Consider the following 57,671-nt stretch of genomic DNA (forward strand, 5'->3'; position numbering starts at 1 on the left):
GGAGCATCATTGGCCTCCCTGACGTGGGGTCAGTGATGATGATGCTCTCAAGATTGAAAACTTCCCGAACGTTCTTTTCGGTCAGAACCGTTTCGGGCGAGCCTTCGACATGAAGGCACCCCCCTGCCATAGCGACAAGATGGTCGGCATATCTTGCCGCAAGGTTGAGATCATGCAGCACCATGACAATGGTGGTGCCCCGTGTCTGATTGAGATCGGTGAGCAGATCAAGAATTTCGATCTGATGGCTGATATCGAGAAATGTGGTTGGTTCGTCGAGCAACAAAATATCAGTATGTTGCGCCAGTGCCATTGCAATCCAGACGCGCTGCTTTTGCCCCCCCGATAGTTCATCAATCGGTTTTTCGGCGAGTTCTGCAGTTTTTGTTGCTGACAATGCGGCGGCTACAGCTTCATTATCTTCTCGTGTCCAGCGAGAGAAAATGCCTTGATAGGGGTGTCTGCCGCGGCTCACCAGATCAGCGACCGTGATGCCTTCTGGCGCTACCGGAGACTGAGGAAGCAATCCCAAAGACTGAGCGAGTGCGCGCGACGGTATCTTGTGAATTGATTTTCCGTCTAGCAGCACATTCCCACGATGAGGGGTAAGAAGGCGTGACATACTGCGCAAGAGCGTTGATTTTCCGCACGCATTGGCACCGACGATGACGGTTATTTTCCCGATCGGGACGTCGAGATCCAATCCTTCAAGTATTAGCGTATCACCATAACCGCACGATAATTGACTGACTTTGAGAGTATGGCTTGTCATAGCGAACCTCCGGCTCGATTGACGCGAACAATGAGATAGATGAGATAAGGCGCACCCAGTGCGCCCGTGACGACGCCAACCGGATATCGACCGGGCAGCATGAACTGACCAATATAATCACCGGCCAGAACAAGAATTGCTCCGATCAGTGCTGAGGGTAAGAGCAATGATCCGTTATTGCGCAATATTCGCGCAGCGATAGGGCCTGACAAAAAGGCAACAAAGGATATTGGTCCGGCAATCGCTGTTGCAAATGAGATCATTCCAACTGCTGCTATAATGATAATTATGCGCGTTTGAGCGACTTTCGTTCCGAGCGCGGCCGCTGTATCGTCACCCAAACGCAATGACTCCAGATCACGCGTTCGGCTCAAAAGCAGGCCGCCGAAAACTATCAGCGCAAAAAACAGCGGTGCGGCCTGATCCAATCTGGCGCCGTTAACGCTGCCTGTCAGCCAGCGCATCGCTTCCTGAAGATTCCACGCCGGTGCACTGGAAAGAATACAGGCAATAAAACTTTCGAGCATTGCTGACACACCGATTCCAACCAGGATCAGACGTGTTCCGGCAACGCCGTTTCGAAACGACAAGGCATAAACGAGCAGGGCAACCCCCAATCCGCTCAAGACAGCGAAAATGGAAACGGCTGGGCCACTCATAGACAATACAACAATCGCGAAGACTGCCGCCGCACTCGCCCCGGAACTAATTCCGATAATATCAGGGCTCGCCAACGGATTACGCAACATGGTCTGAAACGCCACGCCGCCTAAACCGAAACATAGACCTGCCAACACAGACACTATCGCTCGTGGTAGACGTAATTGACCGACCGTAAAATTGGCGCCAGGTACATTCTCCCCCAGCAGGACACGCATTACATCGCCTGGTGGCGTGAACGATTGTCCAAGAGTGAGCGTTAAGGCAAAGAATGCCGCCAAAATGGTTGTAAGGCTGGCAATCAACAGCCATCGACTGCGATGATTACGCTTACGACTACGGATTAGCTCTTCAATCAATGGGGAGTACAAGTTCATAACTCCCGCACGCGTTGGCGTCTGACGATCCAGATGAAAAACGGCGCTCCAATGAAAGCTGTGATGATGCCGACATCGATTTCCGCAGGGCGAGCAATGAGACGACCGACTATGTCGGATGATAGCAACAGGCAAGCTCCGCTTATTGCAGAAAAGGGCAGGAGCCAGCGGTGATCAACGCCAACCAGAAGACGGCAAAGATGAGGAACGATTAGTCCGACGAAGCCGATTGGTCCGCATATGGCAGTCGTCGCTCCGCAAAGGAGGATCGCCCCAATAGCAGCAATTATACGGGCTATCGCAACATTTTCACCCAGCCCGGTCGCCAGCTCGTCCCCCAATGCAAGTGAGTTGAGTTTTCTCGCTGATAGCAAACTGATTACGAAACCTGCGAGAAGGAAGGGTAATACATAGGAAATACGATCAAACGTCGCTCCACCTACACCGCCGATTTGCCATGAGCGTATACCCCCTGCCAGATCAGCGCGTGGCAATATTATAGCGATTACAAGCGATGAAAAAGCAACGGATGTGGCAGCACCTGCAAGAGCCAGTTTAAGAGGTGTGGCACCTCCTCGGCCTAGCGAGCCGATCGTGTAGACAAAGATTGCAGCTGCGGCAGCACCTCCGATTGCAACCCAGATATAGGCATGTGCGGAAGCAATGTTGAACCAGGATATAGCAATCACTATTGCAAGTGACGCGCCCATATTGACGCCAAGTATACCGGGATCAGCAAGTGGATTGCGTGTTATGCCCTGCATAACAGTACCGGCAAGGCCCAGAGCTGCGCCAGCCAACAATGCCAGCAAAGTTCGAGGTATGCGCATGGCAACGGCAGCCTGCCCGATAGTGTCGTCATGGCCGCTAAGAGCAGATAGAATTTCTGCCCAGGACACATCCCGTGTACCGAGTGCGACAGACAGAAAGCATGAGATGATGAGTACAGCTATGAGCAAAAGCAGCCACAAGGACCTGATACTATTAGAAGAACGCAGATAGGCCGATGCATCGGGCTGATGAAGACTGCCGGAAGTCATTTCGTCTTTTCCGCAGCACCCGCGAGGAGAGAAACATAATCCTTAAGCACCCACGAAATTGAAAGCGGTGTCGGATTGGCTGCGGTACCCAACGGGTTTCGCCCCAACATGACTACAGCGCCATTGGTCACTACAGGCAATTTGGCGAGAAGGGGGTTGGCGCGCATCGCGGAGAAGAGCTGCTCTCCTCCATATGTCACGACGATGTCGACATCATCGAACAAATCTATGCGCTCAGCGCTGATGGAACCTGAAAACTGTCCGGGCCTGGACGCACCGACAACGCTTTTTGGTGATACCAGACCGAGGTCCTGAAAGAATTTCACCCTTGTATCATTGGTCGTGTAGAAATTGATCGTGCTAAGATCAGTCGCATCAAGATGTGTGACGAACATAGCCGTTTTACCCTTGAGGTGCGGGTATTCACTGACCGTTCGCGCAATGTCTGCGTCGATTTTGCTGATAAGCGCATCACCTTCCGCAGACATGCCCATTCCAGCGCTGTTGAGATGAATCATCTCGCGCCAGTCGGTTGACCAGGCTGCCTGTGGATAGGCAACAACTGGAGCGATCTGGCTCAATGTCTCGTAATCTGATTGGCTCAGACCGGAATAAGCTGCCAGAATGACATCTGGGTTGGTTGCTGCTACAGCCTCGAAGTCAATGCCATCACCCTCATCAAAGAGTACTGGCTTGTCTGTCCCGAGTTCTTTCAATCGCTCTGCAACCCACGGCAACAGGCCATCACCGTCATCGTCACCGAAATTGGCTGACGCCATTCCGACAGGGACGATGCCCAGCGCCAACGGCACTTCGTGGTTTGCCCAAGCCACAGTGGCAATACGCTGCGGCTTCTTTTCAATGGTTGTTGTGCCAAAAGCGTGTTTTATTACAATAGGATATGTCTGATTGTCATTCGCAAGAGCGGCTCCTGTTCGCCCTGTGAACAGGCAAATTATCAGCAGTATGAACAAAGAGCGGATAAAGCGTGGCATGGGTAGACCCCCCATTGTTTAAAAGTTGCCACTCAGTCTCAGGTTAACCGAAGGCCGTCAAGGCCGGTGGTTAAACCATGTCAATTTTGCGGCGAAATAACCGTGGTTTTTTACAATAATGCCGATTTTTACAATACTGGACAATCAATCTCAAGTTAGTGGCGCATTCAAGCAATTGCGATACAAACGGGCACGCAGTTTTGAACACAGCCGTTCGGACGATCTGTACCGGGATGTATCCAGGATTGACCTCTCAACATCCCAACGATGCTGGTGATGTTGGCCGCATGTAACTGAAAAAGAGAATCCGGGACCAAATAATGGACATCAACACCACTTCTGTTAGCTATCGGCAAACTGAGATACGGGCGCGGAAAGCGGTTCTATTGAGTTGCTCTGCCCTGGTGATGTTCATGCCAACCATTTCTGCTGCACAGCAGGCGGAAGTTTCTGCAGCACCCGTGGTACTGCAAACAATTACTGTCGATGGTAAAGCCGGGGACGATGATGATAGAAACTCTATCGTAGCCACAAAAATCACAAGCGGCAGCAAAATGCCGACTGACATCCTTGATACTCCAGCATCCGTATCTGTGATTACAGCCAAGGAAATTCAGCAACGCGGCGCTCAGAATGTTGAGCAGGTTCTGCAATACACTGCTGGTGTTTCGACTGATTTTTATGGTTCAGACGATAGATTTGATTTCTTCAAAATTCGTGGCTTTGATGCAACAACGTATCGTGATGGCCTGCCTCTCGGCCGTCCGTTTGGCGGCATCCGCGAGGAACCATACGCATTTGAACGCGTCGAGGTATTAAAGGGCGGCAATTCCACAGTATTTGGCGTGTCGGATCCGGGCGGATCAGTCAACTACGTCACCAAGCGTCCAAGGAGTGAGCGTTTCGGAGAGGCCTATGTGACGGGCGGCTCATTCAGCCACAAGGAAATCGGTTTTGATTTTGGCGACAACCTGACATCGGACGATACATTATCTTATCGACTGATGGGCAAGTTCAGAGATGCCGATGCCGAATATGATTACTCGCGCGATGACGAGAAGTTCATCATGGGAGGTCTGACCTGGCGTCCAGATGATGCCACCAATCTGACGATTGTTTTTGATCATCTGTATAAAAATGGCGTTCCCGGTAGTGGTGGGCACCCAGTTGGTACTGATTTTAAAAGAAGCCGCTTTTTCGGTGAACCAGATTATAATTATCGCGGCACTGACCGAAACACGGTTAGCGCGATGTTCGACCATGATTTCGGAAATGGCTTTAGCGTGAGCGTCAATGGACGTTACAGCAAGCAGAAGACCGATTTCGGTTACGCGTATATTTCCTCGACTCCAACGGACGGATCAACACTTGCCGGACGTTCTTTCTTTGGAAACGAAGCATCGGCAGAAAACTTCATCGGTGATGCCAATGTGCAATACGAAACCGAGTTTGCGAATGTTAAAAGCCGCACGATGCTCGGGTTCCAGTATAATAATTATTCCGGGAACAACGCGACCTGGTGGGGCAGCGCGCCAAGCATTGACTGGACCAATCCGGTCTATACCGGAGCGCCCGTTAGTGTTCCGCTTCTGAGCAACACTGGAAGCAAGCAGAAGACCAAGGCAATCTATTTACAGCAGGATTTAACCATTGCGGATCAGTGGATTGCAACCGTTGGCCTGCGCAATGACTGGCTTGATCTGACGCAGACCAACAACTTGAACAACAGTACCACAGGAGCGGGCTTCAACGAATTCACCAGTCGCTTTGGTCTGACTTATAAGGTCACCCACGAATGGGCGGTTTATGCAAGCTACGCTGAGTCAGTCGCACCTCCCGCGATTGGTCTTGATCCGGAACGTGGTGATCAGATTGAAGTCGGTGTTAAATACAGACCAGACGCATTTCCGGCTTTGTTCAGCCTCGCAGCGTATGATCTCACAAAAAACAACATCTCGGTCACTGATCCGATTACGGCACAATCAAGCACAATTGGCGAAGTGCGAATTCGCGGGATTGATCTCGAGGCCAAGGCGGAACTTACAAATAATCTTAGTCTGACCGCAGCATATTCCTATCTTGACCCGGAAATTGTCGAAAATGGTGGGGATGGAACCGAGGGTAATCGACCCCAATTTGTGTCACAGCACATCGCTTCTTTATGGGCAAACTATACATTGCCCGGCAGCGGTAAAATTGGCGATATGACATTCGGATTGGGCGGCCGTTATTCTGGCGCTTATTATTTCACCGCCGCGAACACGTCCGGTGCAGGTGGAAACGTCGTTTTCGATGCTGCTTTCAGTTACGAATTCTTGGACAATTCCACGCTCGAAGTGAATGTCAGCAATTTGTTTGACAAAAAATATGTTGCTTATGGCGGCTTTGGTGCTGACTTCTATAATCCTGGCCGCGAAATTACTGCAACTTTGCGTCGTACCTGGTAAAAGAAAATCACCCCGTCCGCCTATACGGGCAGGGTGATGCTATCTTTTCAAATTGGCGATTGTCTGACTACAGGCTCTATACCCCGTAAAGACTACTGCCTGTTTTGTTGCATTCTGCGCCAAGCCGCCGGCGTTTCGCCGACAATCTGTCTGAACGCCTTGGTCAAGTGAGCTTGATCGGTAAAGCCCAACTGAGCAGCGACACCTGCGACTGTCGCATCACCGAGACACAACAACTCCTGAGCGCGATCAATGCGCTTTGTAAGTTGCCATTGGAGTGGAGTTTGACCCGTTGTTTGCTTGAAGACATTGGAAAACCAACTCTCCGATAGCCCAACAGTCGCAGCCATCTCGGAAACACTGAGCCGCCCGTCATTGGAAACACCAATACGCGCATTGAGTTTGTTGATTTGCGCTTGAGTGAGTCGGCCATTGCCCTGTTTGTCTTCAATCCGAGGTGCCACAAGCAAGCGTGCCAAAATGGTGCCGATCAGGTTTTCAACATAAAGCGAATGCTGGGAAGGATTGGAAATTTCTTCTTCAAGGAGACGCGCGAGGATTTCGAGCGCACCGATATCTTGTAATTCCACAGGACTGCGCACAGTTGTCATCGCCAGCGATATACCAAGTGAGGGCCGCAGATACTTAAGCAGACGATCCTTATGGAAGTGCAAATTCAGATGAGAGAAACTATGCGAGGCGATTGTATTCGTCCAAAGAGGAACGCCTGCGGGAATGTAGATTGCTCGCGTCATAGGACGCTGGTGCAGATACTGCGACCCGCTTTTGTTTGATATACGTATCTTCGACGACACATCCTGAAAAAAGATCATAATACGAGGATCGTGGGATAAAAAATATCCGGAGGCACCAGAAGGGCTCTCAGCTTCCCAATAGACGCTCACCAATCCATCCAAAACACGCCATTTTACCGGAGCGGTGACACGAATGCCGTCGGCGTTCCAAATCATAGAGTGCCAGAAGCTCAACGTTTTGACCGTCCCAACAAAAATCGCCTTTCGGCGTCGCCGAATGAACATATTAAAGATGATTAAATTACTCATCTTCATGTCAGATGGCAAGCCGTGAATAAACTGCTGGCGATGTAGAGAAACTGGCGCATTTGAAACTTCACATGACGTCTTGAGTCTTCATATTTCTTATGCGAGCATTCGGACGGAGGAGAACAATCATGGTGTCGACACTGTCGCACATCAAGGAGATTGAGCGCGTCGCTATGGGCGGGGCGTCCGATCGTGATCGTCCTGTAATCCAATCCTGGCTGCGGTGTCTCAACGATTACCAGCTCAATCCTGCCCAGACGCAAGAAGCCTATATCGTGCCTGACACTCTTTTGCGGGAACATCGCGAACAGTCGGAAGAACTCATCCGCATCGGACGAACGGGGCTCGAAGCGCTTTTCAGACAAGTAGCCGATCAAAGCTACGTATTGTTGCTATCGGATGCGCGTGGTGTCACCGTCGAGTTTATGGGCGATCCGACATTCGACAATCAGCTTCGAAAGGCTGGACTGTATCTTGGGTCTGAATGGTCGGAAGACCGAGCTGGAACTTGCGCGGTGGGAGCCTGCATGGTGTCGGGAAAGCCGGTTATCATTCACCAGGATGACCACTTCGATGCATGTCATATTGGCTTGACCTGCACAGCTGCACCAATCTTCGATACATTTGGTGATTTGTCGGCGGTTCTCGATATCTCGCAATTGCGGTCACCAACCGCGAAGGCGAGTCAGCAACTAGCGCTTCATCTGGTCGCTTCTACGGCACGGCGCATTGAGCTTGCCAATTTGATGACCAGAGCACATGAGGACTGGGTACTGCGGTTGGCGAAACTGCCAGATTTTCTTGATGTTGATCCCGACGCCGCAGTTACAATCAACGGTAACGGCGTGATTACAGGAATGACACATGGTGGCTTTGGCGGCGTTGCGCGAGGAATGGGCCTAAACAACGTCTCAACAAAAGACCTTGTTGGCCAGTCGATTTCAGATGTTTTTGATATCGACGTTGACAAGCTCCCCGACCTGATGCGCGGGCGCCCAAACGGCGAACGTCTGGTTAGGGCGCGTAATGGTCTGGCATTGTTTGCAAGCGCCATCGCTCCTGTCAGCAGTTTCAGGACGTCGTCGGTCGTAGCATCGGTGCGGCTACCAGCAGCTTTACGCCATTTGAGTTTCGGAGATCCCGCAATGGAAGCTCTTCAAGCTCGGGCTGCGAAATTGGCGGGTCGTCATCTGCCGATCCTCATCAAAGGTGAAACCGGCAGCGGCAAAGAATATCTGGCACGCGCCATTCATGATAGCAGCGCTAAGCCCGGACCTTTCATTGCTGTGAATTGCGCGGCAATTCCCGAACAGTTGATTGAATCGGAACTGTTTGGTTATGTGCCCGGTGCTTTTACCGGCGCTATGCAGAAAGGCAAGATCGGCCTTATTGAAGCAGCTAACGGCGGCACTCTGTTTCTGGACGAAATCGGTGATATGCCGGTCACACTTCAAAGCCGTCTGTTACGCGTTCTTTCGGAAAATGAAATACAGCCTGTTGGCGCATTGAAGCCGAAGCCAGTCAAATTCCGGCTTCTCTCGGCATCGCATCACGACCTTGCGGGACTGGTCGCAGAAGGCCGTTTCCGCGAAGATCTGCTCTATCGCCTTAATGCTGCAACACTACAATTGCCGCCGTTGCGCCAAAGGCAGGATTTCGACCCTATTGTTGATCATCTTCTACGGCGCATCGGCGAGGAAGAAGGCGAAACAATCACGATTGATCGCATCACACGTAAGGCCTTGGCGACCTATAGCTGGCCCGGGAATCTCCGTGAACTTGATAATACCTTGCGTGTCGCGGCAGCGATTGCAACAGATGCAATAATCACGACAGACTGTCTGCCAGATCATTTTCAAGTCAATATCGCTGCTTTAAATTTCCGCAGCGATGCGGACATCTTGCGTCGCCAGCTTGATGAATGCGGCAACAATATTTCCGCGCTTGCACGAAAACTCGGGGTCAATCGGTCAACTATCCATCGCCGTTTGAAACTCTCGCACTGAAAATGCAACAGTTGCAACATGTGTTGCACTAAGACTGTTGCAGTTGTTCCCTTCATAAGCTTCACTTTAATTAAAAGCATTAATAATCAAACACATATGCCTTATCTCGCATTTGGCACGCAGCTTGCTCTCTCATTTAATGATGCAAATGGAGGAGTTATGTATGCGTGCTTTGCGCTTTTATGCTGCCAAGGATCTGCGTGTTGAAAACCTGCCGACGCCAGCCAGTCCCGATATCGAGCCAGATCAGGTGCTGATCGAAAATCGTTTCTGTGGGATATGTGGGACCGATCTGCACGAATATGCTTATGGCCCAATTTTTATTCCAATCAAACCGCATCCGTTTACCAAAGCAGTTGCCCCGCAAATTCTGGGGCATGAATTTGGCGGTATGGTCAAAGCTGTGGGACGTGATGTAACGCACGTAAAAGTTGGCGACCGTGTATCAGTACAGCCGCTCATCATGCCCCGCGCGGGCGACTATTTTGCTGATCGTGGCCTGTATCACCTGAGTACCAGTCTGGCCCTGGCGGGCCTTTCCTGGCACTCAGGCGGTATGGCTGAAATGGCGCTGTTGAACGCTTATAATGTTCAGCCAATCCCTGACGATCTTAGTGACGAAGAATCAGCGCTCATTGAGCCAACCGCAGTGGCGGTATATGCCTGTGATCGAGGTGGCGTTACGGCTGGTAACAGCGTCCTTGTCACTGGTGCTGGGCCGATTGGTATTTTGACAGCAATGGCAGCACGCGCCGCAGGTGCGTCACAAATATTCCTCTCCGACCTAAACGACACGCGTTTGCAGCTGGCACGTGAAAAACTTGGTGATGTTCGCACCATTAATCCAAAATCAGAAAATGTAGGTGAGGTAGTTCGCGCGGAAACCGAAGGTAATGTCGGTTGTGACGTTGCTATTGAATGCGTCGGCAATGAGCACGCATTGAAGAATTGTACTGATGCCGTCCGTAAACAAGGCGTTGTGGTGCAGACGGGTTTGCACCCTCACGAGAACCCACTCAACTGGTTTGATGTTACATTCAAGGATATCGATATTCGAGGTTCGTGGGCTTATCCCACCCATTATTGGCCGCGTGTAGCCCGGTTGATTGCAAGCGGTCAGATACCCGCAAACAAGATCGTGACCAAAACAATTGCGTTGGAGGATGCAGTTGTTGAAGGCTTTGACCGATTGCTGGATCCAGCGGGCACCCAGCTGAAAATCCTGATCGATCTGAAAAGATAACATTACTTTAGTGTCGGGCTTGGGAGAGCCTGACGTCAACTTCCATGGGAGGAAATTATAATGCTTGAAAAGACACCAACTGTTCTGGTTCAGACCTTTCTCGACAAGTTCGGCGCAGCACTGGAAGAGGGGCGGGTCGATGACGCCGTTTTGATGTTCGTGGATGATTGCTACTGGCGCGATCTCGTCGCCTTTACCTGGAACATCAAGACTGTAGAAGGGCACGATGAGGTGCGTGATATGCTGCAATCACAGTTGCAGCTGGTTAGGCCAACCAAGTGGCTCGTGGCCGCTGGAGAAGCCGCAACGACGGCCGATGGTGTTACGGAAAGCTGGATAACTTTCGAGACTGATGTTGCACGCGGATATGGTCTTATTCGCTTGAAAGGTGGCAAGATATGGACCCTTCTTACGGTTATGTCGGAGTTGAAAGGACATGAGGAAAAATCCGGCTTTACCCGACCGCTTGGGGCAAAGCACGGCCAAGACCTTGGTGCCAAGACATGGAAAGAAGAGCGCGAAGAGGAAGCTCGAACGCTTGGTTATGAGAAGCAGCCCTATGTGCTGGTTATAGGCGGAGGGCAGGGCGGGATTGCTTTGGGAGCGCGTCTGCGTCAGCTCGGGGTGCCAACGATCATCGTTGAGCGCAACGAAAACGCAGGGGACTCTTGGCGCAAACGCTACAAGTCACTCTGCCTCCATGATCCCGTCTGGTATGATCATTTGCCATATATTGATTTTCCAAAAAACTGGCCGGTTTTTGCGCCGAAGGACAAGATCGGCGATTGGCTGGAATTCTACACCAGAGTGATGGAACTGAACTACTGGACACGCTCCACTGTCAAGTCGGCGCGATGGGACGAAGCGAGAAAGGAATGGTCTGTCGTCATTGATCGCGATGGCGAGACGGTCATTCTGCGTCCAAAACAGCTTGTGTTTGCAACTGGTATGTCAGGCAAGCCGAACATTCCAGGCATGAAAGGCCAAGACCGCTTTAGGGGGGAGCAACAGCATTCCTCCAGGCATCCGGGCCCCGATGGTTATAAGGGTAAAAAGGTTGTTGTCGTCGGCTCTAACAATTCGGCTCATGATATCTGCGCCGCACTTTGCGAAGCTGGCGTAGATGTAACTATGGTCCAAAGATCATCGACCCATATCGTCCGGTCTGAGCCACTGATGAAGCATGGGCTCGGCGCGCTTTATTCCGAAGAGGCTTTGCAAAACGGCGTCACTACTGCCAAAGCTGATCTGATATTTGCTTCACTTCCCTATCGCATCATGCATGAGTTCCAAAAACCCATCTATGACAAGATCCGCGAGATCGATGCTGATTTCTATGCAGCACTCGAAAAAGTCGGTTTTCAATTGGACTTCGGCGCCGACGGGTCGGGATTGTTTCTTAAATATCTGCGGCGGGGATCAGGTTACTACATCGACATTGGTGCCTCGCAGTTGATTATTGACGGTAAAATCAAGCTTGCATCCGGGCAGATCGAAGAGATCACAGAAAACGCGGTCAAGCTCACCAATGGCACTGAGTTACCCGCCGATCTCATCGTTTATGCGACAGGTTATGGCTCAATGAATGGCTGGGTCGAAGATATCATCGATCAAGAAACAGCGGACAAGGTTGGCAAGGTCTGGGGTCTGGGATCCGAGACACCCAAGGATCCGGGCCCATGGGAAGGGGAGCAACGTAACATGTGGAAACCCACGCAGCAGGAAGCACTGTGGTTTCACGGAGGAAACCTGCATCAGTCCCGCCACTATTCTCAATACCTGTCGCTCCAACTTAAAGCACGTATGGAGGGAATAGAAACACCCGTCTATCAATTGCAGAGGGTACACCATACGAGATAGTGAACTGTCTTCGCGCGTGTTCGTTTGAGCGCATCCCGAAAACTCCGAAACAGATTCGGACAAGATACGCTTTGAACCAATATGTTAGAGCGCGCGCGAAGAATTATTCTGTTTGTGATTCTTCTGATTTAATAAGCAGTTTATCAATGCGGCGACCATCCAGATCAACGATCTCGAATATCCAGCCATTCTTACTGAAAGTTTCCCCAACATCGGGAAGGTGCTTCAATTCTTCAAGCACGAAGCCAGCAATTGTGTTGTACTCGACGTCGTCTTCAATGGGAAAGCGCATGAATTCTGAAAATTCATCAATGGGCATCCAGCCGGAGACCAAATAAGAGCCATCTGCCCGACGGACGATGGCTCGTTCCTCAACGTGATCTTCCTGCATAGCGCCTATTATTGCTTCCATGACGTCTCCCGCAGTTATCACTCCTTCAAAATGCCCATACTCATCGTAAACCAGCACCATATGGGTGGGCGTTCCGCGGATAGCCTCGACGACATCCAGAGCGTCGGAAAAATCAGAGACCACAGGTACGTCCTTGAGAATTTGACGCAGATTGACGCTACCTTTTAATGAAAGCTGATTAAAAAAATCTCGAGCTTGCAAGACTCCTATTATGTCATCCGAATTCTCACCGCGAACGGGGAGGCGAGATCGGCTGGACTTTTGCAATTGATCGCGAATAGCTTCAACATCATCCTCGATGTCAATCATTTCCACATCAAGACGCGGCGTCATGAGCCCTCGCGCGGTTCGATCGGCAAGGCGCATAACGCCAGCGATCATCCGAGACTCTTCGGTCTCGATCACACCTGCATTGTGTGCCTCGGCAAGTACGGTTTTGATTTCTTCATCCGTGACACCATCGCTCGATTTTCCCGACTGGCCAAGCAGCCTCAAAACAAGTCGACCTGATGTATCCAAAAGCCACACGAGTGGCGCGGCCAGCTTTGAAAGAAGCGCCATGCTGGGCGCCACGCGGCTCGCAATAACTTCCGGTTCACGCAGAGCTATCTGTTTAGGAACCAGCTCGCCTACAATCAAAGACAGATAAGTAATGAGGACTACAACTGAACCAACACCGAAGGCATCAGCAAGCGATAGGGACACACCTTGAGTGACTAACCATCCTGTCAAGCGTGCGCCAAGTGTGGCACCCGAAAAAGCTCCTGACAAAATTCCGACGAGAGTGATGCCAATTTGCACTGTTGATAGAAAACGGCCGGGGTCCTCTGCCAGCGTTATGGCCATTCGGGCACCTCGACTGCCCTTATCTGCCAGAACGCGCAATCTTGCTGGGCGCGAAGAAACTACTGCTAGTTCCGACATAGCAAGTACGCCGTTCAGAACCGTTAGCAGCACCACAGTGATTATTTCAAAAAACAAACTTGTTCCTCAAGAATGTCATCATGCAGTTGTCGAAACAAGTTAGCAGACAACGCGTATAAAGGCGACAAAGTGGGTGGCAGTTCATATTGCCTGCCGAAGCTGGACATACGAACTACCTATTGCCACTGCAGCTCATTTCACCTGAATTTAGAAAGTGAGAAGTTCTGATCACAATCCGAGACGTTTACGGAGCTCTGCATTTTCGGTCCGAAGCTTTTGAGCTAAGGCCTTACGCAACCGCTGGTTTTCGGCTTCAAGTTCAACCAAAGCTTTAAGTTCATCACTCTGCTGAATGGGCTCGATCTGAACTTTCGCCTCTGAAGCTTTCTTCCAGTTATAGTATGTCTGCTCGCTGATGCCCACTTTTGTCAATGCAGTCTTAACTGTGGTATCGCCGCTTTTCAGATCTTTGGAGATTGAAGCAAGCAATTTGGCTCGCTCGGCAAGGGAGTACTTCTTACGCGTCCCTTTCTCTGCAGTGTCAGTTGACGGGAGAGCTTCCTTGGCGGCCTTGCTTTTACGTGTGCGCGTTTTTGACGTAACCGGCTTTGAGGCGATGGCGCTATCTTGCGACGGAGTTTCGCTCTTAGTATTGCTATCTTCAATCATCATCGATTTTCTCTCTGTTAAGTGGCGGAATATCTTCTTGAAATTTAACTTGTTGTGAGTTCGGTATCGGAATTGTGCAGTCCAGAATAGCTCTGCGCGTTACACGCTCTTGTCCGTCTCGTCAAAGACTTGATCGGCGCGGAGTATCATTTGTTCAAGGCGAGCATTTTCTGAGCGCAAATGCTCAACAAGCAGCAATCTTAACCGCTTATTTTCATTTTCCAACGTGTTGAGCTCCGCGTCTTGCATCAAAAGGAGTGCATACAATTCAGCAACTGGAACCTTGGCGACTTGCTGGGTACGATGTATTTTTTCGGGTGACCTGTTCGCGGCTGGCAAGTGCACTTTATTGCTGTCCACCGACTGCTTTTTGGAACGCACCCCTGCGGTGGTTGCCTTTTTGGGTTGCTTTACCGCTGAGGCTGACCCCGGTGATGACAGCACCTGAGCATTGGCAGAAGGAACTGTTTCAGCATTGGCAAATTCAACACTGTCATGTTCAGTTTTCGCGGTAGCCGCTTTATTGCCCTTTGTTGCAACCTGCTTACGCTGAGCCACTGGGTTACGTTTCGCAATCTCTGACAGAGGTTTGAGGTCCTCCTCAAGTATAGGCTCAGCAGATGTCCGGCCCTCAACTACAGGGTCCGCTTGTAACATGGTGGAAGCTTCATCATTTTGCGGCTGCGAAATCTGAGCTTCATGATCAGTGTGGGTTTGGGGATCCGTAACCGTTTCCTTAAAGCCAGTCTGCTCAGCGTTTTCAGGCACAGACAGGTCACTTTCGACCTCGCGTGCAATTTCTTTGAGGTTGATATCGCCCCATAACGAGTTAGCGTTTTTAGGCGAGCGGCGGTTTTTATATTCAACGATCAAACGTTTGCCTGGGAATTTCATACTTATACTACTGTCCTAATCAGGGTAGCTGACTGACTATGTGTATGGGTAATCTAGCGATGAGCGGTGAGGTCCGCAACCTATCTTGATAATGCATTTGGCTGTATAAGTTGCTCTGCAATAGCCGGTGAATACAGCGCGTTTCTTTTTTGTGTGGTGTAAACCAACTTTAAAGTCATGGCGTATATTAAATTGGTCTGGAAGAACCTTTATAAACTGTTTTCAGGAGATCTCAACAATGGCTAACATGAACCTTACTACAACAGAAGAACAGGCAATTGATACGCCGAAAATCGCGAAGGCAAAAGCCAAATCGCTTCGCAAGAGAGCTGCGCCAAAACTAGAAGCAACGACAGTTGTTAAGGCAAAAACTTCGAAGATCAAGAGGCGCTCACCTGCAGAACGTGCTCGTCTCCTCGCGGTAGTGAACAAGCAGACCCAGAGCGGCAAGATCACACTGAAGGCCGCACTTTTAGAAGCAGGCGTAAGTGAACAAACTTATTACAATTGGAAAAATCTAGCTAAAGTGAAAGCTCCTGTTGTCTCTCAACAGAGTGATGAGCTGAAGAATCTCGTTGAGCTTGAAGCCGAAAACAAACGACTTCGCAAAGAGCTGGCTGAAAAACTGCACTCAGAAAACGCTGAGTTGCGTAAGCGACTTGGGCTTGCTTAGGCCGAGCCACTGTACTCATTGTCTCAGCGCTCGTTGTTACAATTAAATGCTATCCCAAATGGAGCTTTGACTGCGAGCGTGTTCAAAACGCCTACATACTTTGAGTTCCATAAGATAGATTATGCGATCAGCATGTGCAGCCGGGATACATTCTATTTTAAATCGCAACATGCCAATGAATTCATGTGGTTAGCCATGGGGGAAATTGGATGTCAAATTGCTATTCACAGATCACTTTGCCGGAACGTCGTCGGTTATTTGCGCTTAAACAGTTAAAAGTCCCTCTCGGCGACATTGCGCGACTGATGGGTCGTCATCGTTCGACGATCTATCGCGAGATCAAACGCAACAGCTTTCGGGATACTGAGATTCCAGACTATAATGGCTATCATAGCGTTGTTGCCGACAACATCAGCAAAGACCGCAGAACACGGTTGCGCAAGCTCAGACGTCACCCAGAGCTGCGCAAGTTCGTCATAGAACAATTGGAAGCCCATTGGTCGCTGGAACAGATCTGCGGACGACTGGTTAGCTATGGCCTGAGCGCGATACGTCTGTGTGCAGAAACAATCTATCGCTTCATCTATTCAAAGGAAGAATACTCTCTGAAGCTGTATGAACACCTTGCCGAGATGCGAACAAAACACTGCCCACGCGGTACCAGACGATCGCGCAGTTCCCGCATTCCAGAAGCGTTTCGCATTCATCAACGTCCTGATTTTATTGGCAACCGTCTGCAATTTGGGAACTGGAAAGGTGATTTGATTATCTTTGAACGAGACCTTGGAGAAGCCAATGTCATGACGCTTGTTGAACGCAAAAGTCGTTATTGCGTCATCATCAAAAACAACAGTCGGCACTCAAAGCCTATCATGAACAGAATCATTCAGACCTTTGCTGCACTGCCTTATCACGCACGCCGCAGTTTTACCTTTGATCGTGGTTCCGAGTTTATGGGGTATAGGGCTTTGGAGGATGGAATGGGGGCCAGAAGCTGATTTTGTGATCCAAACTCGCCATGGCAAAAAAGTGCTATTGAGAACATCAACAAGCGCATTCGACGTTACTTACCCAGCAACACTGACCTGACGCAGGTCAACCAGGCGCAGTTGACTGCCCTCGCCCATGATCTCAACGCAACCCCGCGCGAGTGTCTTGGATTCAAGACACTCACTGAAGTGTTCGCCTCCCTTTTGCAGGAAGCAGCATAATCAGATAGCCTCATCAACGGCATGATGCACTTGGGATAGCTTCTCCAGGCCTTAAGTCTCGTCAAACCAATTTTATCAATGATAATCTATTTGCTATGTAAATTGCTAAACTCAATCACGGAACTTTATACTCTTTTCGATGTATTTTTAACGCTCTAGGGCGAGTTAAAAATATTTATTGTAAGCCATTTAAAGTTGTGATCAGATTAAGTTCTATTGATATAAGTTTTGGAACGTAAATTTTTTACGTGCCAGAAAGGGAATCGCATGGAATTGCTTAATCCCCTTGTTGACCCAGATAAAACATTTATCTCTACAGGAACATTACCGCCTTCGGAACGCGTTACACGACTTGTAACCGAAGCACATGAGCGTTTCGGTAGCGTTCACCTTGGCAAAAACTCGCAAGTATATCCTGCTTTGGCCAACGTCTCCGAAAGCTTGTTCGGTATTTGTGTCGTTAGTGTCGATGGTCATATCTTCTCAGTCGGTGATGCCGATTATGAGTTCACCATTATGAGCGTTTCCAAACCATTTATCTTCGCGCTTATCTGCGATCTGATCGGTGCAACAGGCGCCCGAGAACGGCTGGGAGTGAATGCGACGGGCTATCCCTTCAACTCACTGGCTGGTATTGAACGCGACCAGGAGGGACGCACAAACCCGATGGTCAACGCCGGAGCTATAGCTACGACCAGTTTGGTGCCGGGTAAAAATGAAGAAGAGAAATGGCGTTTTATTCACGAAGGCCTCTCGCGATTTGCTGGACGTAATCTCTCTGTGAATGAGGATGTCTATGTATCTGCTTCAAAAACAAACTTTCGAAACCGCAGCATAGCATGGATGCTGGAAAGTATGGGAAGCATCTATAGTAACCCAGTGGAAGCGGTTGAACTTTATACAAGGCAATGTTCGTTGAACGTCAGCGCTAGGGATCTCGCTGTCATGGGGGCGACATTGGCACATGGCGGCGTCAACCCGCTGACACGTGAAAAGGTCGTCAAGCCGGATGTCTGTCATTATGCCCTTGCCGTAATGCTGACCGCCGGTCTTTATGAAACGTCTGGAGACTGGCTTTACGAGATAGGACTGCCGGGTAAAAGTGGCATCGGCGGCGGAATTGTGACCGTATCACCAGGTAAGGGCGGGCTTGGCACATTTTCTTCTGAGCTTGATGAGGCGGGAAACAGTGTGAGGGGACAGTTGGCCGCTCAGTTCCTTTCGCAGCGTCTTGGACTCGATCTGCTCATGTCGTCACCTGAATACTAATTATCCATAATTCTGTACCATTTTTAAAACCACATCGATCTGTCACATTGCGAGAGGGAAGTATCAGCGATGGCAGCTTCAAGAAACGGATCACACTCCGAGGAACGCAATTCATGGCTTCCGATGGTCGCTATCGCTTTCGGTCAGGCAATCATGTCCTTCAATGTCGCCTCCCTACCTGTAGCACTTGGTGGTATGGTCGAGAGTTTTGGCGTGGCTCCAACCGTGGTCGCCACAGGTATCGTCGCATATTCGATGATCGTTGCAGGCTTTGTCATGCTCGGCGCCAAGCTCGTACAGCGCTTTGGAGCCTTGCAGGTCTTTCGGCTGGCGGTCGTTGTATTTGGTGTCGCACAAATCCTGATGACGGTTAGTCCCAATGCGACGGCGATGATTTCCGCACAAGCACTTTGCGGTGCGGCGGGTGCTGTTATCGTGCCTGCGCTTGTTGCACTGATTGCTCAAAATTATCAAGGCAATCAACAGGCAACGGCCCTTGGCGCCCTGGGATCAGCCCGAGCTGGGGCCGGAGTTTTGGCCTTTCTAATCGGCGGCGTACTTGGAACCTATATTGGATGGCGACCAGTTTTCGGCATTCTTGTTGTAGTCTCTGCTCTGGTTTTAGTTTTGAGCTTTCGCTTGAAGCCGGATCAGGGTCGTCCTGAAGTGAAAATTGATGGTGTGGGTGTCGTGCTCGCGGCAGCTGCAATCATCTCAATCAGTTTCGGATTTAACAATCTAAATGGCTGGGGATTATTGCTTGCAAGATCTTCTGCACCATTCAATGTTCTGGGTCTTTCTCCTGCACCAATTCTGATAATTTTGGGCATTATTCTCGGTCAAGCATTCTTTATTTGGACGCGTCGACGTGAGGACAAGAACAAAACACCACTACTGCCGCTACAAGTTCTGGATTCACCACAGGAACGCGCAGCTGTTTTCGCAATGTTTGCCGTCGTTGCTTTGGAAGCGGCACTAAATTTCTCGGTTCCGCTCTATATCCAAATTGTTCAGGGACGCTCACCGCTTGCTACTGCCGTTGCTATGCTCCCGTTCAACTTGACCGTCTTTTTCGCAGCAATGTTGATTGTGCGTGTTTATGGAAAGCTGTCGCCTCGACAGATCGGGCGTTACGGCTTTGGGCTATGCGCAATCGCCCTTATTTGGCTGGCGTTCGTTGTCCGAAACGATTGGAGTTCCATACCGGTGCTATTTGGTCTGATCCTGTTTGGCATCGGGCAAGGATCGCTAGTGACCCTTCTTTTCAACGTTTTGGTTACAGCATCACCAAAGGAACTAGCGGGTGATGTGGGATCGCTACGCGGAACGACAAACAATCTAGCAGCAGCCGTGGGCACCGCCGTAGCCGGTGCATTGCTCGTGGGCTTGCTTAGCAGTGCTGTTATGCGGCAACTTGCTCAAAATCCTACTTTGCCAATTGAAATCCAATCGGAGGTCAATTTAGACAGCATTACATTCGTTAGCAATGATCAGTTAGCTGGTGTAATAGCGGCCACCTCCGCAACGCCGGAACAAAAGGCGGAAGCACTTCGGATCAACACCGAGTCGCGATTACTGGCTCTTAAAGTAGGTTTTCTGATTATGGCGGGGCTTGCACTCATTTCAATTCTCCCTGCGGGTCGATTGCCAAACTATCGACCGGGTGAAATTCCAGAGCCGTAATGATCAAAAAAACGAAAAAAGGGCGGCTTTCGCTGCCCTTTTTTTTAAATTGTTTGTTTCATCCTGTCCAAACGAATTTGAGCAACAACCGCACACTCAATTCCCTCGTTGGGAACTGAAACAACCAAACATCCGTTGTTGGCGAACCTTCACAGTTTACCACCCTCGCCCATCGGACTGGTTCACTTCCTAGGCTTAAATTCCTTTTTATAGACTTCATCAGCCATCTGTCTCAAAGCTCGCCCAATAGCCGCATATTCATACTCGTTGAGATTGGCGAGCGAAGCTCGTCCCGCCGGCTGCTGTGTTCCAAATCCCGTCCCGGGCAGCAGAACGATCCCCGTTTCATCGGCAATCCGGAACAACAGCTCCGTCGGTGATATGTTCTTCTTAACCCATGTAGCGAACTCGTCGCCATAAAGCCGACGGGCAATGTCTTCCAGATCAAGCAATGTGTAATAGTCTACATCATTGGCGTCCGACTGCGGGGGGAGGCCGAGCTCCCTATAAAGCGCCGCTTCGCGATGACGGATCAACTTCTTCAGTTCCGCTTTATACGCATCTTGCTCATCCATGAGGCTGAAAAGGGAGAACAGAACCATTTGGACTTGCTGTGGAGTGGAGAGACCCGCAGTGTGGTTAAGTGCAACAGTTCGGCTGTCTGCCACAAGGCGGTCGATAAATTTAAGTTTTGAAACATTGGGTACGAGAGATGAATAGCGTTCATTCAATTCCTTTTTTGCAGACGAAGACAAGTCTTTCAGCTTTGCGTCAAGGACGTTCTCTTTATGCATAGCGATTGCGCCAAGACGCCAGCCTGTTGCACCAAAATACTTCGAAAATGAATATACAAGCATCGTGTTATATGGGCATATCGCGAAGATCGACCTAAAATCGTCCGCAAAAGTACCATATACGTCATCGGTCAGAATGATGAGATCTGGACGCTTTTCCTTCACAATTTTTGCGATCTGCTCCATCCCACGCTGATCCATTTTTACCGATGGGGGATTACTAGGGTTGATCAGAAAAAAGACTTTCACCGACTTATCAAGCAGTTTATCGAGCTCTGTTTCGGGATACTGCCAGCCCTGCTTAGGATCGGCATTGATGTGCACTTCCTTCAGCCGGTAATTATTCAGTTCAGGAATTTCGATATATGGCGTGAATGCGGGCATGCCGATTGCAACGGTATCACCTTCGGCAAGGATTTTGTTCTGCTTTAATGTATCGAAAATATACGTCATGGCGGCGGTTCCGCCTTCCACTGCGAACAAATCTATATTGTCAGAACTCATGTAGCCGCCGATCATTTCGCGTACGAGGTAATGCTTCACAATCGCCTCGCTGATCTTAAGCATTCGTGGGGGCACCGGATAATTGCAACCGAGAATACCTTCCACCATCTCATGAAGATATTCAGATGGAGAAAGCCCCAATTGATCACGTACATAGGACAGTGAACGCCCGAGGAACTGCACACCAGGCTGATCACTGTTATCGGAAATAAACCGCTGGAACCGCCCTTCTATCCCTTCAATCTTGGGAAGTCCTCCAACACCTGTGGAAAGATAGGAATAAGAAAGCTCTGCTTCGGAAACAGCAAAAAGACCTAACCGTAAAAAGGCGCGACGCGGTAATGTGGCCAAGAAATTTGGATTGCCACGGCCCGCATTGAGCATCGCATGATTTGCCTTGCTGGAGGCGAGCTTAATAAGCGCATCCTTAAGTTCAAACGGGCTCAGCTTCGCATACTTGCTATATTCATTTTTTGCCATGATCTCATCCTCAGGAAAAAGCAACGACCAATGGTCCGAGCAAAGTCAGGAACACATTGGCAAGCGCGTAAGTGATTGCGAATGGAGTGGTTGGAATGGAGTTGCCGGCCTTATCGAGAATTTCACCAAAGGCCGGATTTGCGCTACGCGAACCGGATAGAGCACCGGCAAAGACAGCCACATTGTCATATTTGAGAACATAGCGACCAAACAGCATCGTTATGATGAGTGGTAGAATGGTCACAACGACCCCAATCAGGAAAATAGATAAGCCACTGCTGGCGATTGTCTGAACGGCCTGCAACCCTGACTGAAGTCCGACGACGGCTACGAACCCGGCAAGGCCAAGATCCCGCAAAAGAGTCGAAGCTCCGGTCGGCATATTCCCAATGGTCATGTTTCGGCTTCTATACCAGCCAAAAAGCAAGCCCGACAAAAGTGCGCCTCCGCCACTCCCCAAAGTTAGCGGAATCGATCCAAATCGGATAACGGCAAGGCCGATCAGGAGACCGACAGCAATTCCAAGACCGTGGAAGACGAAGTCTGTTTTGTCGCTGGCAACGATTACTGGTCCGATAGACTGAGCAACACGCTGCAAATCCTGATCCGTTCCGTAAAGGGAAACAACGTCACCAGCCTCTATAACGGTGTCGGGATTTAGCGGAAGCGGCTTGTCAGCGCGTTTGACCCCTATCACGTAGATACCATGTCGAAGATCAGCGCTGATATGTTGCTTGATATCAGCTACAGATTTTCCTGCGAATTCGGGTGCTGTTATCGTTACATCACGGATTGCAACGACGACTTCCATGCCATCAGATGATTGCAATTCAACTCCGATATCGCCTCCAATCGCGACAACGCCCTTGCGACGTCCAGCGATCAGAACAATGTCATCAGCCTCGAGCTTCAAATCTTGCGCAACGCCAATTATCTTGTTCCCGCGTTTTACACGCTCAATCGTAATGGCATTGTCGATAGATGTGGTTGTTTCGATTTCCGCCACAGTCTTTCCGGCGGCCTTATCGACCCGATAGATACGGCCGACCAGATCAGGAGCCGCCTCTTGTTCATTCGGGCCAAGCAAACGAATACCCGCCAGAAGTTCCGCTTCGGCCTTTAAAGCGTCGTCGCGAATGCTACGCCCCATGAATTTCGGCAGCAGGTTAACGCAGACGAGGATCGCACCAAACGACCCGAAAATATAAGTGACTGCATAACCGACTGCCACGTTGGCCTGCAGCCGCTGAACTTCATCTGCAGCAAGACCCAGTTTTGAAATAGCCGAGCTGGCGGTACCAATGATTGCTGACTGCGTCAGACCGCCCGCAGCGATACCTGCTGCTAGGCCTTTATCAAGACCGAACATCCTAGCCAGTACAACAACCGTTACCAAGCCGCTGATGGCAAGGACTGCCGCCATAGCTATTTCACGAAGAGATTGACGTCCAAGCGACCGGAAGAACTGCGGACCGCTCTCAAAACCAACGGCGTAAATGAAAAGGGCGAAGAGCACAGCCTTCACCCCATTGTCTATTTGAACGCCTACCTGACTAATCAGAACCGCCACAAGGAGTGAGCCAGCGACGCCACCCAGTTGAAATTTCCCGAATTGAATTTTTCCTAGCGCATAACCGCCAGCCAGAGATAGAAACAACGCTATCTCAGGAGCCTGCTGAAATATCGACTGAAGCCACTGCATGCTGCCCTCCGCGTCACAATCAGACAAGGATGGAGGGTAGTGCTCAGTTTGAAAAAGACAATAGAAATAGGTTGCGGCCAATTGCAAAAAGCCGCATCACCTATCGAAAACCGTGAAGATTTCTAACGAATATAGCCAGCCTGGACGACAGTGATAGCAATCATGTGGAACACATCATCAGCGCTGCAACCACGGGAAAGGTCATTGGCGGGTTTCGCGAGACCCTGCATGACAGGCCCGATAGCAGTCGCGCCACCGATACGCTGGGCGATCTTGTAGCCAATATTTGCCGCATCAAGATTGGGAAATATGAAAACGTTGGCCCCGCCGTGCAACACTGATTGAGGTGCCTTGGCGTCACTGATTGCTTCAACGAAAGCGCTATCGAATTGCAGTTCGCCGTCGATGATGAGTTCGGGCACGGCAACATGGGCGAGCCGAGTTGCCTCCACCACCTTGGAAACCTTTTCATGCACAGCGCTGCCAGCCGTTGAGAAGGAAAGCATGGCCACTTTTGGCGGCTTGCCAGCAAGAGTTTCAAAGGAACGAGCCGAGCTCACAGCGATATCGGCGAGACTAGCCGCATCGGGTTCGACCACAAGGCCACAATCGGCGAAAACGAAGATGCCTTTTTTGGCATGGTGCGGCGCGCACAGCATCATCAGGAAGAAGCTTGATACAAGTCCAGTACCAGGCGCCCTTCCTATGGTTTGCAGTGCAGCACGTACCGTGTCCGCAGTCGTTGCAACCGCTCCACCCACTGTTCCATCTGCTTCTCCCTCTCGTACCATCATGGCCGCAAAGACAAGCGGAGAACGTAGTGCCAAAATGGCTGTCTCTTCATCCACTCCCTTATCTGCGCGAAGGACACAATAGGCCTTAGCCAATCTTGGGGCGAGTGTCGATAAGGCGGGATCCTCTATTTGGAAGTCTTCAGGTGCGCCCCCCGCTGCAACGAGACGTTGTTTGATCGCCGCCCGATTACCGACAAGAATGATCTTGGCGAGCCCCTCTCGCGTGGCGCGGATTGCCCCCTCAATAATGCGCGAGTCCTCTCCCTCGGCAAGCACTATCCGGCGCGGCGATGCTTTGGCAGTTTCGATGATATGATCAAGCGGTTTCATCAGGCGAGCCCCAGATAGTGAATGCTGACAAGGATAAAGGTACAGTAATGCCACGGTAGCGAAGGTTGCGAGGTCATTCAGATCACCCCGCCGCTCCCGCCCGGGGTAGCCCGGGCAGGCGCTTGGTAATCAATCTGGATTAAGCTCGCTTTTGGACGCGCATGTCCGCTCGGTGAATTCCGGCAATCGGCACGGGCTTTTTCATGGCGTCGCGTCGGAATGGTTCGCCAAGTTCCTGGTTGAGAATGACTTCAATGAAAGTCGTCACGCCCTTTTCCTGCTCTGCAATCGCATTGGAGAGCGCCTCGGTAAGTGCTGCTGTCGTATCGACGGCAACGCCTTTCAGACCGCACCCATCCGCGATTTTCGCATAGCTTAGATTGGGATTGAGTTCAGTGCCGACAAAATTGTTGGAATACCATAGTGTCGTATTGCGCTTTTCCGCCCCCCATTGATAGTTGCGGAAGATCACCATGGTAATAGCTGGCCAGCCTTCCCGACCGATCGAACCCATCTCGTTCATCGAAATACCAAAAGCACCGTCACCTGCAAAACCGACTACCGGAACGTCTGGGCAACCGATCTTGGCGCCAACGATCGAGGGAAACCCGTATCCGCAAGGGCCGAACATACCTGGCGCCAGGTACTTTCTGCCAGCCTCAAAAGTTGGATAGGCGTTGCCGATTGCGCAATTGTTGCCGATGTCAGTCGATATGATTGCATCCTTTGGCAGAGCTGCCTGGATAGCACGCCAGGCCTGACGCGGCGACATGCGGTCAGGTTCGCGTTTACGAGCGCCTTCGTTCCATTCCGTGCCGACATCGTCGTCCTCATGATCCATGGAGGAGAGCTGTTGCTGCCACGCGGATCGGATTTGATGGATAGCAGCTTTGCGCTCCTCACGTCCTGCATCACCAGCGGAAGATGCAAGTTGCTCTAGTATCTGGCGAGCGACCTGTTTGGCGTCGCCGCAAATGCCAACGGTCACCTTTTTGGTGAGCCCAATACGATCGGCATTGATATCGACCTGGATGATTGCAGCATTCTTTGGCCAGTAATCTATGCCGTAGCCTGGCAGGGTTGAGAAGGGATTAAGGCGTGTGCCAAGCGCCAGCACCACGTCCGCCTTTGAGATTAGTTCCATCGCTGCTTTTGAGCCATTGTAACCGAGTGGTCCGACTGCAAGACGGTGACTACCGGGAAAAGCATCGTTATGCTGATAGCCACAGCAAACCGGTGCGTCGAGCTGTTCAGCGAGTTTCATTGACTCCCCGATAGCACCACCTATGACAACACCTGCACCGTTGAGGATCACAGGGAATTTCGCTTCCGATAGCAGTTTTGCTGCTTCCTCAATGGCCTGCGGACCACCGATCGGACGTTCGAAACGGACGATAGCAGGTAGATCTACATCGATCACCTGTGTCCAGTAATCGCGCGGAATGTTGATCTGTGCGGGCGCACAGCCCCTCAAGGCCTTTTCGATGACCCGGTTTAGCACTTCAGGGATGCGGGAGGGATCGCGTACCTCTTCCTGATAACAGACCATATCCTTGAACATGGCCATCTGATCAACTTCTTGGAAACCGCCCTGTCCAATCGTCTTGTTGGCTGCCTGAGGTGTCACCATTAGAAGTGGCGTATGGTTCCAGTAAGCCGTCTTGATCGCAGTAATAAAGCCAGTAACACCCGGACCATTTTGACCAATGGCGATTGACATGGTGCCTGTCGCGCGACTGAAGCCATCTGCCATCATGCCGGCGTTGGTTTCGTGAGCGCAGTCCCAGAATTTAATGCCAGCCTTTGGAAAAAGATCTGATACCGGCATCATAGCCGAGCCGATGATGCCAAAAGCATGTTCTAAACCATGCATCTGGAGAACTTTGACGAAGGCTTCCTCAGTGGTCATTTTCATGGAGAGTTCCTTTCTGAAAGGATTGGTTTCAATTGATTAGAGGATTTCGTCGCGCAGCGCGTACCAGCGGTACATTCCCCACTGCCCTATCCGTCGAAACGGCGTCAGCAGACCATGGCTTGGCAGAGGAGAGGTAAAAATCGGAAGCTGCAGATTGCTTCCTTTTCCCGCGACCAGCTGAGCCATTCGACGGCCAGCCTGAGCTGAATACATGACGCCGTTGCCGCCATAACCCATGGCGTAAAACAGCTTTTGCGAAGGGTCCGGCTGGAAGATTCGAGGCATCATATCGTGGCTGACATCCACCCAGCCCCACCAGGAGTAGTCAACCTTGATATCGCGAAGGGTCGGAAACTTGCGATAGAGGCCATTCAACAGCAAATCGAGATGCTTCGGATTGGTTGCGTCGCGCCCTGTGATGGCGCTGCGACTGCCGATCTGCACCCGATTATCCGGTAGCATACGATAATAATGGCGTAGCGTGCGTGTATCAGTAAGGGGAATGCGTGTCTTAAAGTTGAGTACTTCCCGTTCACTGACGCTCAACGGTCGTGTGACAATTGAGTTTGACAATATCGGCATTAAGCGATGACGGGTCAGCGCATTCATATTTGGCGATGTATAACCGGCAGTAGCAATACATACTGCGCGAGCACGAACCGTGCCGCCGGGGGTTGTAAGATAGTGCATCCCCCCTTTGGTCGCGCAATCGAGCACTGGACTGGAAGTATGTACTTTAGCCCCGAGCCGTCGTGCGAGGCGAAGATATCCGAAAGCCAGCTTCGCGGCATGGATGCCCATACCGTCTGGCTCATACAATGCTCCGCGTGCTTCTTCGTCTCGAACAAAATCGCTATGGATTTCGTTACGCGACACCATACGAGCCCGATAGCCGAACGTCTTGTTCAGCAGGTGGACTTCACTTTCAAGCGACGGCAGCATCTTGTCACGATGAGCAATGTAAAGATGACCGCCATCCTGCGGCTCACAATCGATCTCCGGCTCCCGAATCAATGCCCGGAAGAGATCGAAGCCTTCAGCAATCTCCGCATGCATCTTGCGCGCAACATCGACACCCCAGCGGGCAATCCACTGCGAGCGCTTCAAACGTCCGGCAGAAATCTGGGCCTGCCCCCCATTGCGGGTACTACACCCCCAGGCGACGCCATTTGCCTCAAGCACAGTGGCTTTGACTCCGTGCTCTCGCGCCAGATGTATAGCACAAGATAGGCCGGTATAACCCGAGCCGATGATCGCTACATCGACATCCAGATCGTGCATGACAGGACCATCGTCCTCTGGTTCCGGACCTGCGGTGCCGATCCAGTAGGTGGGCGCATAATCTTTACCAATGCCGGGGCTAGGCGAGTGGTTCGGATCGTAGGCCGGGTCGAAGGGCTGTCGCTCGGCCTTCATGGAAGTGGCGTGCTGTTGCATGGCTTTATTCCGGTCTTACTGGCGAGGTTGCAGAACCGGGCGGTTCTTGCGAAAGGCCTGCTTGCGCACGATCTTGCCGCCTCGGATGGTGAAAAGATCACAGCCCTCTGCTTCAATACGACTGCCATCGGCTGCCGTGCCGGAGAAGGTCCACTCTGAAACGCCGCGATCTCCATCAGTAAAGTGGCTGTGACTGCCCCACTCAGCATCCGGCATCGATTTCCAGACCCCGCTGAATGCAGCTGAAATCTCTTGACGCCCCGTGAAACGAGTGCCGTAGATTTCCGGTCCACCAACAGCGTTGAAGATGCAATCTTCAGCGAAAAAGTGCATGACTCCATCAATGTCGTGCCTATTAAATGCATCAAACAAGGCTTTTAGATCATTTGCGGTCAGTGTCATCGTTATGTCCTTTGATATGTCAGAAGGCATGGCTCCGCCGGGGCAGTAAAACCGCCCTGCATGGGCTGCGATGGCCAAGATCGAAAGAAGTGGTAGGGCTTAGATACGCCCCTTCCAAGGGATCAGTATCTTTTCGAGGTAGCGGATTAAAAGGTCGAAGGCGAAAGCGAAGATACCGATGATGAAGATACCCATGATCACGGTATCGCTTTCAAGATTTTCAGCCGCATTCAGAACCATGAAGCCGAGGCCTCTGTTCGCTGCAACCATTTCAGCCGCGACCAGGGTGGTCCAACCAACACCTATACCGATGCGCATGCCGGTGAAGATTTCGGAGAGAGCGGCTTTCATGATCACCTGACTGATGACCTGCCAACGGGTGGCACCCATCGCATAAGCCGCATGTATCTGCTCTATAGAGACTGATCGCACACCAGCTCTTGCCGCGATTGCCATGGGCGCAAAGATCGCCAGATAGATCAGGAATACTTTGGGAAATTCACCAATGCCGAGCCAAATGATGACAAGTGGCAGATATGCGAGCGGTGGTAACGGCCGATAAAACTCTATGATCGGATCAAACAGGCCCCGGACGACCCGATTAACGCCCATGAGAACACCAATGGGCACAGCCGTGACGAGTGCCAACGCAAAGGCACCAAATACGCGACCTATGCTCGCCAGCGTGTGCTGCCAAAGAGTCGAGTTCGAGACCCCTTCCGTTAGTGCCAGAATGAACTTGTCCCATACCGCAAGAGGTGAAGGCAGGAAGAGCGGTTTGATCCAGCCAGTTTCGGTAACGAGGAACCATAGCGCGATAAGGAAACTGGCTGTCGCAAGGCTGATCATGCCACTGGCACCGTCACCAGGGGCACCAAATATTTTACCTGCCTTGACGGGCTTGGTGGATTGGGAGCGGGTTACACGGTCAAGCATGTGCCACCTCCCGATCGGCAGACGCTCGCTCGTCACCATAAATAATGCCCAGAACTTCCTCGCGCATACGGATGAAATCGGGGCTGGATTTGATAGCGCGAGCGTTGCCTTCCTCGAGAAAGCGACGGTTGAAATCAAGATCGTAGGTATGGGTGATGCGGCCCGGACGCGGTGACATGACGATCAGTCGGGAACCCAAAAACAGTGCCTCCTCCACGCTGTGCGTGATAAAGAAGAACATCTTATTGGTCAGCTGCCAAACTTTGAGCAACAGCTCCTGAATAGTTTCACGCGTCAGCGCATCAAGTGCTGCCATTGGCTCGTCCATCAACAGCATGGCAGGGTCGCATGTCAGCGCTCGCGCGATTCCCACGCGTTGCTGCATTCCGCCCGAAAGATGGTAAATCATGTGGTTATGGAAATCCTGTAACCCCACCAGAGCGAGGTTTTTGGTGGCCAGCTCCCGACGCGTAGCCTTATCGACGCCGCGTAGCTTCAAACCAAATTCGGTATTTTCCATAACATTGAGCCAAGGTAGAAGCGCATGCTTTTGAAAGACAACCCCACGTTCGGCACTTGGCCCATTGACGCGATGATTACCAAGCGAAATGTCACCTTCTGAAGGTGCCATGAAGCCCGCCATGAGATTGAGAAGCGTTGTCTTTCCGCAACCCGACGCTCCAAGCGCCACGACAAAGTCGCCGCTGTTAATCGTAAGATTCACTCCCTTGAGGGCGATTATCGCCTGATCCGAGTAAAGCCCCGGGTAGGTTAGACTGATATTTCTGACACTAAGCGTTTCCATACGACATGCCTCCCTGCACCTTGGTCAAGGGCAGTATAGAGTTTCACGCAACCCCAAACGCAAACATTCATTCATGCTCACTTGAATTGCTCTATGCGGATGAAGAGAGCACCGGCCGGTTAAGACGGCCGATACGAGATTAGCGGAGGCGCTATTTAGCGGCAGCTTTAGCAAAATCAGCATTAACAAAGGGCGAATAATCGTCGAGTGCTTTGCTTATCTGCTTCTGTTCTGCCAAGAACTTAGCGCTTTCATTGAGTGCGCGCACGGCTCCACCACCAAGCCAGGTGTCCGACGCCTGCTCATCCACATTCGGGAAGGAAAGCAGTCCGAGTGCCTCAACTGTACTCGCTCCATCGCCACCGATAAGCTTTACAATGCCCTTTACTGGCGCGGAATCCTCCGTCCAAGCTGCCTTGTCGGCATTATAATCGGCATAAGACTGGGCCAGCACTTTAGTAAATGCCTCCATGAATTTGGTGTTTTGTTCTGCCCATTTCTTATCGACCACAAGACCGTCGAATGTGGGCACACTGGCCGCACCAATGACTTCGGAGTCGGAGATTGTCTTTCCAGTTTTCTGGATCACCGAGAGCGCTGGCGGCCATACATAAGCCGCATCAATATCGCCCCGCTGCCAGGCGGCAACGATCTGCGGCGGTTTCAAGTTCAGGATCTCGACTTCTTTCGGGTCGACCTTCCACACCTGATTCAAACCCACAAGCAAGTGGAAATGTGAAGTGGAAACAAATGGTACCGCCACTTTTTTACCCTTGAGATCTGTCGGCGACTCAATGCCCGATCCGTCGCGGGCAACGAGTGCTTCAGATTTTCCGATATTGTCGAGAACCCAGAAGAGCTGCAACTCGACGCCGCGCGTTGCTGCCGATGCTGTGCCGGTGGAGCCGATCACTCCGATCGGAACATCGCCAGAAGCAAGTGCTGTCGTAATGTCGCCAGCGGAACTGAACTGACGCCAATCTATGGCGTAGCCCGCTTCTTTAGCTGCGGCGTCAAAGCGGCCGTCGGCGATCGCGGCGATGAATGGGCCCACGATCTGTTGATAACCGACGACCAGTCGAGTTTCAGCATATGCCGCATTCGATGCCAAAACGCCCGCGACAATACTCGCCGTGGCCGCCAGGCTCTTAATAGTCCTGAAAAGCATGCTAACCTCCATTTGATGTTCCCCGCCGGCTTTGCCGGTCTTGTGCTTATAGAGATAAGCAGTGTATTCCCACTTGCGTTATATCCAGATTGGAAGTTGAATAGGTCCAGATCAAGCATTTGAGCCAAAAGCGCGAAGCAGTTTTGCTCCGGCTAATGGCTAAACAAATAGATAGAGCGGTTGCAACGGTTCAGCCATAACTGGAACCGCTCTGAGGATGGACCTCGTGCAAACTCATGTCTCCGAGACAATCTTCTTCATCGACCGCGAAAGCGGTTTGGGGCTTCAAGCTCAGCTGCGAGAAACAGTTGTCTCGGCGGTTCTCGCAGGACGCATCGTGCCCGGCGCGCAACTGCCTTCTACACGTCGACTTGCCATCTATCTGAACATTTCGCGCATTACCGTTACACTTGCTTATCAAGAACTGGTCTCTCAAGGTTATATGGAAGCGGTTGATCGAAGCTCGTATCGCATCGCACGCAATCCGCCGGGCCGAGCACTTGTAACCGATCAATTGCCCTCTCAAGCTTCAGAAGTCGACTGGTCCCGCAAGGTTGCGCTCGATTTCAGCGTAGTGCGCCAGGTTGAAAAGCCGCTCGACTGGAGACGCTATCCCTATCCGTTTCTCTATGGCCAGATGGACCCGACTCTCTTCGATCTCAACGCATGGCGCGATTGCAACCGGCGCGCACTGGCGCGCGAAGACTTTATCTCGATGGCAAGTGATTTTGCGGCTGCTGACGATGTGCAACTTGTCAATTATATTTGCTCGCGCACCCTCCCTCGACGCGGTATCCACGCCAATCCTGACGAGATCCTTGTAACCGTCGGTGCACAAAATGCCTTATGGATAGTAACGCGGCTGATACTTGGCAACGGCACAACCGCCGTTTGCGAGAACCCTTGTCACCCCGATATTAGCGCTTCACTTCTATTAAGTGGTGCAGATGTTACCACCATCAATGTCGATTCCGAAGGCTTGCCCCCGGACAATCTGCCGCCAGCAACAGACGCCGTCTTCGTCACCCCCAGTCACCACTCTCCGACAGGCGCAACGATGCCAATCGACCGCCGTATGAAGCTCCTTCAAGCGGCTGCGGAAAAGGATTTCGTTATTGTTGAAGACGATTATGAATTCGAGATCAGCTTTCTTGCGCCACCCTCCCCGGCCCTCAAATCTTTCGATACGTCAGGCCGTGTGCTCTACATAGGCAGTTTCTCGAAATCACTCTTTCCCGGCTTGCGCCTCGGCTATCTCGTTGCACCTGCACCCTTTATTCGTCAAGCGCGTGCTCTGCGCTCGCTGATGTTACGACATCCGCCGGGGCATCTCCAACGCACCGCCGCGTACTTCCTTGCCCTTGGGCATTACGACGCCGTATTGCATCGCATGCGTACCGAGTATCACAAACGGCATGTGTTGATGGCCGAGAATCTCAAGAAGCAAGGTCTTGTTGTTGCAGGATCCTCATCTTTTGGCGGCACTTCGTTCTGGATGGAAGGACCGAACGGGCTGGACGCGGATCGGCTGGTGCGAGAGTTGCGGCAACACGGGGTACTCATAGAATCCGGCTCCCCTTTCTTTCCACGCAATGAAGCCCCATGTCGCTTCTTCCGTATGGGATATTCTTCCATACCAAGCAGCAATATATCTGTGGGGGTTGCCCGTGTTAAAGCTGCGATTGACACTCACTTTCGAGGTAATAGTTGACAAGAAAGAACTTGGCTCACCTCAATTCTTTGAGGAAGTTCGTATATGACATGAAGGGCGCTTTCCGATCCGGCTGAATGCGGATGGCCAGGAAGAAGAGCACCAAGCAAAGCGCAACCATCAGCCACCAGACAAGCGAAAGGTTTGCCAGATTTTTGCGCAGATACTCTGTGATAAGTGGAAGTGTTGCTGCAACGATAGAGCTACCGCCTTGAATGAAGCCTGCGATGGCGCCCGCTTCATTCGCCGTTTTTCCCTTATCCATAGCCGGGATCAAACCTAATGGGAAAAGAGCTCCAATACCTAAACCTGCGGGGATGGCTTCAGGCCAATGGCAAAGCTCATTGCGTCATAGGTGGCGTAACTAACGAGTGATTGGCACCAACCCTGATATTGCAAATCATTTGCCGAGCTCTGACCACATAATTATATTGAAACAGCAGACAAAAACTCGGCATTTTATACCTTGGTATATCGCTTATACCGAAATGCACCTTGCAAAAGGCACGCATTTTCATGGCTCATTATAACATCATCTGGTAATGACGCTTTTGTCGTAGCCATAGTGTTTGGCTTTTTAACACAGGAAACCACAATGCCCAGCGACAGTAGTCGAAAGCGGTCGCCGCTGGGGCTGTCTGGCAAGAGCTGATCTCTCGCTCTTACCCGGACGCTTGCAGCGGCGCGTCATGAGGTAAGAGATGAATATTGCAGCTATTGCCAATTTTGGTGTGTGCCTTGGCACGCGCATGCGTTTCGCCCTTCGGAGAACCATTTCTCCCAGCCAAACCATGCATAGAAATCCGTCAGAATCAGATGCTGTCAACAACAGAGCCGTTTCCAAGGCATCTCAGTTAACTGCGATTTGGCACATCAACCCGCAGAACGGACGAGTGGAATGTCATTGGACCAAAGATCCTGAAGAAATCGCAGCGCACCAGTCATTGCCTGTTCTGGAACGCTTCGGATTGATCCTTGCTGCAAGCCAGCAGAACCGGACTTCAAACAGGGTGCACTGATGGGCAATCTTGTTCAGACAGTTGCGCTGTCCGCCACCGTTATTTTGCTGATAACGGGCACTTTTGCCCGTTTCTGGCTCTGCACGGAGCGGGCAGCGTGCCTGCATCAGAGCGATGACAACGACGATATTCTTTCACAAGAGGACTGCAACAATGGATGACGACCCCAGTAGGTCCGCTCAGTTTGCATGTTTGATGCAGCCTGAGCGGACACCGAACGATTTCTACACACAAGCTAACCGGACGTCGCTTCGACGGTACGGCATGGTGCTGCACATCCTTTAGCGGGGTGGGCATGTCTGTGCTCGTGCCGGGTATTGCGGCATGAGGATAAAGACATGAATGCCATAGTGAAACAGCCCGTATCAGCGAGCGCACGCAAGGACGACAAGAAACTGTCGATGCGTGCGGTACGCGAGGCGCAAAACAGCGTTGACACGACACTCGCCAATTTCAGAACCAGTCTGAATGGCCTGACCGAGGCCGAAGCGATTGAGCGTCTTGCCAAGGACGGACCTAATCATGTGGCGCATGAAAAGCGTCCGCAGGCGCTTATTCAGTTTCTGCTCGCCTTCAAGAACCCGTTCATTGCTGTTCTTGTCATGCTTGCCGCTATCTCTTCCGTTACTGACATTATCTTGCCGCTGCGCGGTGGAGAAGAACCAGAATATACCGGAGTCACAATCATCCTGACGATGGTTATCCTGAGCGCATTGCTGCGCTTCTGGCAGGAGTTCCGCTCAGGCAAAGCTGCGGATGCACTCAAGGCAATGGTACGCACCACTGCAACGGTGCTTCGTCGGCAAGAATGCGGAGCAGGCCAGAACAGTGACGCCAACATGGTCGAAATCCCGATGGCGCAGCTTGTCGCAGGTGACATCGTTAAGCTTTCCGCTGGCGATATGATCCCTGCAGACGTGCGCCTGCTTGAATCACGCGATCTCTTTGTCAGTCAGGCGGCTCTCACGGGTGAAGCGCTGCCGGTCGAGAAATACGACACGCTGGGCGCCATCGCGGAGAAATCTGCCAATGCTACAGCCACTTCAGGCGATCAGATGGATATGCTCGATATGCCGACTGTTTGCTTCATGGGCACGAATGTCGTCAGTGGTACTGCGACAGCCGTAGTGGTCGCTACGGGCGCTCGCACTTACTTCGGTTCGCTTGCTAAAGCCATCGTCGGATCACGTGCTGAAACGGCCTTTGATCGCGGTGTTAACAGTGTAAGCTGGTTGCTGATCCGCTTCATGCTGGTGATGGTGCCGATTGTGCTGTTGATCAATGGCTTCACCAAGGGCGATTGGCCGGATGCATTTATGTTCGCTCTCGCAGTGGCTGTCGGCCTTACGCCTGAAATGCTGCCGATGATCGTTTCGTCGAACCTCGCCAAGGGTGCCATGGCAATGGCCAGCCGCAAGGTCGTGGTGAAGCGTCTCAACGCGATCCAGAATTTCGGCGCGATGGATGTACTCTGCACCGATAAGACCGGAACGCTGACGCAGGACAAGATTATTCTTGAGCATCATGTCGATATATACGGTGATCGTGATCCGAGTGTTTTGCGCCTTGCATGGCTGAACAGTCATCATCAGAGTGGCGTGAAAAACCTTATGGATCAGGCCGTTATCCGCTTTGCTGATGATATTCCTTCCCTCACCGCTCCTGCTCGCGTCTATAACAAAGTAGACGAGCTTCCTTTTGACTTTGTGCGCCGTCGTTTGTCTGTCGTCGTCGAAGGTTTGAGTGGTGAACATCTGTTGGTCTGCAAGGGCGCAGTGGAAGAGATGCTGGCTATCTCGACTTCGATCCGCGATGGCGATGAAGTCATGCCGCTCGATGATGCGCGTCGTAACGCACTCATTGAACTCGCACGCGATTACAATCGCGATGGCTTCCGTGTGCTTGTTGTTGCAACGCGTGAGATTGCGTCGACACAGACCATGGCACGCTATGGTATCTCGGATGAAAAAGAGTTGGTTGTGCAAGGCTTCCTGACCTTCCTCGATCCGCCAAAGGAGACAGCACGTCCAGCCATTTCAGCGCTTGCTGAACATGGCGTGGCAGTCAAAGTGCTCACTGGTGACAATGAGGTGGTGACGACGAAGATTTGCCGCGAAGTTGGACTTGAACCCGGCACGCCTATCCTTGGTCGCGAAATCGAGAAGATGAACGACGAGACATTACGCGTGGCTGTCGAGCAAACAACTGTATTTGCGAAGCTCACCCCGCTGCAGAAATCGCGTGTTCTTAAAGCGCTGCAGGCAAACGGTCATACAGTTGGCTTCCTTGGCGATGGCATCAATGATGCGCCTGCATTACGTGATGCTGATGTCGGTATTTCGGTCGATAGCGGCACCGATATTGCGAAGGAATCCGCAGATATTATTTTGCTGGAAAAGAGCCTGATGGTGCTCGAAGAAGGGGTTATCAAAGGGCGCGAGACCTTTGGCAATATCATCAAGTATCTGAACATGACTGCCAGCTCGAATTTTGGCAACGTGTTTTCAGTTTTGGTGGCGAGTGCCTTTATTCCATTCCTGCCGATGCTTGCGATCCATCTGCTGATCCAGAACCTGATGTACGATATTTCGCAGCTTTCCCTGCCATGGGATCGCATGGACAAAGAATTCCTTGCCAAACCCCGCAAGTGGGATGCCCAAAACATTGGTCGGTTCATGATCTGGATTGGACCAACGTCATCGATCTTCGACATCACGACCTTTGCATTGATGTGGTATGTCTTTGCCGCCAATACACCTGAAATGCAGTCACTGTTTCAGTCGGGCTGGTTCATTGAAGGCCTGCTGTCGCAAACACTCGTTGTGCATATGCTGCGTACCCAGAGAATTCCTTTCATCCAAAGCACTGCCGCTCTACCAGTAATGCTGATGACGGGTCTGGTTATGGCGCTTGGAATTTATATTCCGTTCTCACCTCTTGGAGCCATGGTTGGCTTGCAGCCGCTTCCTTGGGAATATTTCCCGTGGCTTGTAGGCACATTGCTTGCCTACTGTGTCGTCGCTCAAACAATGAAGACGTTCTACATCCGCCGCTTTGGTCAATGGTTCTGAAGTGAGGGGTTCTGATCTGGTTTTGATGTGACGCTGTCGGTGCCTCGCAGCGCCACATCGAAGAGGTGACCGGTATTCTTACCGGTTACCTCTTCGCCAAGCTTCAAAATACGGCTGTTTGAGGAGAACAAACATGACCGCCGAACTTATATCTGCTTTCGCACCACCAACACCTAACCGGACGCCCAGAGGTGAACGTAACGAGTCTGAAGCCCCAAGGCCTATGCGTCAGATTAAGCCATTGCGCCCACATCAAAAAGGCTTGTGGGTATGGGTCAGAAATCAGGGGCACCGGCTCTTATGCTGGGTGCTAGCTCTGATTGCAACGAGGCTCGCCAGTGTGACCTACGCGTTGTCACGCCTTGGCCTTCTCAATCAGTGGCAAACTTGTTGGCTGTTACGATATGCAACGCGCGTACACGGAAAATCTGTGCGTATGTTTATCGGTGGATCGTGGTAAAAACGACGACTTGCAGCAATCACGTGTCAGTCAACAGTCGTCCTTACGTAGTGAATGGGAGATATTGAATGCGAAAGAAAATCTATCGCCATATGTCTCCGCAGACGTTCGCGACATCTGCGGGACTGTCGATTGTCAGTGCCGCGATATTCGTTTTTGATACTGTCACCGATTATGCCATTGCGGCCGCTGTTTTCTATACGGCGGTCGTGCTGGTATCCACGAGAATGTTCGCACATCGCACGGTTATTGGCGTGGCGGCAGGTTGCATCATTCTCACCATTGTTAGTTTTTTCATGACACGTTCAGGCTCTTACGATGTTGGCTCTGTCAATACATTGATCAGTATCCTAGCCATTGCATGTACTGCTTATCTCGGCCTGAAATTGGTGGATGCAGAGGCAGAGGCGCATGATACGCGTGAGCGTTTGTTGCGTCTTGCACGCCTGACCACTCTAGGGCAGTTGACTGGTTCTATTGCTCACGAAGTCAGCCAGCCTTTGGTGGCTATAGAAACGAGCGCAGGTGCTGGTCAGCGCTGGCTCGCCCAAGAACCGCCCAATGTTGATCGTGCAATGGTGGCGCTTCAGCGCATATCCGCAGATTCTCACCGCGCCAGCGAGATACTCGACCGTGTTCGCAGTCTCTCCAAAGGAGAAAAGCCTAAGGTCGCGAGCTTTGACTTTAATATAGCTATCCGTGAAATGGTTGATCTGGCTACAGCTGAGCTTTATCGAAACGACATTCATTTCGAAATTAACCTCGCTATGGACCTACCTCCAGCATTGGCGGACAGAGTGCAGATACAGCAGGTTTTCGGCAATTTGATCCTCAATGGTATTGAGGCAATGGCTCATACTGAGGATAGTGAACGTTTTCTAATGATTGCGTCTTCGGTTGGTGAGAACAGCAGTCTGCGATTTACAATTGCCGATACGGGACCGGGTTTGGCGACCGGCGCACGTGAACAGCTTTTCGATGCCTTTTGGACGACAAAGGAAGGTGGTTTCGGATTGGGACTAACGATCAGCCGAACGATTGTCGAAGCGAATGGCGGCCGTATCTGGGCGGATACGCATGGTGTGCATGGCGTAGGCTCCAACGGCATAAGTTTTGTAGTGGAAGTGCCTGTGGCTGGAAAGGACGAGCATGACCGAAACTCATGAAGAAAATGCAGTTGTCTATATCATCGACGACGATCTCTCCGTCCGGCAGGGACTGGATGATTTATTCGCGTCTATTGATATGACGGCGGTGAGTTTTTCATCGGTCCGCAGTTTTCTTGATTTTGAGCGAAAGCCTGGTCCGACATGTCTTATCCTCGATGTGCGAATGCCGGGCCAGACCGGTACTGATTTCTTTGCTCAAATGGCGGGTCTTGGCATTACGATGCCGGTGATTTTCATTACCGGACATGGCGATATTGCCATGGGGGTGAAGGCTATCAAGGATGGCGCGGTCGATTTCCTGCCCAAGCCATTTCGTGATCACGACCTGCTGGATGCTGTCCATCGAGCAATTGAGGGCGAGAAAAAGCGGTTACAGAATGAAGAGGCCCGAATGGAAATGCACATTCGATGGCTCAGTCTTACGTCCGGCGAACGTGATGTGTTTGCGCTGGTCGTTCGGGGCTTATTGAACAAGCAGATTGCCGCTGAACTGGACGTGAAAGAAATCACGATCAAAGTACGCCGCGCCCATGTGATGCAGAAAATGCATGCTGGTTCGCTGGCTGATCTAGTGCGTATTTCTACTGTAATTGAGAACCAATAATTAAGTGGCAATGGATTAATTACGGCCATCGAGTTCGAGCTTCTTAGTCGCGCGACAGCGCTACGACCGGGTCAAGTCTCGATGCATTGCGTGCAGGGATGAAGCCAAATCCTACCCCGATCAGACTTGAGCATAACAGCGCTACAATTATCGAAGTCGGCGAGTAAATAAGCTCAAACATGCTATTGAACTGCGCGAACAGAACACCGAATCCAACCGCTATTAGAATGCCGCTTAAGCCGCCTATCAAGCAAACAAGAACGGATTCGATCAGAAACTGTTGAAGTATGTCGCTCTGACGCGCACCTATAGCCATGCGAACCCCAATCTCATTGATCCGTTCAGAAACGGACACGAGCATGATATTCATCACACCAATCCCACCCACGAAAAGTGATATGCCAGCAATGCTCGCAACAAGAAGTGCGAGGGTTGCGGTTGTTGCTTTGATTGTTTTTTGAAGGCTACTGGTATTGAAGATCGAGAAGTCCTTCTCGCCGTGCCTAAGAGTCAAAAAATCAGTGATCAATTTCTCCGCTTCCGATGGATCCATCGTATCTGCAACGCGTACAATGACTGTTTGCAGGGAACGCGAGCCCGTCATTCGGGTTTGCACGGTTGTGTAGGGTAAATAAATCTCAAGATTTTGGGCCGCACCCATACCCCGTTCTTCTGTCTTGACGACACCGACGATACGCACCGGAACGTCTTTAAGAAGGACGATTTTTCCAACCACAGGCCCGGTCTCGTAAGGAAAGAGTGTTTTCTTGGCATCTTCATCGATCAAAGCATCTTGAGCTAAGTCACTCACGCCCTTTCGATCAAAGAATCGCCCTTCAACGAGTTTGCTATTTCGCGTCACAAAATACTGTTCGCCCACACCATTAACCGAAACACTAACTTCTTTACTACCTACGCGAACCGTCGATGTGGTCGATACCGAAGGAGTTGCAGCAATGACATAAGGCAGTTTGGCGAGCTCTTGCGCATCGCTGATATTGAGTGTTGTTATTTGTGCGGCTTTCAGATCGCCAAAGCCCCGCCCCGGACTGACATAAAGCGTATTGGTACCAAGGTCACTTATCTGCTCGAGAATTTTCTTCTGCGACCCTTGCCCAAGCGCTACCACGCAGACGACCGATGCTGTACCAATTATGATACCCAGCATGGTCAGAAAGGTGCGCATCCGATGCGCGTTCATTGAACGAAGCGCCATCGAGAACGCTTCTGCAAAGCGGTCCGCTAAGCCGTTAAAAAAGCGCGGCTTCTCACGCGTTGTGTTGTCTGTATCGATTAGAACTTCATCGCTATCCTGAGAAGATTCGATGATGTCATCCGCAATGATCTCGCCGTCACGGATCTCAATGATACGTTTGGCACGTTCCGCGACGTTACGGTCATGGGTAACAATGATGATTGTGTGACCTTCGCGGTTAAGTTCCTGCAGAATACCAAGAACTTCCTCGCCACTATGGCTATCAAGCGCGCCGGTCGGCTCATCGGCGAGGATAACATCCGCACCATTGATTAGCGCGCGCGCAATTGAAACTCTTTGTTGCTGACCGCCCGATAGTTGATTGGGCCTGTGGTGTGTACGATCACCCATTCCCAGTCGCTCTAATATTTCGCTCGCGTGTTCACGGCGTTCTTCACGATTGCATCCCGCATATACGGCCGGGATTTCAACATTGCCGACTGCATCAAGTTCACCGAGCAGATGGTAGCGCTGAAAGATGAAACCAAAATGTTCGCGTCTCAACTGAGCCAATTCATCAGGGTCGAGTTCAGACGTCTCGCGCCCTGATATCAGATATGTGCCTTCTGATGGCCTGTCCAGGCAACCGAGAATGTTCATTAACGTCGATTTTCCGGAACCGGAAGCGCCGACGATTGCAACCATCTCGCCACGTTGAATGGTGAGATCGATATGATTGAGGACCGTCGTAAAGTCATCTCCAGAAGGATAACGACGAGAGACGCCCTTAAGCGAAATCAGTGACACTTCGCTCATATCAGAATCCGACACTGACTGAGCCGGCACCAATGCTCGGATCGGTGGCCTGATTATCAGTTACGATCCTGTCCCCTTCATTCAATCCTGACTGGATTGACGTGTTGATTTTGTCGGTGATCCCCGTCTCAACGGTCCGTCCGGTGATCGCCCCATGGCTGGTAACAATGCGCACGATCGCTTTGTTGGGCTCACCGGAACTACGCAGCGCAGAAACTGGAGCTAAAAGAACATCTTTTTCCTCAGCCAAAAGGATGTGAATCTCCGCTGTCATATAGGTTTTGAGAAACCCATCCGGGTTGGGAACACTAAAAATACCTTTATAATAAACAGCCGAGGCGGTAGTCGCCGATGCTGACGCTGATGCGCTGGTGGCAGCGAAGCTTTTGTCGTTTACAATAGTGTCTGGAGCCGGATCAATTGTCTCAAGTTTCGCTTCATAGCGTTTGCTGTTCTGACCTGAAATCGTAAAGTAAAGCGGCAACCCTTCACGAACCAGTGTTATATCCGCCTCCGAAATATCAGCTTCTACCGTCATGGTGTCGAGCTGCCCGAGAATAGCAATGGTAGGGGCAGATTGCGCAGCGTTAACAGTTTGGCCCTCCTGGACCACCGTGGCAAGCACTGTTCCATCCGTCGGTGCGGTTATACGTGTATAGGCCAGATTGGTCTCTGCTATCTTCACTTCGATCTGTGCTGCAGCGATGGTTGCCTCGCTAGATGCCAGTACAGCCTGCTTCTCTTTCACTGTACTGACAGCTTTGTCGTATTCTGAACGGGCGACCGCATTCTTGCCGATCATGAGTTCATTGCGCACCAGATCCAATTTGGCTAATTCCAGCTGAGCATTGTTTTGATCACGCGTAGCTTCGTTCTGGCGTAAGGTAGCCTGCGCTTTTTGCAATTCATTCTGCTGCGTGGTTGAATCAATGAGAGCGACAACGTCATCCTTCTTGACGCGCTGTCCCGGTTTGATTTTAAGCGACAGAATTCGACCGGTTGCCTGCGCACCAATCGCAACAAGGTTTTTGGGCTTCAGCACACCCGTGGCGAGAACTGAACTTTCCAGATTGCCGCGGTGAATAACGGAGATTGCCGGTAATGGGGCTTCTTTCGTTGATTGACGAACTGCCAGATAGCCAACAATCAGCAATGCTATAAGAATAGCCAGCCAACGGCGCCATTTAATACGACGTTTGGACTTAGGTTTCATGGAAGCCTCGTGCTGATTGCCGGCGAAGCCGGTGCGAATGCTTTAACAATATGCGGACCTGTATAGCCGTCTACGACTTCCGGTTTTCCGACGTCTATTTGGCCACTCCAACCGCCGCCCAAAGATTTTTGCAAGGCGATGTAATTGACCACGAGTTCTGTTCGAACTTGATTGAGGCTCGTTTCAGAACTCAAGAGGTCTCTTTGAGCGTTCAATACCTCAATGAAGCTCTTATTACCGACTTTGAACTGCTCAAGCGTTAGCTCATTTATCTTGCGACTGTTGCCAACAATCTTTTGTAACTGCGCCACCCGCATGCGATTTTGGTTAAGTGCTACACTTGCATTTTCTACTTCGCTTAATGCTGTCAGGATCGCTTTTCGATAGGCAATAAATGACTGATCACGAGCAGCTTTGGCAGCATCAACATCCGCGTTGAGCTTTCCACCATTGAAGATCGGTATGCTCAGAGTAGGTCCGAAACTCCAACCGAGGGTCGAGAGTCTGGCGAGATCGCCTAGGTTAGTTCCATCCGTACTAATGTTTCCGGTTAGAGAGACACTGGGATAGAGTGCGGCCTGCTTTTGACCTATGCTTGCCGTAGAACTTGCATAATCGCGTTCGGCTGCGCGCAGATCGGGGCGATTGAACAAGACATCAGCGGGCAGTCCGGTCGACACTTTTCGAGGCACATTGGGAACAGGGCCAGATTTATTGAGACTGGCCGCAAGAACGATAGCGGAGCGTCCTGTAAGCACCGTAAGCTTGTTCAGATAGGTTGCATACTCTATTCGCAGACCCGGTATCTCAGACTGGGTCGTAGCCGCCTGTGTCTGGGCACTTAACAGATCAACCTGAGAAATTTGGCCAGCTTCGAGTTGACTACGCGTTAGGATAACAGTTCGCTCCTGTGAAGCGGAATTGCGCTGTGCAATGGCAATTTTGGCTTGTACCCCGCGCAGCTGCACGTAATATGTAGCTATATCTCCAATTAGGGCGACGAAAGCAGCCCGCAACTGCTCATTTTCAGATTCCACTTTGTAATAAGCAGCCTCAACCCCACGACGATTACCACCAAAAAGGTCAAGCTCCCATTTTGTACTAAACTGGAAATTGGATTGGTTCGACGCTGTCGATCGGCTGTTGTCAGAGCGTGTATAACTACCTGTTCCATCAAGAGATGGATAAAGCCCGCCTCCCGCAGATGTGAAATTGGCTCTCGCTTCACGAATTTTGGCCTTGACGGTCGCAACGTCCGGACTTCCCGCTACACCATCTGCGATGAGCTGATTGAGCCCCGGGTCGTTCAGATTCGTCCACCAATCAGCCAAAACGGGTGCCTTCGTATTGGCCTTGCTGTTCCAACTTTCCGGCGTGATCACTATTGGCTTTTGATAGTCAGGACCAACGGCGACACAAGCTGCTATCAAAGGCAGAAAACTAGCCAGGACGGTTAGGCGCGCGAGATGTTTCGTCAAAAGATAATCCTGAAATATCGGTGCTAAACAATCTTTATTTGAAAGCGGTTTACAACACTGTTGCCGCGAATCGTGACTTCCATGTGGTAGGGCAACATTATCCCCGACCAATTAAAACCCAAGACAGCTTGTCTATTTTTGAGCTTACTGAGAACCCGCCCATCACTGTGTCCATATGTCAACATTCACCACGGTTGAAGCTCATAAGCAAGTGGCTACATAGACGAGCTACATTGCCCATGTGTTACCTAACTGATCACCCTGACTGCGTGCTCGTTTGAAGGCGGCAGGATTCAGAATCCGCCAACCATCTCTTGGAACCCTTAGTTCAAATTCTACTCTTCGCAGACTGTTTGCCACCACCTTGATCAAGCTTTTTATAGACATCTTTCAGTTGGGAAACTGGTGCGGAGCATTTCTTCGTCCGCGCAATGTCCTCAAGCACCTTGTTACGATTACGCAAGGCGTCGATTTCAACTTTTTGAGGCGATTTCGGATCCATAAAAAAGAGCGCCGGAAAGAACAGAATAGCTCCCGTTGCTCCCAGAATGATATTCTTGCCCTGAGCTTGCGAGCGTTCTTTCAAAGTCACCAATATGTGGCGTTCGTTAGCTGCAAACTCCCGCGAAATTCCTGCACAATCAAACGCACCGTCGGTTGGGTGCGTTGCGGCTATCGGCTTTGCTTCGCGCCCACCGCAACCTGAGAGGATCAATGACGAGACAAGGATTGTAAGGATTGAGGCATGATTTAATTTATTGGGAACAAAACTATAGTTCATTAATGTGCATCTCATAGTTGGTGTTATAATAACAGTATATTTTAGGCTTTTAAATTTAAACGCTCATTGAATCAATCGGAAATCACTGTCAAGTTTTTCAAACACATTTGTTTAAATTTTATCATTATTTACTTTTAAACTATCCATAATTGCCCACTTATTAGCAAACGCGTGTACATATATGCTCTTAATTTGTCAGCAACTGACGAGAGAAAAGGTCAAGGCGAAATAATAAACTTAGTGCATACTAGGCGATAATTAACCAGATATGGTTGAGCGAGCATCAAAGTCGTGTCGGGCAACAGCGTTTAAACGACGTTAAATTTTCTCGCCGGGCAAGTCGCCGGCTTGCTTGATCCAGTCAACGAACAGCGCTTCGTCGAAGTCTCCGGGTTCAAATATATGAAAGTATCGCACACTGGCGTGCTTTGACGGTTCTGGCGGTATGGGTTGCAGGTCCGTACCTTTGAAAAAAGTGACTTTGATGTATTTCGTCATGCAGTGGAATGCAGTAAAAGATGTGCCGTCACCCACTCCATAGAATGGTGTGTTCCACCGCACCTTTTTCGAAACATCCGGCACCAAACGCTCGATGATAGCGTCCAGCTTCTGACCGACGTTTCGCTTCCAACCGGGCATCGCTGCGATGTAAGCCTGAACGGGTTCATTGCCGTCGGCCTTTGGTATTTGCGGATTTCCGCCACTGAGAAGAGCCGGCTTGTCATAAGCTGTTTCGCGAGAACTAGCTTTTCTTGCCAATGATCAGGTCCTTCTTATCGTTTAGTTTGATTTTACTCTCTCGCACACAATTCGCAACCGCCCTCTTCCAAGAAAGGAGCAGCTGCGATGGAATATGAAAATTGCAAGCTCGGATTAGAGCGATGAACCAATCTGTAAGACCGTGAAGTCGCGTTGCAGATAGCGGTTCATCACGTTTGACAAAATTGAGTTTGCAGTAGTCTTCGCTTTCGGAGCGACGATGCTAACGACGCCTGCGCACAGTTCACCTGCCTGGACGGTATGCCCAGAAACGTCGCCTTCTACGGTTTCAGCCAAAGTTTCCTTCCAGGACGCAACCACACCTTTGACGGCCTGTTCGGCTGTTGAACAATCAGCATAAGAAAGTGAAATCACCAAAGCTGGAGCTTTGTCGATTTGCACATCCGCAATAAATCCCGCAAAATAGGGAGGAATACCGCGGCTATTCGCTTCTACATTGTCTTTGAAATTCTGCATTGCAGTTTCAATATCATCTGCTGAAGAGGGCAATATTTTTACCGGATCAACCCCTTCCAGACCAAAAATGGGTGATATAATTGCAGCCTGCACAATTTGTCCGCTGTCTGCAGGAACCGCATCCTTCAATCCATCAAGAGCCGCCACGATGATCTCACTCTCCGCAACCGATGGAGTGGGTTGAGCCAATGCTTTCATGTCACTAGGGGACGAAGCTTGAACCAGGGCAGTATCGAGAGGCAAAACGAAGCTCGTTGCACCTGTAGCGCCCCGCCAAGGATTTCCAGCATTCGCTTTGGTGAAATCAAACTTGTTGGCTTCGCCGTTCGCAATCACGCCTGAAACGTCGCCCTCGACATCAGTAAAATCGGTATCTTTGAGCGCCTTGATCAAAGATCGACTGGCTTGCTCATTCGGAAGTCCCCAATACGTAACGTTACTTGGCGCCTGACCAAAAGCTGCGAAATAGGAGAGATTGTCGAACGAGATCTTTGCATTGCCCGACCAGGCATCCAATCCATAACCGATTGATTCAAGCGGGCGGATAGGTTGTGCTAAAACCAGTCTCCGCATTCCTTCTGCTGAAGGTCCAGCTTTTTCCAGTCCTCGCCAGGCTTGCGTGTCCAAGAAGAATATCTGCATCGCTTCGGCATTGGACAGTGTCTTTTGCGGTATTTGCTTTAAGGCCTGCTCCAAAACATGTGTGCTGTCCTGTGCAAACGCCGACGTACAAAATCCTGCCATAAGGCACAGTGCAATAGTCTTCAAACGCATCAATTTTCTCCTGTTCTCAGGCTCTCTCTGTTGACATCTGCGGCACCCAAGCTTCACTGAAACTCAAACGAGTGGATTGAATTCTGAGATGCTGAAATAGCTCCCAAGATCCGCTTTGACCATTCGCAATAGCTTGCTGTCAACCTTGAAGGTCCGACGATCATGGACAACTGCCAGAGAAATCTCTTCGTGGGTTGCTTACAAAATGATGACGAGAGTAAGTGTTCTCTTGCTCTGAAAGAGAGGTTTGGAGGGATTTCAGAGATGGAACTCGAGACGAGCGCAACTATATCGGTGCCTTCGAACCCATGGATTTTATTTGATCGCATTCAGTGCGATTTTTAATCCCTTAAGCGGTACAATTATCTCAACCGCGCCCTGCTCAGCGTTTGAGAAGGCAACCTTTACATTCGACTCTTTATCGATATTTTCACGCGTAATCGGCCCGACTGGTAACAAAGCTAAGCAAACGCTGTCATCGCAGCCTTTGTAGCTGAGCAAAACCGGTTTTGAGCGCTCCGGAAACGACACCGTTATGGGCACCTTTTGATCAACCGTCGACGGAACTCGCAACAGCATAAAAGGTTCTCCATACTTCGTTGCAGCTAGCGACCAGCTGAAAATCTGGCTACCTGATCTGTCGGTTACGATCTGACTGACATTGCAGGTCTTTTCTTTCAACTTCAGGTTCTCATCACAAATGAGTGTCCAGTTCTCAAAGGGTTGGATCGTCCGTTTCATTTGCCCCCACTCCACTCCCTTAGGAACCTGAACATCCGAGGGCTTTAGAAAGTAACGGCTACCCGTACCCTGCCCGGCAGCGGGGAAGCTGCCGAACAGAGAAAATGCAAAAAGAATGAAGATAAGTTTATTGAAGCGTGGATTGTTCATTGGTTCAACGTGAAGCTGAGTCCAGCCCCGACACCCATCTTGCCGCCGGATGTGGTTCCTGAAACATTTGCACGGATTGTGCTGTCATCATTCGTATAACCGGCACCAAATGCCAAGGCGCTTTGCCCACGCCAGAAACCGCCGCCCACCGCGACACTAAGTTTTCCGGGATTTTCATCATAGCGCAGGGATGCAGCCGCAAGGCCAATCGCAGCTGATCGATGCGCATCGTCACGCACACCGTCAATCGTTGTACTCAGTTCAGAGAACCGTTGGTCTGTATAGTTTTTGGCCCCTTCAAATGCGTTATTAATACGATTGTCGATATAGCTGTAGGATTGTACACTCGTACCTGCCAATACAGCGTTGAGCTGTGAAAGGTTGACAGCATCCGTATCCTTGGTTCCTGCCGCAACGTTCGAAATCACCACCGGTTTGTTAGGATCGCCACCCTGTAAAGTGACAGAGTTCAACTTCGTTCCATTGTCATTCTGGTCGTATTTAACCGCTACATTGTCGAGCGCATCAACAGCTTTGTTTGTAGCGTAAAGCTGAGAGCCATTGATGCCATCGGTTGACGTTGCGGAAATCCGTCCTGCAGCAACATTGGTGATTGTGCGTTCATTGTTTGCAGAACCAACAGAGATCGTTCCAGTCGGAGAAGAACCTCCAAATGAATAGGTCTGTCCCGCAATTGTGGTGCTTGCTGTTCCGACTGCCTGTTCTGTAATAGACCCCGCACCGAGGGCGACGCTGTTCGTAGTGTGGGCCGTCGCTCCTTTTCCGAAGGCAACCGAACCCTCGCCTGATGCGCTCGTGCTCATATCACCCATGATGACAGCATCTTTTCCAAGATTGGAGTTAATCCAAGCGTCCAGTACCGCCATGTCAATTGTAGTGCCTGTACCGTCTGAGGGAACTCCTCCGATTACAGCCTGCCCACCACCGTTCTTGGTCACAGTACAGGTCCACGGACCTGATCCACCAAACCCTGGCCTGGTACAGAATGCGCTAGGCGTATTTGTTGCCTCCGCTAGTGCGGTTGAAACGCCTACTATGCTTGCTGAAGAAAGAACGAGCGCGTAAACACCTGTTAAACACTTTCCGCGCAGTTGCATTGCGTTTAAATTTTGCGAAGCCGATGCATTCTTTAATACCATATTTTTCCCCAAGTTAAATGGCCCAATAGACAAATACTCAGAAGAAACGCCACGCTGAATACAATTGGAAATCTCCGCGTAGAAACGCGATAATCTCCATTTACTACAGAATAAAATACGTCATATTCGGGTTGTTTTGATTTTTCCCCAAATCACTTAACAGTTAAGACTAATTTAGAGATCCCATTGGTGAAAGAAGTTGTCAATTGAGAATGCATCACTTTTTCAAATATTTCTATTTTAGGTAGAATGTAAGATGCGTAATGGGTTTTTGGTATAGGCAGAAAAAACGCGCTTTTCCAGCATTTCACGAACCAGAATCTAGACGAACGCGCGTTGAATATAGAACCATTATTGGGGTCGTTTGCGGGACAGGGCGGAATCCTACGCTAAGGCTTTGGCCAACGATATTCTCCGGTGAGATTGATCTGTTCCCAACCTAGCGGGGAGACATGGGCCAGTAGATCGGGTGATAGTGGCTTTCCGTCTTGGCTCTGGTTGGCGACGACTTCGCCGAGCTTTATGGTGTTCCAGAAGATGATAATGGCGGCGAGCAGGTTCATGCTGGCGATCCGGTAGTGCAGTCCTTCCGCCGAACGGTCGCGGAAGCTGATAGCCCGCTTCAGTGCGTGATGCGCCTCGCCCTTATTGAGGCCGATCTGAGCCCGGCGTTGCAGATCGGCATCCAGAATCCAGTCGATCATGAACAGGGTCCGCTCAACGCGGCTTACTTCCCGCAAGGCTGTAGCCAGTTCGACGCGCGCACGGCCAAAATCGCGAGCCTCCTGTCCTCAGGGAGATCGCGCATGCCGTCAGCATAGTACCGCTCGCCCTGCCTACGCAGACGTGTCACCCGATGGGCAGGAACACCAGCCAGCAAATCTCCGGGGAGAACGACGCGCTGCAGGTATTCTATCCGGTCGAGCAGCCGGTTGGCAGACGATGAGTTCGAGCCTAGCTCGAATTGCCGCAACCAGACGAACCTAGTTACCCGGTCGTCAACGGTATCTTCGAGCAACGCTAACAGCGGCTCCCTGGTCTGGTGAGACAAGCGGCTGGCAATTCTTGTCTCAATCTGTCGTTCAGCATCGACCAAAGCCATAGCGCAAAGCCGCTCGATCGTCGATGTCGCGGGGAGAACTGCGCGCGTGCGACGGCACTCGGCCACGAAACGAATGGCAACATCCTTGTTCGAAACTGCTATCTCGGCTTCGCGAAACAACCATTCCTTCAGATCACGCGCACCACGTCCGGAGAAGGTGCGGAATCCATAGAGTGCCCGCAGTTCGGAAAGATGCTCATGCCGCGTCTCCTCACGGGTGGCATAATCGACAAGATCGTCGGCAAAGAGGCCGAGCTGCGCTCCGATAAAATCAATGACCTCTGCCGGTATCAGTTCACCTGGAGCCAACACCCGCCCAGGATAGCCGAGGACGCACAATTGCAGGGCGAAACCGAATCTGTTGTGAGCGCGCCGGCGTTGCCTCATGGGGCCGAGATCCTCATCGCTGAGAGTATAGTACTTCAGCAGATCCGCTTGCGAGGTCGGCAAGCGCAACAGCACATCCCTTTGCCGATCGGTTAGAGTGACGCGACGCGGCATTTATGTTCCTTTTCAAATTTGAGTATGTTTAAGATGCTTTGTTTATGAAGCTGGTTGAGATACATTTCCAGCGACCAAAACATTCGCATCCGATATATCGCCTCAAACCAACGTTTGATACATGCTGATGGGATATGCTCGCGTCTCAAAAACCGATGGCTCGCAGTCTCTCGACCTGCGGCAGGACGACTTGCGCGCCGCTGGCGTCGACCAGAACAATATCTATGAGGATCGCGCTTCCGGCAGCCGCGACGACCGGCCTAGACTGGCCGCCTGCCTCAAATCTCTGCGCGACGGCGATGTGTTGGTGGTCTGGAAGACCGACCGCCTGGGGCGGTCGCTTGTTCACCTGGTCAACACCGTGAAGGACCTGTCAGACCGCAAGGTCGGTCTGCGCGTGCTGACCGGAAAGGGCGATCACATCGACACTACGACCGCATCTGGCCGCATGGGGTTCGGTATCTTCGCCACCCTGGCCGAGTTCGAGCGTGACCTAATTCGCGAACGAACCATGGCCGGCCTCGCCGCCGCAAGAGCGCGCGGTCACAAAGGTGGTCGCAAATTCGCTCTGACCAAAGCACAGGTGCGCCTTGCCCAGGCCGCGATGGCGCAGCGCGACACTTCCGTCTCCGATCTGTGCAAGGAACGTGGGATCGAGCGCGTCACGCTTTACCGATATGTTGGCCCCAAAAGCGAGCTCAGGGATTACGGAAAACGCGTGCTCGGTATGGCGTAAAAGGCCGATATGTCCGACGCCAGTGCAGCAGGTCACGATGGAAGAACAAACAGACATACATAATCAGGATGATGGCTGGGTGGCTTGCTCACCTGAAACGGTGGATATGAACGCCGAAGCCCTCGCAGGGCTTGCTCGACTCACCGGATTTTTTAACCTCTTCCTGCTTCTCTTGGTTTCGCTATCCGTTGCGACGGAATCCGCCGCGATGGGCGCCTCCAACGAACCCAATGCCGATGCTTTCCGGCCAGTCCAATCTACCGCTGAGGTCAAGACGCAGCTTGCCGGTTGGATCATCCCAGGCAGACCTATTTCGGACGCGGTCCGGAACCTTGCGCCAAAGGGCTTTACTTGCCAAACGACAATATCGCTATCGCCGGACGCGCAGCTGTCCGTGGTTTGCTCCTATCTAATTCCGCCGCCAGCACCCCCGGAGAAGCGGCTTGTGACCCCAATAACACCGGTCACATGGATCGTCACGCTGAACTCTAAGGACGGAACCACGACCGGCGATTTTGAAGTAGTGCGCTCTACTAGGGTCCGTGGACATTTGCTTTAACGCGATTATGGCTGCGACGAGGTACCAGTTTGCGGTGTAGCTACAAGCGGTCTTCTCATAACGCGTTACGATTGCCCGAAACTCCTTGATCCTGGCAAAGAAGTTTTCGATCAGGTGCCGCCACCTGTAGGCCTGACGATCAAAGGTACGTTGGGTCTTTCGGTTTACTTTTGGTGGGATGACCGCCGCTGCGCCACGCTTTTCGAGTTCTGCAAGTAACCAGTCGGCATCGAAAGCTTTGTCCGCGAGCAACGCTGCGAACGAAACGTTTTTTATAAGCGGTGCGACGCCTTTCAGGTCATGCCCCTGTCCGGGCAAATGGTTAAAATCACACAGGTTTCCGAGCCGATCGACCAAGGTGACAATCTTGGTCGTCAATCCGCCGCGCGAACGCTCGATGGCCTGAGGCAGTGTCCCCCTTTTGCGCCACTGGCCTTCTGGTGAGCCTGGACTATCGTGCCGTCTATAAGCGCGTATTCGAAATCCGGGATGCCCCCGTATGCCTTTGAAAAGCCGCTCGAACACCCCCGCCTTGGCCCAACGGCGAAAACGCCGGAACACGCTGTTCCAGTTTCCGAACGCCGTTGGGAGATCGCGCCATGGCAATCCCGTGCGCACTCTCCATAGAACGGCTTCAAGGAACAATCGATTATCTTTGCCAGTTGCTCCTCGATCTCCCTGCCTGCCGACAAGCAAGGGCTCAATGCGCAACCACGCCGCGTCCGATACCACAAACCGTGTGTCGTCCATTCAAATCTCCCGTTCGGGAGCTTGAATCAGAAACGAAATGACGGGTAAACCATTAGTGTCGACTGAAACTCGCGGCGTCGATTGGCACAAGTGAGGGGTTTTCAATGCCTATACCAGTGGAATACAGGCTTGCGGCAAAGGAATTCGACAATTTTCTGGCAGATGTCGCTATGAAAACGAATTTGGGTTCCAGACATCAGGCATATACCAACACGCAAGGAGTACTCTTTTGTTTCAGGCGTAGGCTGAGTGTTCATGATGCGATTTCATTTGTGCAAGTCTTACCTGCAATGCTCCAGGCTTTATTCGTTAGCGATTGGAACACCAATGAGCCGCAGGAAAAATCATGGGATAGGGACTTGATGACAGACGAGGTGAAGCAGCTTCGCAGGAATCAAAATTTCTCCCCTGATACTGCAATTAATGATGTTGCCTTCGTTCTGCGCAAGTATGTAGATCAAGTCGCATTCGAACGTTGTTTGAAAAAACTGCCGTCTCAGGCTCGTGCTTTTTGACTTTAAAACGAACCTTATTGTCCACGGACCTAGTGAAACAGGAGAATAAGATCATGGGAGTTCAGAGTAGCGTAACCGTAACCTTCGCGGAACCGGTTCTGTACCATCCTGCAAGCAAAGATCGGGAGTTTCATGTTGACCTTTCACTACTTGGAATCCGACCCAACGGCTACGTCCTGATTGACCGCTTCAATCTTCCCCTTGTCTCGCGCCCATATGATCTGGCCGACTGGTCGCGCGAGATCACTGAGGCCGAATATCTCGATCTTATCGGTCCACCGGATATCGAGGCCCTACGCGGCAAGCATCCCGGTTTGCGACGGATGATGGAATAGCGAAAGGAACCTGGACACGAGACAGACTACGGCCAGATTGAGAGGATTTTCCTTCTTGTTTCGGAATTCAAACGGGGCAATCGTCCCTTGCGCTACCAGCTCTCAGTTTCAGACATGGGGTGACGTGTCCGCGGCGGCGACGACTTTCCGTTTCAAGAACCAGTCAAGATCGAAGGTTCTCATCAGCGATGGAACAATGCCGAAATTTGAATTCCAAATGAAAACAATCATTTTCTGCGTGGTGTTGTGCTTATCAACAGTGGTCCATGCCAGCGGCCAGTTGCCACTGCCTCCGGTCGACGAGGAATACGGGTCCCACCGTGCGTGCGTCGTTGCTCTCGAAGCCTATCACAAGGAAAATCTGGCACAGATCAGGACAAACAGAACCGCGTCTAACGGTGATGTGTCGGAGGTGCGCTGATCACCGGGTTCGCCATACCACCCATGATACAGCGACTTACGACGCCACGATCTGGTATCACAACGGTCACCGCCGTGACGATCTCAAGGAAATGGAATACAACAACAGCTATGCACACCGGTTGCGCATCTGTGAGGGCAAAATTATGCGCACCACCGGCGAGGATGGCTATACGCAGAGCACATTCGGGCCGCTACCCGTCGCGGCAAACAATGCGCCGCAACGGCTCGATTGTCGGGTGCGCTATGAAGATTGCTGCCGCGAACTCGCCATTGTTGAAGCGACGATTGCGAGCGACCCTGAGCTTGCAGCTCTGCGGCGGTCAATCGACACGCGTATTGGCGACTTGAAAAGCCAGAAAGGGGTCGACGCCGCCGCCTCAGCGGCACTGGACGAGGATGAGGCGAGATATCGCCGGTGTCTTCGGCGCGACCTTTATATTCTGTCGGATAGCGCCGCCCTGACAGAGGAGGATCGTTCGGAACTTCGGGGTCGCCTGTCGTGGCGTTTGGCGGTGCTTGAGCGTATGTCGCTCGCATCCGATCGGTTGACCGGGCTCTGGAGTAATGCTTCCGGCGAGCTGGAGATAAAGCACCTTGCTGACGGGCGATACTCCGTGTCCGCCAATCCGGTTGATATCGACCTTCTCAAATGGACATGCGAGTTCTCCGGCGAAGGCCGCTTCGTCAGTGACGTTCTAACGATCGATCTTGGGGCGGGCGAACAGCTTGAGCTGAACTTACGGGACGGTATCCTCCATTCCTCACACAGTTTGTGCACGACAGGTTCCAGCGAATTCTGCGGCGCCGGGGGCCATGGCGATGGGGTTTGGTTCAGTACGCGCCCTCAAGATACAACAGAGAGCAGGAACAATTGATACCGCATCCAGAAACATCGATGCGGCCATCTTGGGGCTGCAAGGTAGAAAGATAATTCCACCACAATGGATGACATGTTAATCAAGGACCAGATGACGAATTCTCACCCAAAGGAAAGATCGAAATTGAATCGTACCTTTTGCTCACTTTTTGTTTTCAGAATATCCGGATTGTTTCTGGCACTGATCTTTTTTGCTACGGGCTCTGGTGATCCAGGCTACGCTGCAGAGCAGACAACTCCTGTTACGAAAGTTGGCGGTTCCAAGCCTCCTTTGCGCAAACTCAACGCGAACCCGAAGCGCGCTTATGAAATCCGCATGAAACTCGCAAATGTTTCCGATATACCGTCTGCGGATCGAGATAGCGCGCTGTTTGCATCGGTAGAGGGTACTATGCAGTTCGATGTCAGCAATGCGGCTAGATGTGGTAAGACCCGTTGGCTCGCCGGCAACGTACCCGTTATATCGAGCCACGAACCATTCCGCCTTTCGCCGGTTTCGGCGACCGAATATGTCGGTACAGTGTATACCGATATGATTCTGGATGAAGATTACCATGGGCGTGGCGTGTGCCACTGGCAAATGACCGAGGCTCGCGTCGCGCTCTCAGCACGCAATCAAGCAAATGCCACCCGCTTTGTCGCTGGCTTGTCTGCGCAAAAGATGCGCGCCGGTGATACGCAGCGGCGCTATTTCTGGAAAGGGTATTATCCGCAGTTTGAGCAGGGGGAATTCGCCGATTACGGCATATCCCAATTGTCGACCGTTGAGAAAAACAAGCGCGATCAGTACTTCACGATTACCTTGTCGGCCAAGGCGGTGGGCCCGTAATTGGATTTTTGTACGACTGGTACCAAGGCAAAAATGGCGACTGTCGATGCGACAGCCGCCATTTTTCTTTTAACCTCTAAAGTTCTGATTTGTGGCCGATTTGCAGGCCTTGGCTAAATTCCGCTCGCTTCATGCACGACGGTGCCATTAAAATCGCAGCTGGCTCCATGGTAGTAAGAGCAACCGGAAACTTCTTCCAGCTTCAACGTGTATTGATCCATGAACTTAAAATTCACCTTGCAAAAACGACTGTTCTGCAGGGTTTCTTTTTTGCTTTCAATGAACCCTTCGTTGGGGATCGACATGGTCGCGCTGGCACCGGTAATGGTGACATCGCCTTTCAGACTTCCACCGCAACCGGGCAATTTATCGGTCATTTCAACCGTCGTCGAAATAGCGGCAGAATAATCATTGCCCGACTTATGCGTCAGGTCCACGGTGAGAGATGCTCCACCTTCGCTTTCGTAACGACCTGAGCGATTGTTTTCGTCACCCTGAGCCAACGCTGGCATGGCAAGGACCGCAAGCGATACAGCCAATATCGATGTTCTGATCATGTAATCTCCAAAACCAATTAGAATCGGGGCAGATGAGGTGATTTCCCGAGTTGTCCGCCCAAATTACGCTGTATCACCAAACGTTCAAGTGTGAACTTCGTGTTTACTGCCCTGCACACTTTGGTTCACGGATATCCAGCCGTTCCACAACTCTTCCATCGCTCGCAGGCACAAGAAGCACCTGGAGAATACAGCCGCTACCTTCTTTTCCAGAGTGGCGACCGCATCTGCGGGACCTGGTCGTATTTTGCCTCCGGCCAGGCGTTTGAAGGCAGGGTGGTAGCGTAGCCAGCTCGGAGACCAAAGCGCGGCGCACGCAAGTTTGCGGCCGACCGGGCTCGGAGATCGACACCGACTGCGCGGCAGGCTGGCAACAAATTGATAAGCCCCTGGAGCTTTGTGGCGGCAAGCTCAGCGACATGGTGGGAGCAGACGGAGCCTGTTTCGCAAACTATGAAGCTGTTCCCGCGTCACAGGCCGAGCTTGCAGAGCTGGAAGTACAGCCCTGGTCGAAGACCTGTCTCGCAACGCCCCCCTGACGTTAACAGGCCCGGTTGGCCCGAAGCTGGGAAAATGGCCAACTCACAGACCAAAGATAGAATCTGATCGATTACGGCCTGGCTGCCTGCCGTACGTTAGGGGCTATATCGGGCGCACCCTCACTGTCCTGAACGTCGCCACCATGCACGATGCCTTCCAGCATATTGCCGCTCATATCGGTCACGATATGGCGCTTGCGCCCCTTGATCTTTTTGCCTGCATCATAGCTGCGTGGACCGCCAGCTTCCGTCGTCTTGACCGACTGGCTGTCAATAATGGCTGCCGTCGGCTCGACCTTGCGGCCTTCCGCCAGCCGTGTCACCGCAACCAGCATTTCATTGATAAGATCGAGCAAGCCGCTATCGCGCATCCGGTAGAAATGGTACTGCACCGTCGTAAACGGCGGAAATTCCTTCCACAATTGCGCCCAATGGCAACCCGTCGTGGCAATGTATTGGATTGCATTCCACAGTTTGCGTGGATTATGTTCGCGCGGACGGCCGACCTTGCCCGTCGGCTGTAAAAGCGGGGCAATAATACCCCATTCATCGTCCGAACAGTCACTTGCATAGCACAAACCTCCTCTGGCATAGTCCCGTCGGGCGGTTTCAGTCCAGGCCATCTGATCCTCCGTAGTCTTTGCAAACACAGAGAATCATAAACTCCTGAAATCGCTCAACTTAATTTTCGGTTCGGCTCTTAGCTGGTATTATTGCAGAAATGCCCGCGGAGCCCCACATATCCCACACAACGCCCCGCAAATGGGGCCAAATTATTGTTAGGCCGCTATGACAAGACATAGAATCTTTGCCGCTATTGTTGCGCTGCTATCCGCCGGCTGGATCGCTCCGCTGCTTCTCGGCGTAAACGCATATCTGTCGTTCTGGCAGGCCGAGGGCTGGC

General features: G+C 51.3%; 47 protein-coding genes and 3 pseudogenes (1 of these 50 only partly in view). 19 read left to right on the forward strand and 31 right to left on the reverse strand.

Annotated features, from left to right (window positions below):
- The 4 genes in view from OIV19_RS08205 to OIV19_RS08220 are tightly spaced (each overlapping or abutting the next) and all read right to left on the reverse strand, a layout consistent with a single transcriptional unit that may run on beyond the window.
- A protein-coding gene (locus tag OIV19_RS08205) for an ABC transporter ATP-binding protein (RefSeq protein WP_264231199.1) crosses the window boundary here: on the reverse strand, positions 1-772 show its 5' portion. It extends 26 nt beyond the left edge of the window; 772 of the gene's 798 nt are visible here — the first part of the coding sequence; its start codon is at positions 770-772; the stop codon falls past the left edge of the window.
- Entirely contained in the window at positions 769-1,809 is a 1,041-nt protein-coding gene (locus tag OIV19_RS08210; protein WP_264231200.1) for an iron ABC transporter permease, read from the reverse strand. Before OIV19_RS08210 ends, OIV19_RS08205 begins: the two co-directional genes overlap by 4 nt.
- On the reverse strand, positions 1,806-2,849 hold the full coding sequence (locus OIV19_RS08215) for a FecCD family ABC transporter permease (protein WP_264231201.1): 1,044 nt from the start codon (positions 2,847-2,849) through the stop codon (positions 1,806-1,808). The genes OIV19_RS08210 and OIV19_RS08215 overlap by 4 nt, the downstream gene beginning before the upstream one ends.
- Positions 2,846-3,844, reverse strand: a complete 999-nt coding sequence (locus OIV19_RS08220; RefSeq protein WP_264231202.1) for an iron-siderophore ABC transporter substrate-binding protein — start codon at positions 3,842-3,844, stop codon at positions 2,846-2,848. The genes OIV19_RS08215 and OIV19_RS08220 overlap by 4 nt, the downstream gene beginning before the upstream one ends.
- A 320-nt stretch (positions 3,845-4,164) precedes the next feature.
- Between OIV19_RS08220 and OIV19_RS08225 the strand changes: the two genes are divergently transcribed.
- The gene (locus OIV19_RS08225) at positions 4,165-6,291 is read left to right on the forward strand and encodes a TonB-dependent siderophore receptor (RefSeq protein ID WP_264231203.1); all 2,127 of its coding nucleotides are present in this window, start codon (positions 4,165-4,167) and stop codon (positions 6,289-6,291) included.
- Between the two features lie 92 nt (positions 6,292-6,383).
- Here the strand turns inward: OIV19_RS08225 and OIV19_RS08230 are convergent, their stop codons facing one another.
- On the reverse strand, positions 6,384-7,280 hold the full coding sequence (locus OIV19_RS08230) for a helix-turn-helix domain-containing protein (RefSeq protein ID WP_264231372.1): 897 nt from the start codon (positions 7,278-7,280) through the stop codon (positions 6,384-6,386).
- A gap of 203 nt (positions 7,281-7,483) precedes the next feature.
- On the opposite strand from OIV19_RS08230, the gene OIV19_RS08235 reads away from it, so the two are divergent.
- The 3 genes from OIV19_RS08235 (at position 7,484) to OIV19_RS08245 (ending at position 12,464) form a co-directional block, all read left to right on the forward strand.
- A complete protein-coding gene (locus tag OIV19_RS08235; RefSeq protein WP_264231204.1) occupies positions 7,484-9,361 on the forward strand; it encodes a sigma-54-dependent Fis family transcriptional regulator in 1,878 nt (625 codons plus the stop codon).
- 163 nt (positions 9,362-9,524) lie between these two features.
- Positions 9,525-10,604, forward strand: a complete 1,080-nt coding sequence (locus OIV19_RS08240; protein WP_264231205.1) for a 2,3-butanediol dehydrogenase — start codon at positions 9,525-9,527, stop codon at positions 10,602-10,604.
- A 60-nt stretch (positions 10,605-10,664) separates the two neighbouring features.
- Positions 10,665-12,464, forward strand: a complete 1,800-nt coding sequence (locus OIV19_RS08245) for an NAD(P)/FAD-dependent oxidoreductase (protein WP_264231206.1) — start codon at positions 10,665-10,667, stop codon at positions 12,462-12,464.
- Positions 12,465-12,567: 103 nt separating this feature from the next.
- Here OIV19_RS08245 and OIV19_RS08250 read toward each other — a convergent pair whose 3' ends face one another.
- The 3 genes from OIV19_RS08250 to OIV19_RS08260 all read right to left on the reverse strand — a co-directional run bounded on the left by OIV19_RS08250 (position 12,568) and on the right by OIV19_RS08260 (position 15,363).
- Positions 12,568-13,857, reverse strand: a complete 1,290-nt coding sequence (locus OIV19_RS08250) for a hemolysin family protein (RefSeq protein WP_264231207.1) — start codon at positions 13,855-13,857, stop codon at positions 12,568-12,570.
- 171 nt (positions 13,858-14,028) lie between these two features.
- A complete protein-coding gene (locus tag OIV19_RS08255) occupies positions 14,029-14,472 on the reverse strand; it encodes a transposase (protein ID WP_264231208.1) in 444 nt (147 codons plus the stop codon).
- A gap of 96 nt (positions 14,473-14,568) precedes the next feature.
- On the reverse strand, positions 14,569-15,363 hold the full coding sequence (locus tag OIV19_RS08260) for a hypothetical protein (RefSeq protein ID WP_264231210.1): 795 nt from the start codon (positions 15,361-15,363) through the stop codon (positions 14,569-14,571).
- Positions 15,364-15,601: 238 nt separating this feature from the next.
- Between OIV19_RS08260 and OIV19_RS08265 the strand changes: the two genes are divergently transcribed.
- The 4 genes and pseudogenes from OIV19_RS08265 to OIV19_RS08280 all read left to right on the forward strand — a co-directional run bounded on the left by OIV19_RS08265 (position 15,602) and on the right by OIV19_RS08280 (position 20,199).
- On the forward strand, positions 15,602-16,036 hold the full coding sequence (locus OIV19_RS08265) for a transposase (RefSeq protein WP_264231211.1): 435 nt from the start codon (positions 15,602-15,604) through the stop codon (positions 16,034-16,036).
- 209 nt (positions 16,037-16,245) lie between these two features.
- Positions 16,246-17,247, forward strand: a pseudogene (locus OIV19_RS08270) (IS30 family transposase).
- A gap of 267 nt (positions 17,248-17,514) precedes the next feature.
- Positions 17,515-18,516, forward strand: coding sequence for a glutaminase A (glsA, locus tag OIV19_RS08275; protein ID WP_264231213.1), 1,002 nt, complete (start codon positions 17,515-17,517; stop codon positions 18,514-18,516).
- Positions 18,517-18,669: 153 nt separating this feature from the next.
- The gene (locus OIV19_RS08280) at positions 18,670-20,199 is read left to right on the forward strand and encodes an MFS transporter (RefSeq protein ID WP_264231373.1); all 1,530 of its coding nucleotides are present in this window, start codon (positions 18,670-18,672) and stop codon (positions 20,197-20,199) included.
- A gap of 182 nt (positions 20,200-20,381) precedes the next feature.
- Here the strand turns inward: OIV19_RS08280 and OIV19_RS08285 are convergent, their stop codons facing one another.
- From OIV19_RS08285 to tauA, 9 genes are all read right to left on the reverse strand, one after another.
- Positions 20,382-21,977: a bifunctional aspartate transaminase/aspartate 4-decarboxylase gene (locus OIV19_RS08285; protein ID WP_264231214.1), complete on the reverse strand. Its 1,596-nt coding sequence runs from the start codon at positions 21,975-21,977 to the stop codon at positions 20,382-20,384.
- Positions 21,978-21,987: 10 nt separating this feature from the next.
- Positions 21,988-23,679 (reverse strand): aspartate-alanine antiporter, encoded by a 1,692-nt coding sequence (gene aspT / locus OIV19_RS08290; RefSeq protein ID WP_264231215.1) that lies wholly within the window; start codon positions 23,677-23,679, stop codon positions 21,988-21,990.
- A gap of 122 nt (positions 23,680-23,801) precedes the next feature.
- Positions 23,802-24,803, reverse strand: a complete 1,002-nt coding sequence (pta, locus tag OIV19_RS08295) for a phosphate acetyltransferase (RefSeq protein WP_264231216.1) — start codon at positions 24,801-24,803, stop codon at positions 23,802-23,804.
- 139 nt (positions 24,804-24,942) lie between these two features.
- The gene (gene xsc / locus OIV19_RS08300) at positions 24,943-26,718 is read right to left on the reverse strand and encodes a sulfoacetaldehyde acetyltransferase (RefSeq protein ID WP_264231217.1); all 1,776 of its coding nucleotides are present in this window, start codon (positions 26,716-26,718) and stop codon (positions 24,943-24,945) included.
- Positions 26,719-26,754: 36 nt separating this feature from the next.
- Positions 26,755-28,155, reverse strand: a complete 1,401-nt coding sequence (locus OIV19_RS08305; RefSeq protein ID WP_264231218.1) for an NAD(P)/FAD-dependent oxidoreductase — start codon at positions 28,153-28,155, stop codon at positions 26,755-26,757.
- 15 nt (positions 28,156-28,170) lie between these two features.
- Complete coding sequence (locus OIV19_RS08310; RefSeq protein ID WP_264231374.1) at positions 28,171-28,551, reverse strand: nuclear transport factor 2 family protein; 381 nt, start codon at positions 28,549-28,551, stop codon at positions 28,171-28,173.
- Positions 28,552-28,656: 105 nt separating this feature from the next.
- The gene (locus OIV19_RS08315; RefSeq protein WP_264231219.1) at positions 28,657-29,493 is read right to left on the reverse strand and encodes an ABC transporter permease subunit; all 837 of its coding nucleotides are present in this window, start codon (positions 29,491-29,493) and stop codon (positions 28,657-28,659) included.
- Positions 29,486-30,298: a taurine ABC transporter ATP-binding protein gene (locus OIV19_RS08320; RefSeq protein ID WP_264231220.1), complete on the reverse strand. Its 813-nt coding sequence runs from the start codon at positions 30,296-30,298 to the stop codon at positions 29,486-29,488. The genes OIV19_RS08315 and OIV19_RS08320 overlap by 8 nt, the downstream gene beginning before the upstream one ends.
- Before the next feature lie 151 nt (positions 30,299-30,449).
- The gene (tauA, locus tag OIV19_RS08325) at positions 30,450-31,466 is read right to left on the reverse strand and encodes a taurine ABC transporter substrate-binding protein (RefSeq protein ID WP_264231221.1); all 1,017 of its coding nucleotides are present in this window, start codon (positions 31,464-31,466) and stop codon (positions 30,450-30,452) included.
- A gap of 217 nt (positions 31,467-31,683) precedes the next feature.
- Between tauA and pdxR the strand changes: the two genes are divergently transcribed.
- Positions 31,684-33,177, forward strand: coding sequence for a MocR-like pyridoxine biosynthesis transcription factor PdxR (gene pdxR / locus OIV19_RS08330; protein ID WP_264231222.1), 1,494 nt, complete (start codon positions 31,684-31,686; stop codon positions 33,175-33,177).
- A gap of 16 nt (positions 33,178-33,193) precedes the next feature.
- On the opposite strand, the gene OIV19_RS08335 is transcribed toward pdxR, so the two are convergent.
- Entirely contained in the window at positions 33,194-33,442 is a 249-nt protein-coding gene (locus OIV19_RS08335) for an MFS transporter (RefSeq protein ID WP_264231223.1), read from the reverse strand.
- 436 nt (positions 33,443-33,878) lie between these two features.
- On the opposite strand from OIV19_RS08335, the gene OIV19_RS08340 reads away from it, so the two are divergent.
- From OIV19_RS08340 to OIV19_RS08360, 5 genes are all read left to right on the forward strand, one after another.
- Positions 33,879-34,196 carry a hypothetical protein gene (locus OIV19_RS08340; RefSeq protein ID WP_264231224.1) on the forward strand — a complete coding sequence of 106 codons (318 nt, stop codon included), beginning with the start codon at positions 33,879-33,881 and terminating at the stop codon, positions 34,194-34,196.
- Positions 34,196-34,357: a hypothetical protein gene (locus tag OIV19_RS08345; protein ID WP_264231225.1), complete on the forward strand. Its 162-nt coding sequence runs from the start codon at positions 34,196-34,198 to the stop codon at positions 34,355-34,357. The genes OIV19_RS08340 and OIV19_RS08345 overlap by 1 nt, the downstream gene beginning before the upstream one ends.
- Positions 34,358-34,534: 177 nt before the next feature.
- Positions 34,535-37,267, forward strand: a complete 2,733-nt coding sequence (gene mgtA / locus OIV19_RS08350) for a magnesium-translocating P-type ATPase (protein ID WP_264231226.1) — start codon at positions 34,535-34,537, stop codon at positions 37,265-37,267.
- Between the two features lie 528 nt (positions 37,268-37,795).
- The gene (locus OIV19_RS08355; RefSeq protein ID WP_264231227.1) at positions 37,796-38,893 is read left to right on the forward strand and encodes a sensor histidine kinase; all 1,098 of its coding nucleotides are present in this window, start codon (positions 37,796-37,798) and stop codon (positions 38,891-38,893) included.
- Positions 38,877-39,500, forward strand: coding sequence for a response regulator (locus OIV19_RS08360; RefSeq protein WP_264231228.1), 624 nt, complete (start codon positions 38,877-38,879; stop codon positions 39,498-39,500). The genes OIV19_RS08355 and OIV19_RS08360 overlap by 17 nt, the downstream gene beginning before the upstream one ends.
- A 43-nt stretch (positions 39,501-39,543) precedes the next feature.
- Here the strand turns inward: OIV19_RS08360 and OIV19_RS08365 are convergent, their stop codons facing one another.
- From OIV19_RS08365 to OIV19_RS08410, 10 genes and pseudogenes are all read right to left on the reverse strand, one after another.
- A complete protein-coding gene (locus OIV19_RS08365; RefSeq protein WP_264231229.1) occupies positions 39,544-41,511 on the reverse strand; it encodes a MacB family efflux pump subunit in 1,968 nt (655 codons plus the stop codon).
- 1 nt (position 41,512) lies between these two features.
- Positions 41,513-42,724, reverse strand: a complete 1,212-nt coding sequence (locus OIV19_RS08370; protein WP_264231230.1) for an efflux RND transporter periplasmic adaptor subunit — start codon at positions 42,722-42,724, stop codon at positions 41,513-41,515.
- On the reverse strand, positions 42,721-44,202 hold the full coding sequence (locus OIV19_RS08375) for an efflux transporter outer membrane subunit (RefSeq protein ID WP_264231231.1): 1,482 nt from the start codon (positions 44,200-44,202) through the stop codon (positions 42,721-42,723). Before OIV19_RS08375 ends, OIV19_RS08370 begins: the two co-directional genes overlap by 4 nt.
- A 328-nt stretch (positions 44,203-44,530) precedes the next feature.
- Positions 44,531-44,983, reverse strand: a complete 453-nt coding sequence (locus OIV19_RS08380; RefSeq protein ID WP_264231232.1) for a hypothetical protein — start codon at positions 44,981-44,983, stop codon at positions 44,531-44,533.
- 318 nt (positions 44,984-45,301) lie between these two features.
- Entirely contained in the window at positions 45,302-45,742 is a 441-nt protein-coding gene (locus tag OIV19_RS08385) for a DUF1801 domain-containing protein (protein ID WP_264231233.1), read from the reverse strand.
- 114 nt (positions 45,743-45,856) lie between these two features.
- The gene (locus OIV19_RS08390; RefSeq protein ID WP_264231234.1) at positions 45,857-46,993 is read right to left on the reverse strand and encodes a hypothetical protein; all 1,137 of its coding nucleotides are present in this window, start codon (positions 46,991-46,993) and stop codon (positions 45,857-45,859) included.
- Positions 46,994-47,308: 315 nt separating this feature from the next.
- Positions 47,309-47,884 carry an invasion associated locus B family protein gene (locus OIV19_RS08395; RefSeq protein WP_264231235.1) on the reverse strand — a complete coding sequence of 192 codons (576 nt, stop codon included), beginning with the start codon at positions 47,882-47,884 and terminating at the stop codon, positions 47,309-47,311.
- Positions 47,881-48,843, reverse strand: coding sequence for a YadA-like family protein (locus OIV19_RS08400; RefSeq protein WP_264231236.1), 963 nt, complete (start codon positions 48,841-48,843; stop codon positions 47,881-47,883). The genes OIV19_RS08395 and OIV19_RS08400 overlap by 4 nt, the downstream gene beginning before the upstream one ends.
- Before the next feature lie 590 nt (positions 48,844-49,433).
- Positions 49,434-49,799, reverse strand: a pseudogene (locus tag OIV19_RS08405) (Tn3 family transposase); the annotation flags it as partial.
- Positions 49,793-50,647 (reverse strand): annotated as a pseudogene (locus tag OIV19_RS08410) (DUF4158 domain-containing protein); the annotation flags it as partial. The pseudogenes OIV19_RS08405 and OIV19_RS08410, both read right to left, overlap by 7 nt.
- 121 nt (positions 50,648-50,768) lie before the next feature.
- Here OIV19_RS08410 and OIV19_RS08415 point away from each other — a divergent pair.
- Positions 50,769-51,383, forward strand: coding sequence for a recombinase family protein (locus OIV19_RS08415; RefSeq protein WP_264231237.1), 615 nt, complete (start codon positions 50,769-50,771; stop codon positions 51,381-51,383).
- A gap of 409 nt (positions 51,384-51,792) precedes the next feature.
- On the opposite strand, the gene OIV19_RS08420 is transcribed toward OIV19_RS08415, so the two are convergent.
- The gene (locus OIV19_RS08420; protein ID WP_264231238.1) at positions 51,793-52,692 is read right to left on the reverse strand and encodes an IS5 family transposase; all 900 of its coding nucleotides are present in this window, start codon (positions 52,690-52,692) and stop codon (positions 51,793-51,795) included.
- Positions 52,693-52,796: 104 nt separating this feature from the next.
- On the opposite strand from OIV19_RS08420, the gene OIV19_RS08425 reads away from it, so the two are divergent.
- From OIV19_RS08425 to OIV19_RS08440, 4 genes are all read left to right on the forward strand, one after another.
- The gene (locus OIV19_RS08425; protein ID WP_264231239.1) at positions 52,797-53,207 is read left to right on the forward strand and encodes a DUF2267 domain-containing protein; all 411 of its coding nucleotides are present in this window, start codon (positions 52,797-52,799) and stop codon (positions 53,205-53,207) included.
- A gap of 53 nt (positions 53,208-53,260) precedes the next feature.
- Positions 53,261-53,542 (forward strand): hypothetical protein, encoded by a 282-nt coding sequence (locus tag OIV19_RS08430; RefSeq protein WP_264231240.1) that lies wholly within the window; start codon positions 53,261-53,263, stop codon positions 53,540-53,542.
- A gap of 401 nt (positions 53,543-53,943) precedes the next feature.
- Entirely contained in the window at positions 53,944-54,840 is an 897-nt protein-coding gene (locus OIV19_RS08435; RefSeq protein ID WP_264231241.1) for a hypothetical protein, read from the forward strand.
- 126 nt (positions 54,841-54,966) lie between these two features.
- Positions 54,967-55,671, forward strand: coding sequence for a hypothetical protein (locus OIV19_RS08440; RefSeq protein WP_264231242.1), 705 nt, complete (start codon positions 54,967-54,969; stop codon positions 55,669-55,671).
- A 113-nt stretch (positions 55,672-55,784) separates the two neighbouring features.
- On the opposite strand, the gene OIV19_RS08445 is transcribed toward OIV19_RS08440, so the two are convergent.
- Positions 55,785-56,228, reverse strand: coding sequence for a hypothetical protein (locus OIV19_RS08445; RefSeq protein WP_264231243.1), 444 nt, complete (start codon positions 56,226-56,228; stop codon positions 55,785-55,787).
- A gap of 610 nt (positions 56,229-56,838) precedes the next feature.
- A complete protein-coding gene (locus OIV19_RS08450) occupies positions 56,839-57,390 on the reverse strand; it encodes an IS5 family transposase (protein ID WP_264231244.1) in 552 nt (183 codons plus the stop codon).
- Between the last annotated feature and the right edge of the window lie 281 nt (positions 57,391-57,671).

Source organism: Brucella sp. HL-2, assembly GCF_025846885.2.
GTDB lineage: Bacteria > Pseudomonadota > Alphaproteobacteria > Rhizobiales > Rhizobiaceae > Brucella > Brucella quorumnocens.

Coding starts and splice junctions, on each gene's coding strand:
- OIV19_RS08210 (WP_264231200.1), bottom strand. CDS start 1,809: ATGAACTTGTACTCCCCATTGATTGAAGAGCTAATCCGTAGTCGTAAG.
- OIV19_RS08215 (WP_264231201.1), bottom strand. CDS start 2,849: ATGACTTCCGGCAGTCTTCATCAGCCCGATGCATCGGCCTATCTGCGT.
- OIV19_RS08220 (WP_264231202.1), bottom strand. CDS start 3,844: ATGCCACGCTTTATCCGCTCTTTGTTCATACTGCTGATAATTTGCCTG.
- OIV19_RS08225 (WP_264231203.1), top strand. CDS start 4,165: ATGGACATCAACACCACTTCTGTTAGCTATCGGCAAACTGAGATACGG.
- OIV19_RS08235 (WP_264231204.1), top strand. CDS start 7,484: ATGGTGTCGACACTGTCGCACATCAAGGAGATTGAGCGCGTCGCTATG.
- OIV19_RS08240 (WP_264231205.1), top strand. CDS start 9,525: ATGCGTGCTTTGCGCTTTTATGCTGCCAAGGATCTGCGTGTTGAAAAC.
- OIV19_RS08245 (WP_264231206.1), top strand. CDS start 10,665: ATGCTTGAAAAGACACCAACTGTTCTGGTTCAGACCTTTCTCGACAAG.
- OIV19_RS08255 (WP_264231208.1), bottom strand. CDS start 14,472: ATGATGATTGAAGATAGCAATACTAAGAGCGAAACTCCGTCGCAAGAT.
- OIV19_RS08260 (WP_264231210.1), bottom strand. CDS start 15,363: ATGAAATTCCCAGGCAAACGTTTGATCGTTGAATATAAAAACCGCCGC.
- OIV19_RS08265 (WP_264231211.1), top strand. CDS start 15,602: ATGGCTAACATGAACCTTACTACAACAGAAGAACAGGCAATTGATACG.
- glsA (WP_264231213.1), top strand. CDS start 17,515: ATGGAATTGCTTAATCCCCTTGTTGACCCAGATAAAACATTTATCTCT.
- OIV19_RS08280 (WP_264231373.1), top strand. CDS start 18,670: ATGTCCTTCAATGTCGCCTCCCTACCTGTAGCACTTGGTGGTATGGTC.
- OIV19_RS08285 (WP_264231214.1), bottom strand. CDS start 21,977: ATGGCAAAAAATGAATATAGCAAGTATGCGAAGCTGAGCCCGTTTGAA.
- aspT (WP_264231215.1), bottom strand. CDS start 23,679: ATGCAGTGGCTTCAGTCGATATTTCAGCAGGCTCCTGAGATAGCGTTG.
- pta (WP_264231216.1), bottom strand. CDS start 24,803: ATGAAACCGCTTGATCATATCATCGAAACTGCCAAAGCATCGCCGCGC.
- xsc (WP_264231217.1), bottom strand. CDS start 26,718: ATGAAAATGACCACTGAGGAAGCCTTCGTCAAAGTTCTCCAGATGCAT.
- OIV19_RS08305 (WP_264231218.1), bottom strand. CDS start 28,155: ATGCAACAGCACGCCACTTCCATGAAGGCCGAGCGACAGCCCTTCGAC.
- OIV19_RS08315 (WP_264231219.1), bottom strand. CDS start 29,493: ATGCTTGACCGTGTAACCCGCTCCCAATCCACCAAGCCCGTCAAGGCA.
- OIV19_RS08320 (WP_264231220.1), bottom strand. CDS start 30,298: ATGGAAACGCTTAGTGTCAGAAATATCAGTCTAACCTACCCGGGGCTT.
- tauA (WP_264231221.1), bottom strand. CDS start 31,466: ATGCTTTTCAGGACTATTAAGAGCCTGGCGGCCACGGCGAGTATTGTC.
- pdxR (WP_264231222.1), top strand. CDS start 31,684: ATGGACCTCGTGCAAACTCATGTCTCCGAGACAATCTTCTTCATCGAC.
- OIV19_RS08335 (WP_264231223.1), bottom strand. CDS start 33,442: ATGGATAAGGGAAAAACGGCGAATGAAGCGGGCGCCATCGCAGGCTTC.
- OIV19_RS08340 (WP_264231224.1), top strand. CDS start 33,879: ATGAATATTGCAGCTATTGCCAATTTTGGTGTGTGCCTTGGCACGCGC.
- OIV19_RS08345 (WP_264231225.1), top strand. CDS start 34,196: ATGGGCAATCTTGTTCAGACAGTTGCGCTGTCCGCCACCGTTATTTTG.
- mgtA (WP_264231226.1), top strand. CDS start 34,535: ATGAATGCCATAGTGAAACAGCCCGTATCAGCGAGCGCACGCAAGGAC.
- OIV19_RS08355 (WP_264231227.1), top strand. CDS start 37,796: ATGCGAAAGAAAATCTATCGCCATATGTCTCCGCAGACGTTCGCGACA.
- OIV19_RS08360 (WP_264231228.1), top strand. CDS start 38,877: ATGACCGAAACTCATGAAGAAAATGCAGTTGTCTATATCATCGACGAC.
- OIV19_RS08365 (WP_264231229.1), bottom strand. CDS start 41,511: ATGAGCGAAGTGTCACTGATTTCGCTTAAGGGCGTCTCTCGTCGTTAT.
- OIV19_RS08370 (WP_264231230.1), bottom strand. CDS start 42,724: ATGAAACCTAAGTCCAAACGTCGTATTAAATGGCGCCGTTGGCTGGCT.
- OIV19_RS08380 (WP_264231232.1), bottom strand. CDS start 44,983: ATGAACTATAGTTTTGTTCCCAATAAATTAAATCATGCCTCAATCCTT.
- OIV19_RS08390 (WP_264231234.1), bottom strand. CDS start 46,993: ATGCGTTTGAAGACTATTGCACTGTGCCTTATGGCAGGATTTTGTACG.
- OIV19_RS08395 (WP_264231235.1), bottom strand. CDS start 47,884: ATGAACAATCCACGCTTCAATAAACTTATCTTCATTCTTTTTGCATTT.
- OIV19_RS08415 (WP_264231237.1), top strand. CDS start 50,769: ATGCTGATGGGATATGCTCGCGTCTCAAAAACCGATGGCTCGCAGTCT.
- OIV19_RS08420 (WP_264231238.1), bottom strand. CDS start 52,692: ATGGACGACACACGGTTTGTGGTATCGGACGCGGCGTGGTTGCGCATT.
- OIV19_RS08425 (WP_264231239.1), top strand. CDS start 52,797: ATGCCTATACCAGTGGAATACAGGCTTGCGGCAAAGGAATTCGACAAT.
- OIV19_RS08430 (WP_264231240.1), top strand. CDS start 53,261: ATGGGAGTTCAGAGTAGCGTAACCGTAACCTTCGCGGAACCGGTTCTG.
- OIV19_RS08435 (WP_264231241.1), top strand. CDS start 53,944: ATGTGTCGGAGGTGCGCTGATCACCGGGTTCGCCATACCACCCATGAT.
- OIV19_RS08445 (WP_264231243.1), bottom strand. CDS start 56,228: ATGATCAGAACATCGATATTGGCTGTATCGCTTGCGGTCCTTGCCATG.
- OIV19_RS08450 (WP_264231244.1), bottom strand. CDS start 57,390: ATGGCCTGGACTGAAACCGCCCGACGGGACTATGCCAGAGGAGGTTTG.